Here is a 57,671-nt window from a genome sequence, read left to right on the forward strand (position 1 = left end):
TCCTGACGCTGCGGCTGTTGGAGCTGCCGATATGCCAGGCACCGAGGCCTTGGATCCAAGGGATCTTGTAGTTGTGAACCGGATTGCCGTTCGGATCCTCAAGATGGGTGTAGTGGAAGTCGAGTTGCTGCCCGTTGGCAGCGGTGAAGAGGCGCGGCACCGCCTTCTCGAACACCTTGAAGCCAGCGATGCGGTTGCAGATGTCGCTTTCGTGTCCGGCGACATCGGCCAGCGGGCCGGTCTCCAGCTTGTCCCATTCCATGTAGACCAGCTGGAGCCTGCGGCCATCCTCCAGATCCTCGAATTTCTCCATGCCGCGGTCCGGGCGGTAGAGCTTGAGAGCGTTCCCGAAGGGAGGAGGGGCCTCTTTGACGAGTGGCGCGTCCTTCCAATAGAACAGGGGTGCATGGGAAACCTGCGAATTCGCATGCCGCCAATGCTGGACGCCGGCTTCAATCGACAGGACGAGGGTGGTCATGAGGACCACGGGCAGGAGGGGCTTCATGAAGATTCAGGGTGCAGGGGTTTCGCTGAGGGTGACGCGGCGTACTACGGTCCGGCCCTTCTTCCGGGGCTGCATGGCCCAGGCGATCGCATAGAGGGCGATCGCGGAAAAAGCGAAGGCCAGGTGACCCACCTTGTCGTGAGCCGCATCGGCTGCGGCCTTTCCGGCGAAGAAGTGGGTGGAGGCCAGGTAATAGGCACGTGCGGTATTCCCGGCGAGGGCCACAAAGAGGGCTCCACCGATGAGCAGCAGGCGCTTCGGCCATGCGAGCCAGAGTAGCTCGCCGAAAAGCAGCGCGGACATCACCAGGCTCTGGGCGGAGCGGATACCGCTGCAGCCATCGGCAACTTCCACCACTTCCGGTCCCAGGCTCAGCCGCTCGCCCATTTGCTCCACGGGATGACCTCCGAGCAGGAAGATCTCGCGGGTGAGTGCAACGACATTGCCGGTGAGGGTGCGGATGAGGCCTTGCTCGATCTGCCACAGATAGGGCACCGCGGACCATGCGAAGATCGTAACCGGCAGCAAGGAAAGGGATGCCTTCCAGCCGGACTGGCGGGCCAGCAGGAAATGGGAGATCGCGGTGACCAGCAGGCCGTGAAAAATGAAGGGCGGGCGCCATCCGGGATCCCCGGTTTCGATCGCGCGCAGTGGAATCAGCACGAGGAGGATAAGCGCGATCGTCGCCCAGATCCACCCGGAGGGAGCAGCGGGGGCGCGCGTCTCGCTGGTGTCGGAAAAGGCGGAGATCCTTCTCGCGGCGAGGGCAAAGAAGAGCGGAGCCACGAAAAAGCCGTAGCTGTAGTACTCGCCAAAGCGCCACGCTGGTACCAGCGACCAGAAGAAGTGGAGCCAAAGGACCGAGACGAAGACGAGGGGAAGGGGCACAGCGTGAAAGGATGGGTGCGTGGAAAAGAACGGATGCGGAGGATCAACCTTCGAGGGCGGTGTTTCCATCCGCCGCGGTGACGCCTGAACGGGATGGCGCGGGGCTCTTCGACATCTCTTGGATTTTCAGCGTGATCAGGAGGTCGTAGAATGCCTGGAGCGAGCAATAGGCGAAGCCAGGGTAGCCATCGAGGAAACCCCGTTTCCAAAAATAGAGGTAGGCGAACTTGAACATCCAGCGGAGCGGGAGCCGGGAGTGAAGTCTCTTCAGCGCCCGCTTGCGCTCCATCGGGTCCCCTGACCAGAGGCCGGCGAGCGCGAGCGGCTCCTTTGCGAACTTGAAGGCGGCCGCCGCTTCCTCAGCCGAGTAGCGGTTGTGCTTCTCCACCCATTCGCCGAGGCCTTTGGAAAAATTGAAGTGGTCGTAGCCAATGGAGATGTGGCCGATGCCGCGTGCCGCCCGGTCTTCCCGCTGGCCGTGTCCCGATTTGACGAAGGAGACTTCCCCGATCTTGAGCAGCCGGACTTGGGGATAGGGATACTGCGTGCTGCGCGGAATCCATTTGCCGAGGAAGAAGATCCGGTTTGGGACGAAGTAGGCGCTGTGCTCGTCGCGGGCGATGACCTGCTCGCACTCCTCGCGGAGTTCCTCGTTGAAGCGTTCATCTGCATCCAGGTGAAACACCCAGGGATGCTTGAAGGGAATGTTGTCCAGCGCGTGATTCCTCTGGGCTCCGAAGTCGTCGAACTTCCGTTCGAAGAAGCGCGCACCATGTCGAATCGCGATCTCTTTCGTCGAGTCGTCGCTGAAGGAGTCCAGCACCACGATGTCATCGCACCAAGGGGCGCTGGCGATGCATGCGGGGAGGTTCGCCTCCTCGTTCTTGGTAAGGATCAGAAGGGAAAACATGCGGGGAGAATGGAAATACCGGGGGCGCGGGGGGCTTCAATCAATGCGGCTGCCCACCTTCTTCGCCGGGTTGCCCGCGACGATCTCATCGCGGCCGACATTCTTGACCGCAACGGCGCGGGCGCCGACGACTGCGCGGGCACCGATGCCGACGCCGGGCCCCACGAAGGCATCAGCGCAGATCCAGGCTTCGTCGTGGATGTTCACGGGCAACTTCAGCAGGGGCATCGCCGGATCGCGGAAATCGTGGCTGCCTCCGCAGATGTGCGCGCGTTGGGAAATGGTCACGCGACTGCCGATGTGAAGCGGGCCGAGATTGTAGAGCAGCGCATCGAAGCCGACGGAGCTCCAGTCACCGATCGAAAGGTTCCACGGGATGAAGATCTTCACCGAGGGATGGATCTGCACCTGCTGGCCCACCTTCGCGCCGAAGGCCCGGAGCAGGGCGCGGCGCCAGCCCCAGAGCAGCCGCGGGCTGTAGCGGAAGAGCGGGGAGCACAGGGACCATAGCAGCCGGCCGATCAATTCCTTGCGGCTCCATTTGCGGGCAGCGCGGTTTGCTCCGATGTCGAGCGGCAGGTCTTGGGAAAGGGGTTCCGGCACGGTTGTTGGAAAGCGAAGAAAGTGGAATTCAGATCAGACGATGCACTGCGGCTTGGTGCCGCGACCGAGCAGCCATTGGTAGCAAGCCAGCATGTCGCGGGCGATACCATCCCACGAGTAGCGGGCTGCGACCATCTCTTTGCCTCGGCCGCCCATTTCCCGGAGTTCCGATTCCGCGCGCCGGGTAGCGTCGTCAAGGGCCCGGGCGATCGCATCGCGGTCCACGGCCACCCACCAGCCGCAGCGTTCCGTTTCCAGTGACTCCCATGGTGCGCCGTGGGTAGTGATCACGGGCAGCCCGTGTGCAAGCGCTTCGGCAACGGCGATGCCGAAATTTTCCGAATGGGTCGGCAGGACAAAGAGGCTGGCTTCACGGAAAGCCGCCGCTTTCTCCGCGCCGTCCAAGGAGCCGGAAAAGCGGATGCAGTCACTGCCCAGGCCGAGCTGGCTTGCCTGCCTTTGGAGTTCGTCGCGGTGGCCCTCTTCATCCGGCCCCACGATATGAAGATCCCAATCCCGCGGCTTTACCCGGGCCCATGCATCAAGCAGCAGGGGCAGGCCTTTCTTCGGATGAATCCGGCTCAGGAAGAGTGCCGTGCGCCGCGTGGATGGAGGACCTAGCTCCGGCGAAGTGGGCACTGCCGGGAGGTCCACGCCATTCGGCAGGACCATGATCGGCATGGTCAGGCCAAGGCGGCGGAACTGCTCGGCCTCTGCCGTGGAAGTGGCATGAAGCGCGGCGGCGGACTTCAGGCAGCGCTTCTGATAGAGCAGCCAGGCAAGGCGCTTCTTCCATTTGCGATGATTGAGCGCCCATGGCTCAAGCATGCCCCGCGGGCTCACCACGCGGGTTGTCTTGGTGGCATCCGCCAGGCGCGCCACCCGATAGTTCGATGGAAGCCATAGCCCGTGGTCGTGGATCATCTCAAGCACCGCATCCCGCAGCGCCGGTGAATCGGTGCCTCCCGGGAGGAAGGTGACGCCCTCCGGCGGACGAAACTCAGGCGGGCGCTCGTTGGCTGTTAGAGAGACATCCGCGCCAGCCCTGGCCAAGGCTCCCGCCAATCCGGGAACCGAGCGGGCGGGCCCGCCGGTTTCCATCTTCAAGCTGGCTACGGTGTGGACGACTTTCATCGGCTCGCTTCCAGACCCAGGGATTTGCGTGCTGCGGCGACGGCCCAGGTGCGGTACCAAGTGCCAAGCGGCACCGGTGATGCCTTTTGGCTACGCTGCAAGAGATCGCCGAAACTCCCCTCGACCCAGCGCTGGAAGGGAAAGCGGAATCCGCGCTTCGGCTGCTGCCGGATCCAGTCTGGGATTTCCGGCACGGCATCGAGCAGCAGTCCCTTGCCGCGGCGCAGGCGTTCGCGTTGGGGGATCGTGGCCACCGCTTTCGCGAGGCGATCGTCGACCAAGGGCACGCGCAATTCCAAGCCATGGGCCATCGAGTAGATATCGCTGTCCCGCAGGAGCTGGTTCCGCATGTAGTAGGTGGTCTCGAGCCAGCCGACAGCTTCCCTGCCCGCAAGGGAGTCGGGGATGCCACCGAATGTTGCCTTGCCCGCCTCAAAGCCTGTCAGGGCACGGGTCAGCTCGATCGCTTCTTTCTGGGTGAAGATCCCCCGCTGCACGTGGTAGGCCCCTTGCCAGGAGCCCTCGCTACGGAGGAATTCGCCCAGCCGGCGCCATGGACTGCCTGGGGCGGCGCGTTCGAGGCGGCCTGCGAAGGCCGAGCGCAAAGGCCCGGACATGCGGTGGAAATTGCGGAAGCGCGGCACCCGCTCGAAGCTGCGATAGCCGCCGAAAAACTCATCCCCGCCCAAGCCGGAGAGCACGACCTTCATGCCTTCCCGGCGCGCGAGCTTGGAGACACACCAGGTATTGAAGCCATCGATCCCCGGTTGATCCATCGATTCCAGGAATCGCGGGATCTCGGCGGCGCCTTCCTCGGCCGTCATCCGCCACTCCGTGTGGGAGGTCCGGAAATGCTCGGCCGTGCGCTTGGCGAGCGAGGACTCATCGAACTCAGGATCATCGAAGCCGATCGAGAAGGTCCGGATATCAGCATCCTTGCCGAGGATCTGGCGGGCGAGTGCAAGCACTACCGTGGAGTCGATCCCGCCGCTGAGAAAGATACCCACCGGCACATCGCTGACCAGATGGCGGGCGACACTTTCCTCAAGCGCCTGGCGGGTGATGGTCGCGGCTTCATGGCGGGTCCGTGCCGTGTTTGCTGATGGCCCGGGTTGGTGCCACCGCGAGACCGTGGACTTGCCATCCTTCCAGCGCAGCAGATGACCGGCAGGCAGGCTGCGAATGGCAGCGTGGAGAGTGCGCGGCTCTTGGACCGAGCCCCACAGGAAGTAATCGCGCAGGGCCTCGTGGTCCACCTCGTCATCCGACTTCTGCAGAACCCGCACCTCAGAGGCGAAGGCCAGCGGCTCGCCCGGTTCTTCCCTCACATAGAGCGGCTTGATCCCATAGGCATCGCGAGCCAGCAGGGCCTCGCCGGAAGCTTCATCCCAGAAGGCGAAAGCGAACATGCCCGCGAGCTTCGGGATGCAGGCCGCGCCTTCCTTCACCAGCAGGCGCAGCAGCACCTCGCTGTCGCCGTTGCTGTGAAAGGTTTCGCCCTGCTTTTCCAGTTGCTGGCGGAGTTCGCGGAAATTGTAGATCTCGCCATTGAATACCATCACGTAGCTCCGGCCGCGGGCTTCAGGTGCCCAAGACATCGGCTGCCCCGCCGCGTCGCTCAGATCGAGGATCGAAAGCCGCGTATGAATCATCGTGGCCAGTTTGCCTTGCCAGACACCAGAGCCGTCCGGGCCGCGGTTCTGGAGACCCTGCTTGAGCTTTTCGGCATCCCCGAAGGAGGACTGACCGAACCAACCTGCAATTCCGCACATGGGAGAGAGAAATGGAGCTAAGTGAAAGCGGTGAGGAGAAACCCGGCGCTCAGGTCGCGGGAACGGCGGAGCCGATCAAGTCGGCAATCTTCTCGCGGAAACGCGCACGGCCATAGGTGGCCTTCAGTTCCTTGGAGAGATGCTGGGGATCAAACCACCACTCCGGACCCTTGTGCTGCAGCAGGGCGCTGAGCCCATCGGTGATCTCTTCATCGGAAAGAGGATCCACCAAGGTTCCCAGGCGACCCGCGTCGAGGGCGTCCGTCGAGCCGTCGCGGTTCCCGGCAAGCACGGGAGTTCCGCAGGCAAGCGCTTCCAGGAAGACGATACCGAAGCCCTCACCGGTGCTTGGCATGGCGAAGACATCGGCGAGGCGATAGTGATCGGGGAGCTCCTCATCCGGCACGAAGCCGGCGAAGATCACGTGCTCCGCCACGCCGAGATCCTTGGCCATGGCCTCAAGCCGCGCCCGGTCACTGCCGGATCCGGCGATGAGGAAGCGCACCTTCCCGCAGCGGCGGCGGATCTCGGGCAGGCAGCGCAGGATCTGGTCGTAGCCCTTGTAGCCCTCCGCCGCATTCAGCCGGGAAACGGTGAGATCACTTTTTCATCCGCGGCGATCGCATAGCGGCCGAAGAGCTGGGGCGCGCGTGCCGGAGCAGGGGAGAAGCGTTCCTCGTCGTAGGTATTGGGAAGGATCAAGACCTTGCCGGGATCGATACCACCCAAGGCCAGCACCCGCTCGCGGGTCCAGTGGCTCACCGCCAGGATGCGATCCGCGCCGCGCAGTGCCTCAAGGCGCGAGGCTGGCATCGCTTGATCGACATCGATGCCGTGGGCGACCAAGGTATAGGGGATTCCGGTGACGCGCTTGATGAAGCGGGCCAAGGGCCCGAAGTTGAGGTGCGTGCTGATGATCTCGGCCGGCTTCTCCCTGAGCGCCTTCGCCAGCGCCATGGCGGCGAAGACGGGCGTGCGCAGGCGCATCGGGATGCTGCCGGCACCGCAGGCGGTGAGACCTTTCCAATGCTCGGAACCCTGGTCGTGCTTGCCGAAGAGCAGGGGCTCAACCCCGCAGTCCAGAACACCGAGGGCGAGTTCACGGCTGAAGGCTGCGATCCCGCCGCCGAATTCGCGGAAGCTGGGAGCCCAGAGATGGACCTTGGATCGAGTGGGGGAGAGCATGGGGTGGGGGCTACGCGTGGACCGTGATTTCCGCGACCGCAGTTGCCAAGGCCCGGGTGGCTTCCTCATAGGAAAAGCCATCGATGTGCTTGCGGGCGGTCTCGCCCATGGCGCGCAGGGTGGCCTTGTTAGATAGCGCCTGGTCGAGGCGATCGCGCAAGGCATCGACATCGCCTGCGGGGAAGGTCCAGCCTGTCTTGCCCTCGATCACGAGATCGGGGCCGGAGCCGACATGGCTGCTGGCGATGACCGGCTTGCCGAGGTTCATCGCTTCATTGAGCGCGAGTCCCCAGGTCTCACCGCGGCCCTGGGACGGGAGCACGAGGAGATCCCCGGTGGCATAGGTGCGCGGCATCTGGCTTTGGTTCTGGAAGGGGGCGAAGAAGATGGTTTTTCCAAACTGCTCGCCGGCTGCCTCACGCAGCGCTGCTTCCAAGCTGCCGCTGCCGACGAAGAGGAGCACTGGCTTGGTGTCGGTGGCCTTCATGCCGAGAAAGGCATTGAGCAGATCGAGCGGGCGCTTCTTTTCCTCAAACTTGCCGGCGAAGAGCACGACGGGAGCTTCTGCGGGGATGCCCAGTTCCTTCTTCCATTCCGCAGCCGCGCGGTGGGCTTGGGCGGAGCTGGATTGGAAGCGCTCGTTGTCCACGCAATGAGGTGCGATGCGGATCCGGTCCGCGCTGGCACCGCTGTGCAGGAAGTAATCGCGGTTTGCCTGGCCGGTCGCGAGAAAGCAATCGAAGCGGCGGAAGATCACCTGGCGCAGGAAGCGGGACAAGGCGGGCTTCCACCCGTGTGACGCGACGAGATCATGGGAATCGCCGCGGAAGATGAAGCGCACCTGCCGCAAGCGCCGCGAGAGGATCAGCCGGAGATGAGTCGCGTAAGTGTAGCCGAAGAGCAGCAGCACATCCGGCTGCCACTCCAGGATCGCCGCTTCGGCAGCGGGATTGTCCAGGCCGCGGAAGTGATGGGTTCCCGGATCCTGGCTGCGGTTCGGGATGAAGCCGTGGTCGTAGCCATCGAGCAGCGGGATGTCCCAGGTGAAGGAGGTATCGAAGGTGATGTCCCGCGTTTCCTTCACGCCGAAATCCCAGAGGTAGAAGACCTTGATCTCCAGCCCGGAGTGCTCCGCGAGATGGCGGAACCACGGCGAGTAGTACTGGATCGGGTGGGACACCACGACCGCCAGGCGCTGGCGTGGAGCGGCCGCTGCGGCGGGCTTGCCGCTGGCAGTGCCCGGGCTCTTGGGGATTTCTTCCACTTGGGTCATGGGGCGATCTTGCGGAATCTTTGCAGGTTGTGCGGGGCGTGGGCCTTTTCACTGCCACTCACCCACAGGCGCAGGAGCACGCCGCCGATCACCGCTGCGACCACGAACTGGAATGTCGCCGTGAGGAAGACACTGGCGACTTGCTCGTAAGAGCTGGCGACCATCAGGAGCGTGCCGGCCAGCGCCATGCCCTCGACCGAGAAGACGCGCTTCCGGCGCGAAACCGTTTCGAGCCATCCCATGACGAAGCCGAGGACCAGGCCGAGGATCATCGGGCCTCCGATGGGCCCGAAGTTGCCCACGCCCTCGGGAAGGAGGCCCCAGGCGATGTAGGTCTTCTCGGTTTCCTCGACACTGGATTGGCGGCCGAAGTGGAGATTCAGGCGGACCTGTCCTTCGTGGGTTCGGGGTTTGTCCTGCCACAGGAAGCGCGGGACGAAGAGGGGCGGGATGAGCGCGTAGGTCTCGCCCATCATCGGAGTGGCGGCGCGGTCGTAGAAGCACTCCATGACATAGGTCATGTTCTGGAGGTTGTTGACCCGCTCCAGGAAGGACTGGCCTTCTTCGTCCTCCTGCTTGCCGGATTGCAGGGCGACCTGTTTGCCAGCCTGGTTCCCCATGAAAGAGGAGATGCTGGCCGCAGACCACTCGACGTACAGGGATGGCAACCCGGTCAGGGAAACAGCGGTGGTGTTGGAGTCCCCGCTCCAGTACCTTTCACGAAGCACGAACTTGCCTTGGTTCAAGAAGCCCACCACAGCGAAGGTCACCAGCAGGAACTTCAAGGGCATCTTGCGGCTTCCGAGGGTGAGGCCGATGGCGGCGGATAGCACGATGCCCGCCGCTCCGGAGAGGAGGATATCTGCGATCTCCATGCAGAAGATGGCGGCGAACAAGGTCCAGAAGATCCAGGCACGCGCCACTGTAGGGCGGCTTCCAATCGCCAGTCCGCCGAAGAGCGCTCCCATCGCGCCAGCGGCCGTGGCGAAGTTCCGCATCACGGAAAACAGGCGGTCCACGCCCGGCACGATTTGATAGAGGATGCCGGACCGCGTGCTGAGGTGGAAGCCAAGGCAGAGCGTGAGAAGCAGCAGTGAAATGCCGAGGCAGCGATCCAGCGCCCGGCTGCCGGCTGCCACCACCAGATTTGCCCGCGAGGGTCGCGATATCGCTGAACTCCTGCCGACAAGCCATCCGCCCAGGCAGAACAGGAGGAAGGAGCCCGTGGCCATCGCCGAGGTCATGACGATGTCCACCTTCACGAACTTGAGTCCGGGGTGGTTGATAATCAGCGGTAATCCGTAAACGATGGCCTGCTGCAGGATGAAGACAGGGAGCAGGGGAAGCCCATGATCTCGGGCGCTGGTCCAGCAGTACAGGCTGAGGATCGCAGGAATCGCGATGATCAAGAACGGAACCACGTATTCGGGCTTGGTCACTACCAGGCGCGCAGCGGCAGCGATCCCCAGAATGAGTAGCGCCACGATGCTCGCCCGGAAGGCTGCAGCCGAACGGGACGAGAGAATCCCGTAGTCGATCTCCAGGATGCCCGCCTTGGCACGCGGGGTGGACTTTGCCCGGGTGGCTCTCATGGTGCGAACGGCTCTCATGCGGTGGCAGTTTCCCGCGCTTCACGGGTGAGGCAGCGGTGAAGGAACTCGGCGAGCAAGCCGGCCTGATGCCGGGCGGTGTGCGCGGCGAAGGCTTCCTGGTTGAGCGGGACCTGGCGCAGGGTGCCGTCGGGATTCATGGCTTCGGCCGCCACGCGGGCGCCGATGTCTTCCGGGGTGTCATGGTTGTGGAAGGGGATAACCACTCCGCCACCGGTCTTGCGGATCAGCGATACCACGGAGCTCTCTTCGTGGAAGACGGTGAGCAGCGGTTTCCCGGCGAGGAGATAGGGATAGATCTTCGAGGCGGTGTAGCCCGGGTCGTCGGAGCCGGGCACGATCAGGGCATCGGCATCCAGCAGGCAGCGCAGCGTCTGCGAGTAGGGGATGCGGTCGGTGTGCTCCTTTACCATCTCCTGCAGCCCATACCGGGTGGCGATGGGTTCGATGGTCTTCTCGCCCTTCCCCTGGCTCGCGTAGGAGGTGCCGATGAAATGGAGCCGGAGACGCTGCAGCGCCGGGTGGCGATCTTTGAGCCGCGCGAGTGCCGAGAAGATCCCGGAGACCGCCAGAACCATGTCCTCTCCACCACGCCCGATGTAGACCCAGTGTTGCAAGCCATCGGCGGGATCGAAGACCTGCTGGCGGATAGCAGAATGGCGGACGCGCTCGAGATCGACGCTGTCTCCGGGGAAGGGCAACACGATCGAGGGCAGGGAGCTGTCGGGCTCTTTGTTCCCATGGTCAGAGAGCCAGGGGTAGCGGGCGCGGAGCTGCTCGGGGTAGGCGGGCGAGACGCTGGTAATGCCGGAGCAGGCGCCGAGCACCGAAGGCTCCTGCCTGCCGGCGAACCAACTGGAAACGGCGTACTTCAGCTTGCCGCCGGGTGGAGTGACGCCGGGATTGTTCCGGTAGTAGTCACTCACCCAGGGGTCCTGGTAGTCCATGGCGAAGGCCACGCCATGGCGCTTCTTCCACTCGGGTCCCAGCACATGGATGCCGAACTGGGTGGTGGAAAAATAGACCAGATCGAAGCGCCCGCCTTCTAACAATTCATGGCCCTTCCGGCGGATCGCTGACATGGCGCGGAAGGTCAGCGTGCCCAGCCCGGGGATGCGTCTCCATTCCAAACCGAGCGCGCGCACGCGGTGAACAGGCACATCGCCCGGCAATCCTTCTTCGAGCCACGGATCCTTCGGTGCGGCCACCTGATCGGCCTCGACGCAAAGGACCTCCGCCGCGATGCCATGGCTGGCGAGGTGCGGCAGCAGCATCCTCACGCGATGCATGTCCGCCGCATTCGAAGGCGGGAAGTGGGGGGAGATGATGAGGATTCTCATCGGCGAATAGAAAGCGGGATCCAGTGCTCAGCTGTCGATGCTGTCCCGGTAGAGTTGCAGGTAGCGGTCCGCGACTTTGGCGGCAGTGAAATGAGCGTCCACATGCTGGCGGCATTTCAGGCGGTCGATCTCACCCAGGCGCTGGACGGCTGCGACGCCTTCCTCGGAATTGGCGATGTGGAAGCCATGCACGCCGTGCTCCACGATCTCGGGCACCGCGCCGCGCGGGGTGGAGATCACCGGGGTGCCACAGGCCAGCGCCTCGGCGAAGACGATGCCAAAGGGCTCGTCCCACTCGATCGGCACCACCATCGCGGCGGCCTTGCCCAAAAGCTCGTTCTTCTGTGCGTCATCGACGGTGCCGACGTATTCGATGCCGTCCTTCCCGAGGTGCGGCGCGATCTCGCGATCCCAGTAGCCCTCGGCGCTGCCACTTTCCACGCGATTGCCCGCGATCAGCAGGCGGCGTCCACTGGCCTTCGCGATGGCGATGGCATTGTGGCAGCCCTTGATCGGTTCCAAGCGGCTGAGGAATACCAACGGTGCGTCATCGGGCACGGAGGCGACGAAATCGAGGCGCTCGGGATCAATGAAGTTCGGGATGGCCGTCCATGTGCCACCACCGCGCTGGCGGCCTTTCTCGCCGAGTTGTTCGCTGCACGCGCTGAATTGAAGCCGCTTCCCATGGAGCCGCCGGGAAAGCTCGACCGTCCGGCCCGTGGGCTCGCGCTGGTAGGACATCACCATCGGGAAGCGCCTGGCGCTTGCCGCCAGTGGCAGAAGCCACAGCAGGCGTGAGAAGCTGTGAAGGAGGTCCGGCTTGAACTTCGCCACCGCCTGCTGGAGTGCGATGGCATTGCGGAAGGAATCGCCGCGGGAGGTACTGGTCAGCCCGGGCCAAGCATGGAAGAAATCCGCGGCGACCGTGGAATCGCGATGGGCGATGAGCCCGACCTCATGGCCACGGCTTCGGAATTCGTCGACCAATGAAGCGATGACCCGCTCGATGCCGCCATACAAGAGTGGCGGCACCGGCAGTTCGGCATCGGCGGTAAGGAGGATGCGCATGGTCAATCCCAGGAAGTCGATTCGAGGAGCTTGGAATCGTTGCGCACGTAGAGGACGTCCATCTGCCAGAGCGCACCATCCCGCGGGCGGTAGTACTGCGGCACCAGGTCGTAGAGGGTGAAGCCCTTTTCCGCCATGTAGAGTTGCACCTCATGGAAGACCGGCACGGGTCCGATGCGGATGACCGAAACCTCGAGCAGTAGCACCTCGAATCTCCGGATTGCTTCCCCCGCGCCGTCCAAGGCTTTCAGTTCGTTCCCTTGCAGATCGAGTTTGACGAAGTCGGGATGGAAGCCGGGCCGTTCGGCGAGCAAGGAGTCGAGGCGCCGGAGGCTGACAAGAGTGCCTTCATCGGAATCCACGATTCTCGAGTTGGTGGCTTCATTCAGGAATCGAATGTCGCCATCCCGGTCACCCAAGGCGCACTCCAGGGGCTCGGACCCGGGGACCGTGCCTGCAAGGGTCCGAAGGATCTGCTGCTCGCTGGCCTGAGGCTCCACGATCAATGCCGGCACCGGCCAGACTTCCCATGCCGATTTCACCCATTCGCCGCGGAAGGCTCCGCCATCGATGATTCCGCGTGGTGTGAAGCCCGCGCGCTTGAGATTCGCCAGGCGTGCCGGAATGTCCTGCACCGCGAACATCCGGCGCTTCCATTGCTGGCGGGTTTCGTGGGGGATCAGTTCTTTGAGGGAGGATAGGTTCATTTGACGGAAAGGGTATTGGCAACGAGCTCAAGCAGCTTCCGCTTCTCGATATCCCAGTTGAAGCGTTCGCGCCCGAGTTGGATTGCATGCCTGCGTGCCTCAAGCTGCCGGTCCGGTGAGTCGAGCCAGGCGGCCAGGGCGGCGGAGGACTCGCTGGGCTTTGTTAGATCAATCAGCATGGCGGCTTGATCCAGCTCGCCGGCGAGTTCTTCCTGCGCGAGCGTCTTGCTCAAGATCACCGGAATGCCGGCGAGCAGGAAGGTGAAGGCTTTGTTGGTAAGGCAAATGTCGCGGTTCAGCGGCTGGCGCTTTTCAAGTGCCAGGCCGGCGGTGTAGCCGGTGGCATGAGGTGCCATGGTGGCAGGGGCATCCGGAGGCAGAAGGCGGACTTCCACTTGGCCGCCACGGGCAAGCGATTCGAGGGCCGTGCGGTAGTCTTCCGCCACATGTCCGCGGAGATCCAGGCGGACGGGCCGTGCGAGCGAGCGCAGGATGCCGATCATCTCCTCCAGGCCGCGGCCGGGCCCCACCGTCTGCGAGAACCAGTAGAAGGATGGAGGCTCGGGAGATGGCTCCGGGCTGCCTGCTTCTTCGAGCGGGAAGACGTTGAGCAGCGTGGTTGGCTTGACGCCGTAGGTCTCGTGATAGGCCTTCGCGATCAGCGGAGAGGCCGCGCTGAGGTATTGGCACTTTTCCAGGAATCTCGATTCGATCTTGTGGGCGAGCTTGTTGCTCACGGCACCCGGGCCGCTTGCCTCGCTCTCACCGGAGTGGAAGTCCTCGGCGTCGAAGGCACAGAGGCTGCCATGACGTGCTGCGGCCGCGACTACGACGGGCAGGGCCGGCAGACAGTGCCCGATATAGAGGTCCGCCTTGTGGCGGAGGGCGGCGCTGCGCAGCCCGGTAAACAAGGGGTGCGATGCCCGGCACTGCACCTCGGTGCCACCTGCACCCTTCTTGAAAAGCGAGTAGGCGAGCTTTTGCTCTGCTCTCCAGCGCAGCCCGCGCGCGCGGCTGCCAAAGAGCGAAATCTTCTGTGAGGTCCACTTGGCCTTCGCCAGGACATCGGCATCGCGGGGAATCGCGGGCGCATAGGTCTCGCCATAGATCACGTGGACGCGGTGGCCCGCCTCGGCGAGGGCGTCGGCCTCCTTGACCAGGCGCGGGTTTGAGCCCAGGTGACCGGGACTGACCAAGCAGATGGAAAGTTTCTCCATGCGGGTGCTGCTTATTTCGCGAGTAGTCCACCAACCGCCTTGGCGATCTCCCGGCGGTAGTCTGCCCACTGCCAGTCGCGCGCGGTCGCTTGGGCGATTTGCCGCATTTCAGGGAGCCGCTTCCTTTCTTCAATCACCTTCGATAGTCCGGCGGTGAGCGCCGCAGCATCCGCAGGTGGGATCAGCCAGCCGTTCTCGCCCTCGCGGACCAGGTCGGCGGCGCCGGCGCGTGGTGTGGTGAGCACCGGCATGCCTTGGGCGAAGGCCTCGTTTACGACAAGGCCGAAGCCGTCGCAGAGCGTCGGGAAAACCAGCAGGTCGCCCTCTCTCATCTTCTGGAAGAGTTCGCTGCGCGGAATGCTGCCCATCAGCCGGATCTGGGCTGGCAGGTTCTTCAGCAGGGCATCGGGAAGGGTCACCGCACCATAGACATCCAGGGTGAAGGCCTTCGCTTCCGCGGCGGGCATCGCCCGGATGGCATCGATCAAGTAGTGGGCGCCTTTCCGGACCGAGAAGGTGCCGGCCCAAAGGAAGCGGAGCACTTCGTTGCCGGTGTCCTCCGTGCAGGGGTGGGTGATTGGCGGTGCACCGTAGGGAACCACGGCCACCTTCTTCTCGCTCCACCCGGCTGCCGTCCACGAGTTCGCGGTGAAGTTCGAGTTCGCCACGATCAGGTCGGAGAGTTCCCACTCCTGGTGCCGGCGTTCGGTGCGCTCGGCATGATGCTCCACCGTCAACTGACGGTAAGGGGTCGCGAGTTCCGGGAAGCGCTCGAACTCGGGCGCGAGGAGGTCTTCCACGAACTGGTGCTCGGGTGATGGCAGGTCGTAGGCGGTGCGCATCCCCTTCCGCTTGGCGGCTCCGAACATGGCCAGCGAGCCATACTCGTAGCCATACAGCACGCCGGATCCATTCAAGCGGTCCGCCACCCAGTGATCGAAGCCCTCAAGCGCCCAGTGGAAGATGCGATCGTCCATCACCGGGTCCTTGCTGACCTTGCCTGCCAGCATCCGGAAGGCTTCACGGAAGGGATAGGTCGCGACCTTGCTGCGATCGATCTCCGTGACGGCGCGACGTTTCAGGTTGGTCTCGAGATCGAAGCGGACCAAGCGTGACCCGGCCTTCGCCAGGCGTTGCCAGCTCTTCTCCGGCTGGTCCACCAGCGTGCAGTAAAAGGTGTCCAGCAGGCTGGCTTCATCCAACGCTCGGGCGACCTGCTGGGTGAAGGGTGCCGGGATGAGATGGGCGATCGAGATCATGATCGGAATAGGGGGGGGAAGGCAGCAGCCTCAGAGCGAACACCCCAGTAGCTCGGCCAAGTCGCCGCGCCCGGTGGGCAAGGCCAGGTAGTTGCAGAGGTGGGTGTGGGGATAGTGATCCTGCAGGACGGCAGGCGTGAGATTACCATCGCCGCCGATGTGGAAGATCCGCATGTCCTTCAGCCGCGAGAAGCGTTCGATGATCTTGCGTCCCGGAACGGTTTCATCCCCGTGGACTTGGTCGAGCACTTCGAAGATCCAGGCGGTCTTGCCATTTGCCAGCAGGCTGCCGGCACCATCCAGCAGAGCCATCTCGTGGCCCTCCACATCGATCTTGATCAGATCCGGCGTCGCTGAGCCGGAGGACTTCAGCCAGCTGTCCAGGGTGACGCTGTGAACCGTGGTGGCGCGGAATCCGGAAGAAACCGCATTGTCGACAATCACATGGCCAATGGTCCCGTGCGCCTTCAATGGCACGGCGAAGGAGACGCTCCCGTCGTGATCGCCCACGGCATCGCTGTGAAGCCGGATATTGGAGATGCCGTTCATTCTCTTGTGGAGTTCGATCCGCCGCTGGCAATCGGAGCTGGGCTCGAAAGCGTGGATCTCGGTCCGGCCTCCGGACAGGAGGGACAAGGCGATGGAATACAATCCGTGGTGAGCGCCGATGTCCCAGAAGCAGGAGAGCTTGTCCTTCAGCTTCGCCAGGAGATTGATCTCACCCACGTCCCATCCGTGCAGCTTGAAGTCGAACGCGTGGCTATCAGGTGCGATGGAGGGCAGCACGCAGCTCCACCAGAACTTCAGATCCTTTCCGCCTTGGGACAGGGGGAGATAGTAGTGGGCGGGGAAGTATGGAAGCTTGTGCATCCAGAACCGGACCCTGGTGTTGAGGCTGGGCATGATGGGGGATTGTTTGGGAGGTGAATGCCAGTTCAGGTGAGCTGGCGTTTGAGGGCGGAAGTGAAGGTGGAGCGATCTGCCAGTTTCCGGCAGGTCCTTTCGACATAGGCGGCCATTGCTTCGAAATTGCAGTAGCGCTCGTGGAAATCCTTGAGGAGTTCTTCCCGGCCGCTCGCCCAGCGGCGGCTTTCGTCGGATTGCAGCCAATCCCGGAGTTCGTCCAATTCACTCTCGTGGCGGACGATGGCGAGCTCACTCCAATCCACCTCATCCTCGAAGGGCAGCGCCCGCTTGTCGGTCCAGATGTAGATCGGGATGGAGCCGAGGGAGATGGCTTCGTAGAGCCGGAAACTGGTCGGGCCGAGACCCCGGGGAGCAAGGCTGAAGGTGGACCCTCGCATCACGTTTTCCCAATCCGCGCCCTTGCCGAAGAACGCGACGTCCTTCAGCGCGTCGTGCATCTTCCGCCGGACCCCGGAGACGTCGCTGAATCCATCCAGGTTTCCCATGAAGGAGACATGGTGCGATTTCTTTCCTGCCGTGTACTGGCGCTCGCGGCCGATCAGGGGCAGCGTGACGTCTCCCGTGCCGGAGCAGGCGAAGACACAGACGTTCTCCGGGAAAAGATGCCAGTCCCAGATCGGGAAGTCGTACATCCCGAGGATGGTGTAGTAGAGCCGTCCGTCATCCCGGATCGAGTCGAGGATTGCCTGCATCTCCTGATAGCGGCGGGCGAACTCACCCGGAGTGTAGCTGCCGGACTGGCACTGGAAAAAGAAGTGATCCCAAAAGATGGGCAGGTAGACCAGCGGGCGGTCCGCCGCGGACTTCCAATTGAGGAAGTAGTATTCCTCGAACCATCCGCCTTTCTTTCCCGCATAGAAATAGGTCGGTGCGCGGAGCTTCCCGGGGATCGGATGGATGCCGTCGCCCGGGCCCTGCGACTTCCATGGCGACCTGAGCTCCTTGTAGTTCCGGTGCAGGAACTTCAGCGTGGTCTTGGCCGGATTCGACTTCAGCTTGCCCAGGAAGCCGCTGCGATAGTCCGCTGCCGCACGTTTGACTTCCGGGGTGAGGTTCATGGTTCGGGGAGAGGTCCTGGCCTCGCGGGGAGGCCGGGAAAGATTTACGCGGGGCGAGCGGATACGAGATTTTGCACACGGCGTGCGGCCTTCCAACCGATCAGGCGGCGCAGTTTCAGGAAGCGCGGCGGACCGTCCGGGGAAAGATCGCTGCCACCCAGTTCGGCCACGCGCTTCGCGATGGCGGCGCGCAGGTCCGCGTGCTCCGGATAGTAGGTGTAGATGAAGTCCTGCAACATGTTCGCGCAAGCGACGCGTGCCGCTTGGTCGCTGCGCCTGGCGATGAGGTGGCCGGTACCGCGCAGCAGGGAATGATAGGCGCTCTCCACGGCCTTGCGGCTCTTCCGGCCGCTCAAGCTGCCATCGAGCCCGGAGCGATAAAGCAGGGTGGCGCCCGGTGTGAAGAGGATCTCTTCCGCACGGCACAGCACCCTGCAGAAGAACTCGAAATCATCGATCAAAGAGAGTTCCTCATCCCAGCCTCCACTCGCCTCATAGACCGCGCGCGGGATCAAGAACATCCCGGGCTGCATCATCGGGCGCGCATCGCGGAGCGCTTCGACCAGCCAATCGCCGGCATCCATGTCGCGCCGCACGCTCTGGCGATCTTCACGGAAGGTCGCGGGATCGTCGTGATAAAAGCGGCCCCACTCCGAGATCGCAATCGCATCACGGCGACCCGCAAGGCGCTCCATTTGCAGCTCGATGTGCCGCGGTGAAAGCAGGTCATCGGCGTCGAAGAACTTGATATAATCACCCGTGGCCGCGGCGGCGGCGCGGTTGCGTGCTTTTGAGGCGCTGCCCAGCCGCTCATGAATCACCCGCACTCCCTTCGGGACGTAGCCATCGAGGATCGCTCCGGAATCATCCGTCGATCCATCGTTCACCACAATGATCTCAATGCTGCTCCAAGTCTGGGCCAGCACGGAATCCAGCGCCGCCGCGACATAGGCCGCGGCATTGTGGCAGGGCATGCAAATGGAAACCTTGCTCATCTCGTGCGCATCGCCAGTTTCCACGCTTGGCCGAAGTACCACGGCTTGCTGTCCGCGACGTAGTGCTGGAGCGCTCCTTCGCCCCGGCCGACCTGCTCTTGGGTGGGGAATGTAATATAATTGCCGCGCGGCATCACCACCGGCGCCTGGCGCGCTGCCAACATCGCTACGAGCGCCTGCTCCAGATAGTAGCTGGTCCCTTCGGCTTCGAGCAGCGAGCGGCACCAAAACTCGATCTCCTCCCAATCCAGCTCCTCGCTCTTCAAGCCGCAGATGCCGACATTCAATAGCGGCGGAATCGGCGCACCGGCCAAGCGCTCCATCAGCGGGCGCGAGTATCCATAAGACTCCTCGCAATCGGTCATCAGACACGGTGAGAAGCTCTCCGCGGATCCTCCCTCGCGATCATCCCACCATTGCAAGAGCTCCACCGGCCGGCGGAAGAAAAGCATATCGGAGTCCAGCACCAGCTTCACGCCAGTCGAGCCCACGTGGATATCGGTCAGTTTCCGGATATTGACGTAGTCGACCCACCGCTGCCGCAGGATCGGGAAGCGGGACGCCGGAAGCCCGGACTCGATGCCCGCCCGCACACTCTCCTTGCGCAGCGTGATCCCGGCAGGAAACAGCCGACGCAGCGCTTCGACATGGGCTTCTTCCAAGCTGCCGTCGTCGATCAGATTGAGCGTGATGGCGCGCCCGGATTGCACCGCGAGCGTCCACGCGCAGAAGGCCGTCTGATACCAGAAGCGCCGCCCTGTTAGAAACCACACCGCGAGCGGGGCCCCGTCACCGTCGGGCGAAGGGACCGGTAAGGTATGCGCCGCGCTTTCCATCTCCCGGGCCCAGGAATCGCAGAGGAAATAAGCCTGGGGACCCCAGCGGCGGAAGCGTGCCCACTGGGCGCGGGGGCGGCGGTAGAGGACGGTTTTCGCGTCGCTCAGCTTTTGGCGGATGGCATGCATGGGGGACTGCCGGTGAAAAAAAATGGGGCTGCTACAGGATTGATCTCTTCGCTGTCGTACTTCAGCGGGTGGCGTTGCCAAGCTCGGCTCGTCCCTCGAATTGGCCGACGGCGGACTGCCAGAGGACCTTCTCCGCGGGGCCTCGCCACGCCTTGCAACGCATCCATGCCTTGGCCGCGCGCAGTGGAATGCTCTCCTTGCGGATGCTCGGCCACGGGCGAATGCCATGAATATCCAGCACCCGGATGAAGTCGCGGAAGCTCACGCGTGCGATGCGGCAGAGGTAGTCCAGGGTCAGCCTTGCGGGCGGGATCAGATGAATCAGCTCGAGCTTCGGCAAGTAAGCCAGATCCCAGCCACCTCGCAGCGCGGTTAGATTGATATCGTTGTCTTCTCCCGAGGTCAGCGACTTGCCCTTGCGGCCCAGTGCCTGACGCTTGGGATCCACTTGCACCGCTTCCGCCCAGGGCAGGATTGCCTGCTTGCGGATCATCATGCCGGCACCGATCGGCGAGGCGGCGGGATACTCGGGGCTCTGCGGATTCCAGCGCGAAAGGATCGTCTCCTCGCCCAGATCGCGGCAGCCCAGCGGCGCGATCCCCGGTTGAAACCAATGCGGTGGCGTGTCCTGATACTCGGCGATCGACTTCCCTCCGGCGACGCCGAGTTGCGGATGTCCGTCGAATGCCGCCTTGGCCTCTTTCAGATACTCCGCTGCCAGCAGGTTGTCGTCGTCCACCCACACCAGCAGGCCGTCCTCCGCTTCCCGGATCGCCCGCAGCCGCGCATGAGTGAGACCGAGTTGCGGCTCGCGGACGATTCTGCCCGCGGGATGCCAGCTCACCAAGGCATCATCGAGCGGCGTGTTGCTCGCGTTATCGATGATCAGCAGCCGCCACTCCGCGCTCGGCAGACTCTGCAAGCGCAGTGCGCCGAGAGTCCGCTGCAGGAACTCCGGCTTCGGATTGTGGGTGGGAATGATGACCGTGATCATCGGGAGACTTGGGTGCGGGCGGGAAAGGGTGGGTTAGATCGCGGCGGCATGAGACTCTTGCCTCCGGCTGCTCCGGAGCTTGCTGTGGGCGATCGCGCGCCGGTAGCTCGCCTCTTGGCGGGACAGCACTTGTGCGGGACTCAGAAGCTCCAGGATTCGGGCCCGTCCTCCGATCGCCAGGCTTCGCGCCAGCGCTGGATCCGCTGCCAATTTCAGAATCGCACGGCTGATGGCGGCGGGATCGCGGGGCGGCACCAGCAGCCCGGACTTCCCGGCTTCGATGATGTCCGCCATGCCGCCGGAAGCGGAGCCGATCACGGTCCTTCCGGCCGCCATCGCCTCGGGACAGACCAGGCCGAAGCTCTCCCAGCGGCTTGGTAGGACCACTGCGTCGCAGCGGCCGAGTTCGGCGTGCAGATCAGTCCGCTTCACCGGACCGGTGAATTCGATCTGACCCAGATGCCGGTGGCAGACCTTCCGGATCCAGCTCTCCATGTCGGTCCCCTTGTAGGGCCAACTCGGGCCAATGAAGCGGAAGCGCAGATGCGGTGCTTCCTTGAGGATCGCCGGGATCGCCTCGGCGAGTTCCGGCACTCCCTTGCGCGCCTCCAGTCGGCCGAGAAAGCCGATCACGCCGACGCGGTCGGGAAAGGGCAGCTCCAGGAGCGCCGGCTCCGGAGCGACCGGCAGCGGGAAGAATGAAACCCGGGCCGGATCCAGCGACCATGCCTGGATCAGCCTGTCCCCGATCGAGTGGCTCGGCGCGGCGACCTCGTCTGCCGAGCGGGTGAAGCGGCATTCCATGTCGAGCTCCGGCACGTAGGCGGGAGCTTTGAGCGTCGCCCATCGTCCGCGTGCCAGGGCACCCAGGGAAAATCTCGTCCGTTGTGCCAGGGAGAGCGGCTCATAGCCGGTCTCTGCCACCAGATAGCTCGGAGTGTGCAGCTTCACCACCAGCGGCAGCTGCGGAAACGCCTCCGCGATTCCCGCGCCCTCGGCACCGATCTCCGGGCTCTCCAGTACGTCGAAGGGCTTGACCCGCTGCCTTTGGCGGAAGCTATCCACGATCAGGTTCCGGAATTCATCGCGGTTGGCAGCTTGGAAGCGGTGGACCTTGATCCCGTGCGCCGTGGCAGCTTCCTCCTGCTTCGGATCACCGGCGGCGAATACCTCCACATCCCAGCCAGCCGCGCTCATCATCAGGGACGCCTGCCAAGCGTAAGTGCCGATCCCGCCGATCGCTACCGCCGGAGGAAACTCGAAACTGACAAGCGCCACACGCATTCGTCTTCAGTCCAGATTGGGGAGAGCCGCAGACCTTATCGCGGCAAGCCGGATGGCCCGGGAAAGATTCCGATCTGCTTGACCACGGCCTTGAGGAAATGGGGTTCGAAGACCGCGGAGCTCGTGCTCTTCACCGCTTCGGAGAGGCACTGGCGGCTCAGCTTGCGGTTCCTCAGGAACATCGCCGCGTTGCCCGCCTTGGCGGCCTGGCCCGCCACGTCCCGCAGCGCGATCTTCTTCAAGCGCTTGTCATGGCCCAGCCGCAGATGGATCGCGCGCCGGTACTCCGCAAAGATCTCCGCACCGACCAGTGAGGTCTTCGACTCGCCCTGCCGGCGGTGAATGCCGATGTCACCCTCGACCAGCACCGGCTTCGCGATGTTGAAAAAGCGCATCCACAGGTCGAAGTCCATGCACAGATGGAGGTCCGCCACCAGCGGGCCTGCCTGTTCCCACATCGCGCGATTCCAGAAGACCGCGGGCTGCATCAGATAGTTCCGGCTCCAGTGCAGGATCCCGGCCAGCTCGTCATGCTTGCCATGCTCCGGTCGCCAGTGGCCGAATTCCTCTCCTTCTTCACCGATGATCTGGCAGCCGCCGACCGCCCACGCCGGTCCCTTGCAATCGCCCAGCGCTGCTTGCATCCTTGCCGCAGCTCCGGGGGCCAGGCCGTCGTCGGAGTTGATCCAGCAGAGGATGTCGCCCTTGGCGCGGGTCATCCCGGAGTTGATCGCGTTGCTCTGGCCACCATCGCGCCCGCTGGTCCAGTAGTCCGGCGGGACACTCGCAGTGGCGATGATATTCGCACTGCCGTCCGTGCTGCCACCATCAAACACGAGGTGCTCGATCACTGCCGATTCTCTCTGCGAAGCGATACTTTGCAGGGCGAAGGGGAGGAACGCTTCCTGATTGTAGCTGGGTGTGACGATGCTGATCATTCTGGTGTTGGATACCGGGCTTTGAAGCGGCCCTGAACTAGTGTCGGGCCTGTCCCTTGATCAGGCTGGAGTGGACATACCAGTCGTCGAAATCGGAGATCGATTCAAAGACCCGGACGAAGCCATTGGCTGTGAGCAGGTCGAATATCCCCTGGCGCTTTTCCGTGTAGTTGTGTTCGCAAGTGATCACCGAGAAGTGCCACTTGTTGAAATCGGTTTCCCTGAGGATCTCCAGCTCGCTGCCTTCCGTGTCGATCGATAGGTAGTCGATTTGGCTCGGGGCGTTCGCGCTGGAGAGAAGATCGTTCAGCGATACGGTCTCCACTTCGTAGGAGATCCCGGCGCTTCTCGTTTGCGAGTGATGGTCGGTATCGTTGAAGTCCGCGATCGTGGACAACTCCGCCTCGTCGGCTTCGGTGAATTGGAGGCGGTCTCCCGACCGCACCCAGACGCACCTGGAATCAATGTGGCAGTTGCGATTCTTCGCCAGGTCTTTCTGCCACCTGCGGCATGGCTCGGCAAGGAGGCCCTTCCAGCCGAAGCGCTTTTCCAAGAGGTGGGTATTGCTCAATCGGCGCCCATCCGTTGCGCCAAACTCTACGAAGAAACCGTTGGTCTTGTAGTTCAGTCGGGACAGGACGAACAGGTCCTGTGCGATCTGGGATGTGGACTCGGCCGAGATTTCGGAAATGTCGCAATGGGGTTCCTGAAGCAGTTCCGAGGAAAGCTTGGAGAGGCTCGACAGAAAGAGGCACCTCTCGTCCATGAAAGTCGTCTTCTCCTCCAGGTTCCGGATCGTTTGGTGCAAGTCCTTGGTCGTGGATACCCGTGACAATTCGAGATCGAAATTGATCAGAAACCCTTTGATGGCACTTTTGATGAGCGCTTTCATTTTAGCATTGGTGTGGCGATTTCTACCCGGGACTCTAGCAGCATTGGTCCCCGATACATGGCAGGGTACGGGGAGTATGGAGCCGCTGAGTCTTCTTCGGTGATTTGGAGGTGCGCCAGGTTGCGGATGTCTTGCTTGTGGTATGAGGTGCCCAGGTAGAGCCCGATCGAGTATCTGCCTGCAATCAGGGGCAGGCTTTCGACTTTCCCGTGGATGGTAACTTGTTCGCCCGCTTTGATGCCCAGTCCGTAGGTCTCTTTCCGCGTGTCGATGGTGGCGACGCGGATGTCGAATTGATCCACTACGAACAGGGCCAGGTCCTGGAGGTGAAGGTTCTGCTTTCCGGAGAGGATGAGTTCAAATTCAAGCGACCCGCCGGATGCTACTTTCGTCGCGGACAAGTTGAGGACCGGGGCATCGATGCCTTGGGTCTGGAGCTCGCGAAGGCCTTCCGGAGGCGCCAGCATGTTCGCCTTGTTTTGCGCATAGAGCGCCAAGGCACCATCGATGCTGCCTTGGTACTCGCACTTCCCTGCCTTCAGTAGAATCGCTGAAGAGCACAGGGATTTGATGGCGGTCATATTGTGGCTCACAAACAGGACGGTGCGGCCATTCCGGGCGACATCCTGCATCTTCCCCAAACACTTCTTCTGGAAGTCGGCGTCGCCCACGGCAAGCACCTCGTCGAGAATGAGAATCTCCGGCTCAAGGTGGGCGGCCACGGCGAAGGCAAGTCGCACGTACATCCCGGAGGAGTAGCGCTTCACCGGCGTATCGAGGAATTTCTCCACGCCGGAGAAGTCCACGATCTCATCGAACTTGCGGCGGATCTCGGCTTTGCTCATGCCGAGGATCGCACCGTTCAGGAAGATGTTCTCGCGGCCGCTCAGCTCGGGATGGAAACCGGTGCCGACTTCCAGCAGCGAGGCGACGCGGCCATCCAGCACCACGCGGCCGGCGCTGGGCTCGGTGATGCGGGAGAGGATCTTTAGCAGCGTGGACTTGCCGGCGCCGTTGCGGCCGATGATGCCGAGGACCTCGCCGCGCTTCACTTCGAAGGAGACATCCTTCAGCGCCCAGAATTCCTCGATCTCATCGCCCTGCACGATCTGGCGGCCGCGGGCCATGTCCAGGGTCTTGCGGGCGAAGTTGCGGCTATGGCGGACCAAGGTGTCGCGCAGCGATTGGTAGCGCTCCTGCGGGCCTTCGTGGCCCACCAGGTAGCCCTTGGATAGCTTGTCGACGGAGATGACGACGTCGTTTGACATTCGGAGAGGGGAAGAGGGGGATTATGTAGGCTCCGGCAGCAGAGCTGCTGTTAGACGAGATCGGCGAAGGATTTTTCCATCCGGCGGAATTGGCGGATGCCCAGCCACAGGAAGAAGGCGGTGACGGCCATGCTGATGCCGAAGGAGCGGGGATCGAAGGCGGACTCACCGCCGAGCACGCACCAGCGGAAGCCGTCGATCACGCCCACCATCGGATTGAGCGAGTAGAGCAGGCGCCACTTCTCCGGGATCACGGTGCTGGAGAAGCCCACCGGTGAAATGTAGAGGCCGAACTGCACCATGAAGGGGATCACATAGCGGAAATCGCGGTACTTCACGTTCAGCGCCGTGATCCACAGCCCGGGCCCCAGCGAGCCGAGGAAGGCGAGCGCGACGAAGGCGGGCAGTAGCAGGATCTGCCAGCCGGGCACGTAGCGGTACCAGATCATCATGCCGACCAGGATCACGAAGCTGATGAAGAAATCCACCAGCGCCACCACTACTGTCGCCGTCGGCACGATCAGTCGCGGGAAATATACCTTCGAAATCAGGTTCGAATTCGAGACCAGGGAATTCGAGGCGTCTGAGAGGGCGGTGGCGAAGAAGGTCCACGGCAGCATGCCCGCGAAGACCATCAGCGCATAGGGCGCGCTTCCTTCCGTCGGCAGCTTCGCCACCATACCGAAGATGACCGTGAAAATGATCATCGACAGGAAGGGCCGGATCAATGCCCACGCCACACCGATGATGGTCTGCTTGTAGCGTACGGAGAGGTCGCGCCATGCCAGGACCTGGAAGAGCTCCCTGTAGTGCCAGAGGTCCTGCCAGTAGTTCTTTTCGGCACGGCCGGGTTCGAGAATGGTTCGCATTGGGGGGGACGGGGTTTGCCCGTTTCAGATTTTCAAGCTGCCGCCCTTGGTCGATTTCCGGAGTTCTCCGGAAAAACCTTGGGCAGAGGCCGGGGGATGGAGGGGAGGGATCAGAGGCCGAACAAGTCGTTCTCGGACCGGGGAGAGAGGAAACGAAAAGCAGTGAGCGGAGACCGGCTTGCGCCTTCAACGGCGCGAGCGCTCGAGGGCCGCGGAGGGAATGTTAGAGCGCAGGGCCTCATGCCAGGTGCGCAGGCTCTCCAGTCGCTCGGCGAGCAGCGGCGAGAGTTCTGACTCCGGTGCCGTGGTGGGCGAATCCAGGATCCGCTGGCCCGCTTCCACGCCGCTGACGAAGTTCTCCTGGATGAAGCCGGTGACCAGGCGCTTCAGCGAAAGCTCGGCGCGATAGAAGGTCCGGCGGTCGTCGGGCAGGATCACCACCTCCACGCCGCGGATCCGCTCCAGCAGCTTGAGGCCGGTGGATGCACTCGCCTTGCTGCAGCCGGATCGCTCGACCACCTCGGAGAAGCTCAGCGGCTCCTTCGAGAGATAGAGGAGATTGTAGATGAGGGCCACGGAGCGCGGAACGCCGATGGTGTCCGCCATCCGGCAAAAGTAGTATGCCAGCGACTCGCTCGCTTCGTGGTCTGCTTGAGTATGGAACTGGGTGGGCATGGCGATCGATAAGTTCAGTTGGTTCCCGTTGTTCTGCTAAGGTTGAACAGGTTCGGGCATGGTTCTTGTGCGATTAGTGGCGTGGCTTCCGCTGGAGTAGTGATGCGGAGCTCAGGAACTCCGGACCTTGCGGTTCTTCCGCTGCGTTCTGCCGCTGTCGCGGCCGTCTCCGCCGTAGCCATAGATGCCGTAGCTGCCATAGCCTCCCGAGCGGTCGGTACTATAGTAGCCGTAGGAAAAATTGTCGCCCATCAGGCGGCGCTTCTCGCGGTAGGCATTCACCACCACTCCGCTGAGTTGACTGCCATCCTCATTGAAGACCGTCAGCGCGCGCTCGAAGGCCTTCTTGCGGGTGTAATCCGCCCGCACCACCAGACACGCGTTCTGGACCAGCGGCAGGAGGATCCGGGTGTCCGGCACGGAGAGCAGCGGCGCGGTGTCCAGCACCACCACATCGAAGTTGCGGGCGGCCAGGACTAACAGTTCACGGATCTTCTGCGCGTCCATCAGTTCGCCGGGATTCGGCGCGCGGTTACCCGAAGCGACCAGGTGCAGGTTGGGCATCCCCGGCACTGGCACTGCCACCTCATGGAGGGGGACTTGGTTTGCCAGGAAATCGGTGAGCCCGCCGCCGGGGGGATTCCGGTCGCTGCCGAAGAACAGGTGGAGCGAGGGGCGGCGCAGGTCGAAGTCAATCAGCAGCGTGCGCTTCCCCTGGCTCGCCGCGGCGAGCGCGAAGTTCGCGGAGATCGATGACTTGCCCTCTCCCGGAAGCGCGCTGGTGAAGAGTGTCACCTTGCGCTTCGTTTCATCGCCCAAGAGCGACACCGAGGCGCGCAACACGCGGAACATCTCTGCATAAGTGGTGGACGAGACTCCGGGCCGGAACAGCAGCATCTTGTCCCAGTTGGCCGAAGTTTCGAGCTCGGCACCCCCGATGAGCTTCTTCGCATCGCGGTCGGCACGCTTCAAGTCGGCCGGCTTGATTTCCGAGATCGCCGCCAGGATCGGCACCCCCGTTTCGGCGGTAACCTGGGCGACGGTGTGGTAGCGGTTGTCGAGCCTGCCGAGAAGCAGGGCCAAGCCGATTCCCAGCATCAGTCCGCCCATCATGCCGGAAGTCTGGATCTTTTGCCGGTCCGGCCCTGAGGGCGGACCGGGAACGCGGGCCAGGCTGCTGGGCTCCACGATCACGTTGCGCGCGGTCTGGTCCAGGTCGAGGTCCTTGCGCTTCGATTCCATCGAATCCACGAGCTTCTTCGACCGGTCGATTTCGTTTTCCAGCTTGCTGGCGCGCGCCAGCAGGCTCTCCCTTGCAGTCAGCAGGTAGTTTTCAGGATCGGTGGTGGCGTCCGGGAGTTTCGCGTTCGCCCAGTATTCTTCATCCAGCTTCAGCTTTCGGGCCGCCTCGAAATCCTTGATGAAGCGTTCCTTGGCTTCGGCCAGCAGCTTGGTCGCCTCGATTAGCTTCGGGTGCTTTTCGCGGTAGCGGAGGGCGGCGGTGCTGAGAGCGCGTTCCTTGGCATCGAGTTCGCTGTGAAGCTCCAGGGTGCGCTTGTAGGTTGCCAGCACGGCGGTTGCCTCCTGTTCGTTCAGCTTCTCCTCCGTCGCTTTTACGGTCAGCAGTTCGATCGAGCCTCCCCGGCCTTCCTTGCTGGCCCCGCCGATGAACTGGAGGTAGACCTGCGCGATCTTGTTCGCAAGTTCCTTGGCCACCTCCGGATCGGTGTGGGTCACTGAGATATCCAGCAGCCGGGTGTAGCGGCGGGTGGAAACCTGCGTCCAGCTCCCGATCATGCCCGCGAGCGCATTTTCGGCGGGCGCTTCCTTGTTGTTCGCGCTGGGAGGCGGATTACCGAGCTTCTGTTCCAGCCACTCCGGGAGCCACCTGACCGCTGGGGGAACCAAGCCCTGCATCTTGCGGATGTTTTCGTCGCTCGCGACCATATGCATCACCTCGAAGGTGCGGATCTGCTCCGCCACGGTGTTCATCCCTTCGGAGCCGGACATGTTGATTTCCTCCACTTGGGCCCGCAGCACGGGAGCCACGGTGTGCTTCACGAGCAGCGTGCAGGTGGCGGTGTACTGCTTCGGCTTCTTGGACAGGTAGTAGTGCGAGCTGCCCAGTCCCAGGATCACGAAGATCACGATCAAGTACCAGCGCCCCAGGACTTCGCGCATCGCTTGCTTCACTCCTTGCTGGGATCCGCCATGCGCGCCGGTGGACGCCGGATGGTCGCCGTCGTGGCCGCCGGGATCGGTATCGGAATGTGGGTTGAAGGCCATGGGATGAAGGGGGAAAAAGTAAAAAGGGGGGAGGGTGAAGGAAAACGGGGTCCCGGGGGGAACTCACCAAATGCGGTCGGGAACGATGATCATGTCGTTGGGGCGCAGCGGGTAGCTCTTGCTCCCTTTCTCGATCATTTCCTTGAGATTGATTTCGGTCACCTCTCCTTGGCGGTTGATCTTAACCTTCTTCGGATTGGCGAGTTCGGTGCAGTTGCCGGCTTGGGAGATGGCGTCGATGAGGGTCAGTCGGCCATTGGCGGGGAATGGTACCGCGCCGGGTCGGCGCACTTGACCGTTGACTTGGACCACCTGGTCCGCAAAGGCGCTCCGTTTCACGGTGATCTGATCGCCGGGTTGGATCGGGACGGTGGCGTCCTTGGAGTAGGTGGCGCTACCACCGCCGGCGCTCGTCACGGTGACGCCCTGCGGGTCGGCATCGCGTGTCACTCCGCCGGCCATTGCCAGCGCTGCGGCCAGGTTCAGCTTGCCATTTGGAGGGAAGGGGAATTGCCCGCCCCCGGTGACTGAACCAGTCACCGAGATGACATCCTGGGCGTAGGCTTCGATGGTGAGGGTCACCTTCGGGTCCACGAGGTAGTCCTTGTCGTACAAGGCGCGGATCTTCTCGGTTGCCTCGGCAATGGAGAGCCCGGCAATCTTGACCGGGCCGACGAATTGCAGGACCACATCGCCGGATCTCATGATCTTCGCGGTGGCGTTCAAATCGGCCTCGTTGAAGACCTCCAGGCGGATGACGTCGTTGGCTCTGAGCGGGACATCGGAGGGCCCGGCAATGCTCTTGGTGGTGGTGAGGAACCAGCAGGCGAGCAGATAGACAGGAAGCAGGAGCAAAGTTCTCATGATCGCGGATGGTGTGGATTGGTTCGATGCAATGACCTCAGAAGCTGCTGGAGATCTGGAAGCCGAGCTGGTGGCCGCTCCAATCGCGCAGCGCATTCCCGGATTCCTGGCTCCACGAGTAGAAGATTGAAGCGTTCGCGCGGTTGGCGAAGATCGGCATTCCCAAGGATGTGTGGATGGAGAAGTAATCGGTCGAGCCCGGCCCGAACAGGCCGTTCGGCGAGGTCGAATCGTCCATCGAGTAGGTCATGTCGATGTCCCACAGGGCGCGCATGATCCGGCGGTTGTAGCCGACAGTCACGGAGGTGGTTTCCCGGTAGGAGCCGGTGGCGCTTCCGAGCGCCGAGCCGTCGGCAGTGGTGCCGTGATAGACCGTCAGGTTCATGCCCCAGATCTCGGACCAGCGGTAGGCCATGCCGAGTGAGCAGGAGAAGTCCGTGTCCGAGCCACCGGTTCCTCCCTGGTAGTCCACGAAGTCGAGACCAACCCTGCCATCAAACGAGATGCGGTTGCTGAGTTGGTACTGTGCCCGCAGCATCGGGCCGATCGTCTCGCGGTCCGCCTGGTTGGATCCCTTTTCCAGCCGCCACGAAACCCCGGGACCGATGCGGATCAGGGGCGTCGCCTGCCACATCGCGGAGAGGTCGAAGTTGAGGTTCTCGCTCGTGCTCAGATTGCCTTGGTCCGGGTCGGACCACGAATAGCTGACGCCGCCGTCGATGGTGGTCCTGGGTCCCACCCGATAGGAGGCTCCCAGATGCGCGCCCATGTTCAGCGTCTCCACGAAGAGGCCGCCATAGTAGCGGTTGACGCCTTGTTCCTTGGAGCTGTCGATCGAAGCCGTGGCCGTGAGCGCTGCGCCCGAGTATTGGGCCTCCAGGGAGAACTGGTAGCCCAGGCCGTTGAAGTCGGAGTTCTCGAAGTACGTATTGTAGTTCAGCGCCGCCTGGCCAATGACCTTGAAGCGCGTTCCTTCGGTCCGGAAGCTGAGGGTGGGGGAGATGGTGAAGGTGACCTCATCCTCCTCGTTGGAGCTCGTTTGGAAGAAGTTCGAGTCGTAGACCAGCGAACCCGTCAAAACCCAAGTGCAGGCGCCGGGCAACTTCCTCCGCGCCGCCGATCGGGCCGGCCAGGAACGGATTCGGTGCATTCGCGAACCCGCTGGGGGGCCTCACGACCGGTGCTTGGAGCTCTTTGACAGTGGTGACGCCTGTGCCCTGCTCCTCCAGCTCACCCGTCAGGCCCGGAACGTTGTCGGGTGGCGGCGGCGGCAGATCGGCCGCTGCGACCGGGTAATTGGCAGGGGGGGGGATGACCGGCGGCGGCAGCTCGCCCGGTGCCGGGTCGATGACAGGGGCGGGCTCGCCTAGTGCCTGCGGATCGCTTGGCGCGCTCGCGTGGTCGTTGGCGGGACTTGCGGCCGGTGCCTCAAGATCTTGGGCCAGACAGGGCGCCACAAGCAGGGCAGGGCAAAGGACAAGGATTTTGGAACGATGGGGGAACATGAGGGCAGCTGGGGGAAGTGGGTGGGTGATGATCAGAGACGGCTCTGATCAGGGCGGGCTATCCCGTGCAGGGAACCTGCGGGGGGATAGGCCGGCAGCTGTACGCGCAGCATCGTTCGCTATCATGACGAAAGGGGGGGCAATTTCTGGGGGGCTGGGGGAGTCGGCGGCCAATCTGCAGAGAAGTCAGATCGGACGGTTTGGAACTACAGGAACGACATAGACCGAAGCAAACCAAAATCGGACATGCGCAAAAAAGGGGTTCCCTTACATAATATTTACACATCGTGCAAAATGCTTGAAAGGTCTCTGTAAGTGATTTGCCTTCAGTTGTTAACTGAGGCTGTAGGGGAATCCCTTATCCCAAAAGCAACCGCTGTGCCACCCTCGCGTAGATATCGCGTACTAGCCAAGGTTTAAGGGTTGACCCTGCAAATTTTGCAGGCTATTCCCTTGTAATTGAGGGAGATGGCGCAGGCGGGAGGGGATTTGGAAAAGTAACCAGTCCCCCAAGATGAGAATGTCCACTCGAAGAGATTTTTTTCCAAAAAATGCCCCCTAGTGGTCCCAGTTGTGAAGGTTATCTTAAATTGTCCTGCTGGTTCCGAACTTTGTGAATCGATCTAGGGTAGCTTGGGATTGTTCTCTAATAATCTGATTATTAGTGTATTGTGGGCTTGGGTGCAAAGCTCCCAAACCGCCCGGCTCCAGAAGCTGCCGCCCTCACTCCCTTCTGAATCGGAATGAAATCATGATGTCAGGCGAATTATTCATTATTTCATCATTATGGTGACTTTTATGGTCGTGTCGCCGTCTCCAGTTGGACTCATGTCCTTAAACGAGAGGCTCGATCCCTACTAGCTTTGGAGGGGGCGGGCCTGATGTGCCCTGCTCATTCCGTTCTTATTTATCTTCTCCCGGATTGAGGCGGGCTCTTCCCGTAATGGCGTGGCCTAAACAAGGGGTTCCTTTTGTGTCCCTTTAAATTATTGGCTCAAAATTATCCTCTGATCGTTGACCATTGGTCCTGTTTCTCTCTTCGCGCCCCCACTAACCCCGCCGTGCGCTGCGGTATTCCCCGGGCGATTGGCCGATGTGGCGGCGGAAGACCTGCGCAAAGTAGTTGGCGCTGGAGAAGCCGCATTGCTCGGAGATTCGCGAGATGGTGGCGCTGGAGCTCTCGAGCATCCGGCAAGCGGCGGCGATGCGCGACTCGCGGAGTTCCTTGCCGGGGGTGGTGCCGGTGGTTTCGCGGAATTGCTTGTAGAAGGTCGAGCGGCCTTGGCGTGAGGCGCGGACCAGCTTGGAGGTGGTGAGGCCCTTGGTCGCCTGCGCGCGGATCAGGTCCACGGTGCGTGCGGTCGAGCGCGAGACCACGGCGGCCTGGCCGGTGGAGCCGCGGGCGGTGAGGGTGCAGCCTTGGATGCGGATCTCCAGCGGCGGCGGCGTGGCCCCGGGTGTTAGATGGCGCAGCATCGCTTCCATCGCCGCCTCGCCGATCTGTTCGCCGGTTGGGATCACGGTGGTGATGTGGGGGGTACAGGCCATGCACACGTCCGGGTCGTCGCAGCCGATGAGTTGGATGTCCTTAGGCACCCGCAGGCCGATCTTCTGGCAGACGCGGGAGAGGAAGGGGGCCACCTCACCGGTGAAGGTCAGCACGCCGGCGGGCTTGCGCAGGGAGCGCAGCCAATCGCCGGCCGCGCGCAGGACTGCGCCTTTCGGCTCGGAGCGCAGTTGGGCGGTGCTGATCGGCAGGGCCAGCACCGGCCCGCCGGGAACCGTTTGGTGGAAGAGTCCGGTGAGCACCTCCGCGCTGCTGCTGCGCCCGGCGACGAGCAGTGCGATGGTGCGTGCGCCGCGTGAAAGCAGGTGATCGCGGGAGACGCGCGCGACCTCCTGTGCGTTGCCCACCACCATGGTGTCGGCGATGCCAGCGGGCATGCGGCAAGCGGCGACGAAGGGGATGCCGGAGAGCTTCTTGCGCAGTGTCACCAGGTCCTGCGCGTCGTCCATGCGCAGGATCACGCCGTGGGGCTTCCAGGCTAACAGCGGCTTGGTCACGGCCTCGCGGAAGTCGGCGGCCTGCGCATCGAAGCGCCGCAGGTTGAGCCGTGCCTCGGCGTCGGCCAGGCGGCACAGGCCGCTCAGCACCTGCTGGCTGCGCATCGCGGTGCTGTCCCAGATCAGTGCGACCCGCATGGGTTCCGCGCTGGTTCTCGGACGCTTCTTCACGCGGAGAACCCTAGCCGGAACTACGGGGTTCCACGCAACCGAAATGGACAAAATCTGTAGCCGATTTCGGACGAAACTGTACGGACGGCGGATTGCCAGATTTCCTAGCTTCAACAACGACGGCGGGGATCTCGGTCTCCGGCCCTCAGCCGGCCTCCGGTCTCTCATTTCAACATCTCCAGAACCACCGGGAGTTCTCCTGCTTCCGGATCACCTCTCAAACTCTGCCCTCCGTCGAAATGAAATCGAAACACATCGCCTTCCACGCCACGCTGGCCATTGCTTTCACTTCCGCCCATGCCGCCGAGCGCTGGTGGGATGGAGGCACGATCGATATCACCAACGGTGGTAACGGCTTCAGCAATGGCGGAGCGGGGACCTGGAATGCCAGCGTGCTCAACTGGGATCAGGGCACGGCATCGTCCCACGGCATCTGGGACAATGGCGGCAGCGGAGTGGCGATCTTCGGCGGGGCCGGTGGCACCGTTACGCAGGGGAGTCCGATCACGGTGAACCGCCTGGTCTTCGAGTACGGTGCGACCTATGTGATGGCGGATGCGGTGGGCAACTCGCTGACCTTCGCCGGTGACACGCCGTCGATCGTGGCGAAGGGTGGCGTCTCCTGGGGGACCACCAGCGTTGCTTCCAAGACGACCTTCGAAGGCACTGCCGGCCTGACAATCACGGGCGCGGCGGTGACGAGCGCGGGGGCGACGGCGGTGGTGCTCAATAGCGCGAGCGCCCACCCGTTGACCGGTGGCTTCACCTTCAAGAACGGCGTCACCTTCAATCCCAGCGTGCGCCTCTACACGGGCACCACGGACCTGCTGAATCCGAACAACGCGCTGACCTTTGACGGCGGCCACTTCACCTTGTCCGGTTTCGCGGGCAAGACGATCGACCAGACCTTGGGCAATGCCAGCTTCAATACCCTGGGGGCCGGCTCGCGCTTGTTCGTCACCACCTCCGGCAGCAATGCCAGCACCACTACCAAGCTGCACCTCGGCACGATCAGCGGCAGCAACCTCACGACCAAGGCTGCGGGTGGCTTGCTCACTGGCTTGGGCTCGCCGCCCATCGCGGGCACGACCCACGCGATTACCACCACCACCGCGCCGACCCAAGCCTCTAACAATACCTACGGCCCGCGGGTGATCTACACCATGGATGGCGGCGCGGCCAGCGGTGACTGGACCACCGCGACGGATCTGGGCGGGGGAGTCTATCAGCTCGCTCCCTATGCGGGCTACACACCGATGGCGGATGACGGCACGGTCAATAATCTGGATGTGAGCCTTGCCAGCGATCTCGTGTTCTTCGCGGACAACACCCGCGGCACGCTCAAGATCGCCAATAACGGCAAGATCAACATGGATGCCTTCATCCTCACGCTGAATCGCGGCGGCCTGATCACCTCCGGCAGTACCGCCACCACTGTCAGTGGCTTGGTGGGGGCCACCTGCCTCACTGCGGGTGCGGGCAGCAGCTACGAGCTGATCGTCCATCCCTACAATTCGGCAGGCACCACCATCTCCGCGGTGATCGGTGATAATCCAAACGGCACACTCTTCGACCCCATCGATGACATCCCGGTTTCGCTCACGATCAACAACCTGGCCAGCAATCCGCTGACCTTGAGCGGGCTCAATACCCACAGCGGAGTCACCACCATCAATGGCAGCTCCACCCTGGTGGATGGCAAGTCCTCGGTCATAGCCTTGTTCGACAAGAACAAGACGCCTGCGCCCAGCGAGGCGGATCCGGAGCCGCTGCGGGTGGCATCCGCCCTCGGCACAGCGGATAGCGTCACGCTCAATGGCGCGGTGATCCAGATCCTGGCCAGCGGTTCGGGCACGAGCAACCGCGACCTCAGTGTCAGCGGAAACTCGGGATTCTATGTGAAGGGCAACTACACCGAGACCCTGGCCGGGGTGATTTCCGGCACGGGCACCTTCAGCACGGATGGTGACTTCGGCGGCAGCAATGGTGGCACGGGCAATGTGGTGCTGGCGGGTGCCAATACCTTCTCCGGTGACTTTATCTTCCGCTCCGATGCCCGCTTCACCCTCGCGCACGCCGATGCAATGAAGAATGCCACGCTCGACCTGAGCGGGCAGCGGATCCTGGCCGACCTCAAGACCAACAACCTCTCCTACAACATCGGCGGGCTGCGCGGCAATGTGAGTGCCGAGCTCGGCACCGGTGGTGCGACCAAGACCGTGACAATCGGTGGCAATGGCCAGTCCAACACCTACGCCGGTGTTCTGTCCGGTGATTCCGGCCTGACCAAGACCGGCACGGGCACCCAGATTCTTCTCGGCGCAAATACCTACGGCAGCGTGGCCACGGGTTCCACAGTGGTGGCCGAAGGCTCCTTGAAGCTCGGCTCAGTGGGCAGCAGCATCATCAACGGTACCGGAAGCTCGGGCCAGAAGACCATTACTGCGCTTTCCGGCACCGCCGGTCTGGTCGTGGGGCAGGCGGTCAGCGGCGGGAATGTCGGTGTGGGGGCGGTGATCACTTCGATCGATACCGCCACGCAGGTGACGGTGAACGTGGCCCACAGTGCCGCCTTCTCCGCTGTGCCGATCACCTTTGGTGCCGTCAATGCGGCCATCGCCACCCCGGCGATCGAAGTGAAGACCGGTGCCACCTTGGATGTCGCCTCGCAGCCTGCGGCTTATGTCATCGCAGCCCCCCAGACCTTGGGCGGTGCGGGCAGTGTGGTCGGGCCTGTGAGTGTCAGCGGCAAGCTTTCCCCCGGCGTCGCCTCCTCCCCCGACGCCACGGTGCTGTTGCCGGACTTGGACAACAGCACCGCCACCCTCACGACCGGTGATGTGAGCTTCGCCGCGACCGGCGAATACAAGTGCACGCTGGGTGCCGCCGATAGCGACAAGCTCGCCGCCGCGAACCTCATCGTGGTCCCCGGTGCCAAGATCAGCTTCAGCGGCACGCCTGCTGCCGCGAGCTATCTGCTGGCCACCTATACCGGTGTCGCTCCGCTTCCCTTCGCGACTGATGCGAGCCTGCCGGCCGGTTACTCGCTGGACTACACCACACCGGGCCAGATCAAGCTGGTCGGCGGGGGCGGGGGCCCTGCTCCCTATGACACTTGGACCAGCGCGAAGGGTTTGTCCGGAACGGATGCCGCCGCGGCTGCCGATCCGGATCACGATGGCCTCAGCAATGCGATCGAGTTTGTGATCGGTGGCGAGCCGAACCCGGCCAATGCCGGTGCGGAATCCAGCGCGCTGGCACCCACGATTACCACCACTGACACCCATCTCGTCTTCACGTTCCGCCGCACGGATACCGCGCTGACCCAGCCGGGCATCGCGATCACGGCGGCCTACAGCTCGAGCCTCGGTGGCTGGACCACCGCGCAGAACGGCGTGAATGGCGTGACCATTGTGGTCACCGACGACGGCTTCGGCGCGGGCGTGGACAAGGTGGAGGTCTCGATCCCGAAGACACTGGCCAACGGCTCGCGGATCTTCGCCCGCCTCAACGCAAGCTTCTGACCCTGAGATCAAGCAAGTGGATTCCCATCACTCGATGAAAGCTTTACCCTTTTCGTTGTTCCTCGCCTACGCGCTCGCCTCGCCACTGGTGGCGAATGAACTGCCCGAGGATGTCACCGGCGCCCTCTATCAGAAGGCGAAAGCCCAGCCGCAGGAGCGCGCCGAGCGCATCCAGCTGAATGAGGCGATCCTGGCGGATGCCCGCAAGTGCCTGGCGGAGCATCCCGATGTCCCGCCATCGGCCGCCAGCCGGGACATTCTGGTGCGGCGCGTGATGCTGCCGGCCGCCATGCGGCTGAATCGCGATGAACCGGCTTCACCCGCGTATCGTGAGCAAATGCGCGAGCTGGCCACCGAGGTGGCCAGCTCGACGCTGACGGAAGGCCACCGCCTGGTGGAGGAGAAGGTGGCTGCTGCCAGCTTGCTGGCGGAGATGGAGATCTGGCCGGAGGCGGACCACGCCCCGCGCGAGGCGTCGGCCTCGATCCGCAAGCTCATCGAGCGCTTTCCGCTCAAGGCGGATGACAAGACCAGCGCCGCCTTCCATGGCCAGGCCTTGGTGTCGGCGACGCGGCTCGCGGTTGCGGCCAAGGAAAAGTCTCTGGCGGACGAGTTTTGCAAGGACATCGGTGGCTCCTATCTCAGCACCGCGGGTGCGTTGGATGTCCTGTCGGCTGCCGGGCATCCGGCGAGTTTCGAGGGCGAGCTGAACACCCTCGATGGCAAGACCCTGCGCTTCCCCGAGGATACCAAGGGCAAGGTGGTGGTGCTCGACTTCTGGGCGACCTGGTGCGTGCCCTGTGTGGCCTCGCTGCCGCATGTCCGCGAGATCCACGAGAAGTTCAAGGATCGCGGGGTTCTGGTGGTCGGCGTGAGCTGTGATACGCCGATGGCGAAGGAAACGCCCGACGACAATCGCGCCAAGGTGGCCGCCTTCATCAAGGCCAAGGATCTGTCTTGGACCCAGACCTACTCCGGCATCTGGCCGAAGGTCGCGGAGAAGTACGGGGTGTCTAGTATCCCGACGGTATTCGTGCTCGGCAAAGATGGCCGTATCGTGTCCGCCGCCGCCCGCGGCCGTGAGGGCGAGCTGATCGAGCGCGCCCTGTCTGCTCCTTGAATTTTCCATTCTTCCTGTTGATCACCATGACTTCCTTTTTCCGGACTTCCTTCCTCGCCATCTCCTCGATTGTCACGCTGCACGCCGCCGAGCCGGTGGCGGAGGCCGCGGGTATCGGTGCTTGGACCACCGACTACCCCGCGGCGGTGAAGGTCGCTGCCGAGCGCCGCCTGCCGATCTTCATCGAGTTCACCGGCTCCGATTGGTGCGGCTGGTGCCAGAAGATGGAGAAGGAGTGCCTGTCCAAGCCCGAGTTCCTGGAAGCCATGCGCACCCAGTGCGTGCTGGTGAGCGTGGACTTCCCGCACAAGACCCAGCTCCCGGTGGAGCTCAAGGAGCAGAACACCAAGCTCGCCGCCCAGTTCAAGAAGAGCGCCGGCTTCCCCGCCTATTACATTGTGGACAACGACGCGTCGCAGACGACCCGCTGGAGCTTCGGTGCGCATCCCAAGTATGGTGCCGACCTCAAGCTGCTGATCTCCGACATCAAGGACTTCTGCGCCGGCTGCTCCGGGGTGGTGGAGCGGACGGCGGAGAAACTGCCGGAAGCGCAGGCGGCCGCCTATCGCAAGGCGGCTGCTGACTATGCCGCCAACCAACTGAAGGTGGTGGCATGGCTGGGGGAGGATCATCCCGATGCCAAGGCTGCCAAGGAGCAATTCGAGAGCGCGCTGAAGCAACTCGCCACCCTGAGGACGGCGATGGATGCGGCAGCCGCCGCGCCTGCGTCCACCTCCCAGCGCTGAATGGTTAGGTCTTGTTTTTTAGCATCCATGGAATCGAAGTCTTTCTTCCCGGCCGCCCTCTTGTTGGGCTTGGCCTCCTTCCCCGTTCTCGCTGCCGACCGCTGGTGGGATGGCGGCACCGCCGATATCGGCACGAATGGCGACGCCGCCAGTGCGGGCGGCGCGGGCACTTGGAATGCCAGCCTCAAGAACTGGGACCTGGGCAATGCCCTCTCGCACGGGGCATGGGATAGTGCCGCTGGGGATACCGCCATTTTCGGCGGCTCCACCGCGGGCACGGTGACGCTTCCCGCCGGCCTCAGTGCCGGTGGGCTGGCGATCGTCAATAGCAGCGGAACTTACACGCTCAGCGGTTCCGCCGTCACCCTGACGGGCAGCTCCCCAGTGATCTCGGTGACGCGCTCCGGCACGATCTCATCCAAGCTCAGCGGCAGTCCGGCCAATGGCGTGACCAAGACCGGCTCGGCTACCCTCACGCTCAATGGCACGGTCGCCAATGACTTCAGCGGCGGACTCACGGTCCAGACCGGCACGGTAATCCTGAACCTCGGCAACATGGCGACAGCCACCGACCTGATCCCGGCCGGCAGCCCGCTCAGCCTCGGCAGTGGCATCCTCAGTGTGAGCGCCAAGTCCAGCGGCGTCTCCAGCCAGACGGTGAACGGACTGGTCTTGAACGGTGGCTCGGCTGCTGGCATCACCTTCACTTCCTCGGTCTCGGCGAGTAGCTCCCTCAATCTCGGCGGCATCACCCGCAATGCGAATGCGGTGCTCAATTTCACCCTGCCCGCGACCGGTAGCATCACCACCAGCGCCCCGAACAACGCCAGGGGCATCCTCGGCACCTGGGCGAGCACCGGCAGCAGCACAGGCCTGAAGTACGCTACCGTTAGTAGCAATGTGGTCGGCTCCTTAACCGGCACTCCCGCTGCCGATGCTGCCGCGCTCAGTGACACCAGCGGCAATGGGAACTACGACCTGACCGCCGCCACGGGCAGCGTGCCCGCCAGCGTCGCGGTGAATACCATCCGCTATATCGGTGCCGTCGCGGGCACCACGGCCCCCGGTGCCAGCTTGTTTTCGGTCAATGGCCTGATGAATTCCGGCAGCGGTCTGTGGACGATCGGCAGCAATGACCTCAGCATCGGCGCGGAGCGCGAGCTGGTGATCCACCCCGGGGCCAGCGGCATCACCGTGAGCGGCGTGATCAAGGACAACGCCGCCGGGGCTTCCGCCCTGACCATTGCCGGCAGCGCTGCCGTGGGCCTGAACACCGCCAATACCTACAGCGGCCCCACCACCATCCACGGGACTTCCGCCTATGCCGACAACGGTTCGACCGTAACGATCGCCAATACGCTCAAGGATGCCGGCATCGTCTCGGAGTTCGGCAAGGGCAGCGTCATCGCCCTGAGCGGCGCGGTGATCCAGATGACGCCGAACAATGCCAGCGGCACCTGCAACCGCGGCCTCATCCTCTCCGGCACCAGCGGCTTCTACCTCAAGAGCGTGCTGACCCAGACGCTTGCCGGCTCGATCTCCGGCAGCGGCAACCTTTCAGTGGACAGCGACTTCGCCGGCACGGGCACCACCGGCAAGGGCAACCTCATCCTGGCGGGCGACAACAGCTTCACCGGCGATATTGCCTTCCAGAACGACGCCAAGATCACCCTGGCCCATGCCAATGCCCTCGCGAAGGCCACGCTGAATCTCAGCGGCACCCGCATCATGGCCGACCTCGCGAGCAACAATTTCGCCTATGTGATCGGGGCTTTGAAGGGCAGCGTGAACCTCAATCTCGGCACTGCCAAAGCCGGTGGTGGCAGCGGCATGGTGACCGTCGGCGGCAATCACCAGTCCGGCATCTACAGCGGCACCCTGTCAGGTGCCGCAGGCCTGACGAAGGCCGGCAATGGCACCCTGAGCCTCAATCCCGCCACGCCTAACAGCTACGGCGGTGACACCCGGGTCGCGGGCGGCGTGCTCGCGGTCAATGGCAGCGCCCTGCCGGACAGCACCAAGCTGGTGATCGACGGCGGCAAGGTCGCGCCCAGCGGGACCGAGACCGTGGACACCTTGTTCTTCGGCGCGCTGCAGCAAGCTGCGGGCACCTGGGGAGCCCCCGGCTCCGGCGCGGACCACATCGATGACAACCGCTTCAGCGGTAGCGCCGGCGTGGTGAAGGTCCAGCCCTGGTCGGTCAATGCAGCGCAACTGAACTTCGGCCAGGTGACGAATGGCGACACGATCGCGATGAGCGTCACTATCACCAATCTCGGCACCACCACCATCTCCGGCACGGCCGCGGTGGTGGAGCCACGTTTCTCCGTGACGGGTGGTGCGAGCTGGTCCGTGGGGGCAAATAGCTCGACCACCGTCACGGTGAGCTTCTCGCCGCTGGTCGATGGCGTCCAGACCGGGACGCTCACCCTCACAGGTTCCGGCCTGACCCGTACGGTCGCGCTGGCCGGGGAGGGGATCCCGGCGAGCCAGCCGCTGGCCAACCAGATCCAGGACTACGCCTTCAGCACCTTGCCCGGCATGGCTGCCCCGGCCTCATCCGCGGCGATCACGCTGAACGAGGGCGGCACGCTGACCCAATCCTTCAAGCCGCGCCGTGATGCCTTCCTCGGCCAGTTCGCCGCGCGCGACAGTGCCAATGTCCCGCTTTACTGCGAGCTGCGGTCGCTGAGCTTCAAGACCACGGCCTATCAGACTTCGCCCTCCACGCTGCGCTTCGAGATCTTCCGCGTCCAGGATAATGGCAGCCGCCTCCTGCAGACTACCGAGGATCTCGACCAGACTTTGTTCGGTGATACCCCTTACCAGGTGACCTTCCAGACCCCTGCGGTGCTGGACTTCGATGCCAACTACGAGATGCGCCTCACGCTGGTGACCTGTGGTGAGCGTTCCTATGGCGGCGGACCCTCGATCAAGTTGTTCGCGCCTTCGAGCGGCTATGCCGATGGTGCGCTGGCCTCCGGCGGCGACCTCTGGTTCGATGGCCAAGGCAGCACCGTGATTCCGGTCTATCCGGAACTGGTCGTCACGGCAGCAGCCGGCAACTGCTTCTTCTACGACGGCGACGTGGCCAACGCGAACTCGTCCAGCTACGACAATTTGAAGGGCAAGTTGCTCGGCATCGGCGGTGCCGCCGAGAAGCTGGTCTTCAGCCATCCGGCCGAGTGGGGTCCGCTGTCCTTCAGCGTGGACAATACCAGCTTCGCCACCGCCACGCCGGATGCACGCAGCGGTAACTCGGACAGCTGCCAGCTCTCCGGCGTGGCGGAAGGCAACGCCATGCTGTGGGTGAAGGCCGGCGGCACGGTGGTGGGTTACATGAAGCTGATGACCTTCCCGCAGCGCTGGATGCCGCTCTCCTACACCTACGTCCAGTATCCCGGTGAAAGCGACCACGCGCTCAAGCACGCCTCCGCCGAGATCATGGCCTACATCTCCTCCCTGTATGCCAAGGCTAACATCGCCATCCAGTGGACGGACAACGGCATCATCACCCACGAGTGGGATGAGAATGGCGACGGCAGCAGCTTCAACGACACCTACTCGGAGATCTGGTCGCCGATGACATCCGGTGCCCTGCCGAACCAGAGTTCGTATTTCTCGAACGTCTTCATGCTGCGCTTCAACAAGGACGACAACTTCCTGGGCGGCACCAATGGCGGCGGGACCTCGATGGGCCTGGGCCCCGATGATTCGCCGCGCGGCGCCAATGTCCGCTGTCACCTGCTGCGTCCCGCCAGCCAGTTCGCCTCCACGCTGAGCCATGAAATCGGCCACAACCTCGGTCTCTATCACCAGACGGTCTCGAACAACCTGATGACCGTCGGGCGCGCCAAGGACGAGCTCTGGACCTGGCAGTGGACGACGATCCACAGCACGCTCAAGACCCTGCAGTATCCCGCCGGCAATCCGGACGGCAATGCCAACGGGATCCTCGACGGCTGGGAGACCCAGATGTTCGGCGGCGCGAGCGCCGGTGCCAATCTGCCCGACGCCGACGCGGATGGCGATGGCATCAGCAACATCCTGGAATACGCCTTCGGAACCCATCCGCTGCAGCCGAATGCCAACCCGGTGTCCGTCAGCTTGGTGACCATCGGGGCCAGCCGTCACCTGCAGGTCTCGGTGCCCAAGAATCCCGCCGCGATCAACCTGGGCTTCGCCGCGGAGCTTTCCCCGGAGCTCGGCACTTGGACGGGCGCGGGGATCACCGTGGAGGAGAACAGCACCACGCGCTTCACCGCCCATGAGACCGCCCCGACCGGTTCGGTGAGGGCCCGCTTCATCCACGTGAAGGTCACTGTGAATCCATGATCATCGTGCGCCGCATTCTTGCTACTGGCTTTGCCGTAATTTCTGCGGGGCTTGCCGCGGCGGCCCCGGGCGATGCCTTCCGCGAGCTCGACAAGGACCAGGACGGCCGGATCTCGCTGGAGGAGTTCTACGTCACCGGGCCACCGCCCCTGCATCCACGCATGCGCCAGGTCTTCGAGTCCTTCGACCCGGAGCACCGCGGCAACCTGGGGGCCGAGGAGGTGGCCAAGGTGGTGGATGCCGTTCGCAGCCTCCAGCCGAAGCTCGATCCTGCGGTGGATGGGACCTTTGCTGATATCCCGCTGCAGGTGCATGCGAAGTCGAAGCGCGCTTTCGTGAAGGCCCGCGTCAATGGAGTGGAGGGCACTTTCCTGGTCGATACCGGGACCAGTGATACGATCGTCGATGCTGGCTTTGCCCGCCGGGCGGGCATCGATTTCGTCGAGATCTGCATGACCATCACCGGCGGGAACTACGGCAAGAAAGGCGATGTCGTCTCCTTGGTGAAGCTGCCGCAGATGGAGATCGGCGGCATCCGCTTCCGCGACTTCCACGCGGTGATGCGCGACGAGAGCAAGAAGCGCTCGGACTTCGAGGGCCAGCTCGATGGTATCCTAGGCGCCAACCTGCTCTTCGCCAAGCCGCTGACCCTCGACTACAAGAACGCCCGTCTGAGCTTTACCGAAGAGCGGAGCAAGCCAGCCGACTTCGAGTTCGATCTCCTGCCGGAATATCCCAAGGTCCCGGTCGTCGCCGCCCAGCTCGACGGCACCGACATTCGCCTGATGCTCGACTCCGGTGCCGTGATCGGGGACACCCTACTCATCAACGAACCTTATCACGAGGCGTTGCGGGCTCTCGCGGGAGACGCGAGCGCGAAGGACTACCAGTCCAAGGAGCTGCGCGTGTCCGGCAAGCTGCTGACTTCGGACAAGCGCTGCCTGCTGCGGCCCTTCGAGCACTCCGTCATCGGCGCAGTGTTCTTTGCCAGCCATCGGATCACTGTCGATCGTCCTGCCGGAAAGATCCGCATTTGGGCGGAGCCGGAGTAGTTTGGTGAGCGTCAACTTTCTATGAAGCTACAACGCAGTGGTGAAATCATACACGCTACGTGCGTAGAAGGATACAAGCTGCCTTGTGCTACCTTGGCGGCGACTTGAGCGGGCATCGCTTGATTCCGTTCGCGGTACCATGGCGCGAACGTCCCAAGCGGTTCAGCCGGGAAACTCTGTCTCTGCCGACCACCGCCTATCCCTCCCATAAAATGGATATCAATACCCGCCTGCAGGATGACCTGCCTCCGGACTCAGGATCCGACTCCGGCCGCTACGAGGCGGAAGCACCGCCGAGCACCCGTGTCCCCGTCCCGCGGCCAACCTCGAAGCTCACCAAGCCGTCTCCGGCATCGAAAAAGTCCTCACTCCGGACGCTCCGCATTCTCCGCGATCTGCTGGGAGACTGAGGTCAAGTCAGCGCCACCAGCGCGATGCTCACTGTGGCCGCGGTGATCGCGAAGCCGATCAGGGTCATAAGCCCATCCCGCGCGACGAGCGAGATACCGTAGGCCAGCAGTGCTGCGCCCACGCCGATGCCACTCAGTGGGATGAACTCCGTGAGCGGACCGCAGATCGCAAGCAGCAGGCACAGCGCCGCCACCACCCGGTTGGTCTTAGGGCCCGCGAAGGCTTCCAGGCGCTGGGTCACGAACTTGTCGATCCACTTCGCCGGTTTTCGGGTCCATTTGCTCCCGGCCATCTTGAGGATGCGCTTGCTTGAGACTTTCCTCCGTAGGAACCAGCCCGGCAGCCAGAATTGATCCCGGCCGCAGAGGATCTGCACGGATACCAGGCCGACGAAGAGTCCGCTCAGGGTCCCCACGCTCGGGATATCGCTGATCCCCGGCGCGGACATCACTGTGCCTGCCAGCAGGATCAGCGGGCCGAAGGAGCGGCGGCCGATCGCGTTCATCAGGTCGTCCACCGAGACCTCCTCGCCTTGCTCCGCCGCCTCCTTGAAACGATCGAGCAGCTCGCCCATGCTCTTGGGCGGCTGGGTCTTGGTTTTGGGTTCCTCCGGCATCCGTCACGCTCGGACCGGTCTAACCGATTGCAAGCAGGGATCGGCGCAGCAAGGGCAGGGGAGGGGTCTCTCAATTTTCGCCTTGTGGCCGCCCTCCGCACCTGAGGTGCTAGTCCCATGCACCGCCCGTCTGCATTTTCCTTCGCCTTCCTCCTGCCGGCCCTCCACCTCGCCGCCATTTGTCCTGTCTCCGCCGAGGCCGCTCCGGAGGCTCCGAGCCTCGCGGCCCAGCGCTTTGGCACTTGGGGCTTCGACCTCAGCGGTCGCAATCTGGACGTGAAGCCGGGCGATGACTTCTACGAGTTTGCCAATGGCAAGTTCGTCGAGCGCACCGAGATCCCGCCGGACCGCGTGCGGATCGGCAACTTCGATCAGCTGGGGATCCTTTCGGAAGAGCGCGTGCGCGGGATCCTGGAAGACGCGGTGAAGAATCCCAATCCGGCCACCGCGAAGATCGCTGCCTTCTACGCCGCGTACATGAATGAAGAGCGCGCCGCGAAGCTGGGCAGCCAGCCGCTCGAGCCCGAGCTCGCCGCGATCAAGGCCGCCGCCAACCACGCGGAGCTCGCCGGCTTCCTCGGCAAGCCGGATAGCCTGAGCCGCGGCTTGTTCGGCGTGGGCATCGGCGCGGACCCCAAGGATCCGGCCCGCTATGTCGTTTCCTCTTCCACCGGTGGCCTCGGCCTGCCGGACCGCAATTCCTATCTCAAGCAGGAAGCCAGCTACGTGAAGACCCGTGAGGCTTATGAGGTCTATGCCGCCCGTCTGTTAGAGCTGGTTGGCTGGCCGGAGCCCGCGGCGCGCGCCAAGGAGATCATGGCTTTCGAGACCAAGCTCGCCGAGGCGAGCTGGGAGCGCGCCGAGATGCGCGACCGCGACAAGACCTACAACCCGATGAGCCCGGGCGAGCTCGCCGCGCTCGTGGAGGGCTACGATGTGCCGCGCATGTTGGAGGGAAGCGGTGTGGCCGGCGTGGGCAAGATCGTGGTCTCCGACAAGTCGGCCTTCCCGAAGAAGGCCAAGATATTCGCCGAGACTCCGCTGGAAACGCTCAAGGCCTGGGCTGCCTTCGGAGCTGCGGATTCCGCCGCGCCTTTTCTTTCTCCGCCCTTCGTCGATGCCAGTTTCGAGTTCCGTGGCAAGGTGCTGACCGGCCAGGTCGAGCCGCTTGCCCGCTGGAAGCGCGCCGTCGCCGCCACCAACGACGCGCTTGGTGAGGAAGTCGGCAAGGCCTACGTGGCCAAGTATTTCCCGGCCGAGTCGAAGCGCCAGATGCTCGATCTTGTCGCCAATGTCCGCAAGGCCCTCGCCATCCGCATCGACAAGCTCGACTGGATGAATGCGGAGACCAAGAAGGCCGCGCAGGAGAAGCTCGCGAAGATCAGCGTGAAGATCGGCTATCCCGATGTCTTCCGCGACTACTCCGCCTACCAGGTGTCCGCGGAGGATCTGCTGGGCAACATCCGCGGCAGCGCCAGCTTCGGCTGGAAGCGCCGCCTGGATCGCCTGAATGACCCGGTGGACCGCAATGAGTGGGGCATGCCGCCGCAGAAGGTGAATGCCTATTACAACTCGGTGATGAACGAGATCGTCTTCCCCGCCGCGATCCTCCAGCCGCCTTTCTTCGATCCCCAGGCGGATCCCGCGGTGAACTACGGCGGCATCGGCGGCGTGATCGGCCACGAGATCAGCCACGGCTTCGACGACCAGGGCCGCAAGTCGGATGGCGACGGTGTGCTCCAGGACTGGTGGACACCGCAGGATGCGGAGACCTTCAAGCAGCGCGCGGACAAACTCGGCGCGCAGTATGAGTCGATCGAGATCCTCCCCGGGCAGCACATCAACGGCAAGCTGACCATGGGCGAGAACATCGGCGACATGGGCGGCATCACCCTCGGCCTGGAGGCTTACCGCGCCTCGCTCGGTGGCAAGCCCGCGCCGGAGATCGATGGCACCACCGGCGACCAGCGCGTCTTCCTCGGCTGGGCGCAGGTCTGGCGCCAGAAGATCCGCAAGGAAGCACTGCAGAAGCAGCTCGACAGCGACCCGCATTCTCCCGCCATCGCCCGCGTGAACCTGGTCCTGCGGAACATCGACGCTTGGTACGATGCCTTCAAGATCCAGCCCGGCGACAAGCTCTACGTGAAGCCTGAGGACCGCGTCCGGATCTGGTAAGGACAAAAGGCCGACCGAGGGATTCACCCCAGCGTAGCGGAATGGCTGCGCCATTCCGGCTGGGCGAATCCCCGCCATTGAAGGCAGGTTTTCATCTCCTTCAACGTCCCCCTTTTTTGCGGCCCTAGCCGCTTTCGGAGTGCGCGCCAGAATCGCCGCTTTGAGTGCGCGCGCTCCCCGCCCAACGCCACACGAGTTCTAGGTCGGTCCACCCACTCCGAGAAGTTCTGCGGCGTGCAGCTTCCTAGAACTCGTAAGCTCGCCTCCGAGGACATCCCCCTCAAAGCGGCGAGGCCGAAACTTCAGCCCCCAAAGTGGAGCAAAGGCTTCCCTAGTGCCTCACCAGTTGCCCCTCCATATCCTCTAGCGCGGTGCCCTTGGTCTCCGGCACCATCGTCTTCACCCACAGAAGTTGCAGGCACATCATGAAGGCGAAAAACGCGAACACCGCGCCGGGATGGAAAGAGCCGACCATCTTCGGAAAGAAGGTTGTGAGCAGTGCCGCGAAGACCCAGTGCGTCGCGCTGCCCAGCGATTGGCCCATCGCACGGTGCTCGTTCGGGAAGATCTCCGAGATGAAGACCCAGATCACCGCCCCCTGGCCGATCGCGTGCGCCGCGATGAAGGCGAAGATAAACGCCGGCACGATGCTATAGTTCTGAGTGTAGAAGGCCCATGACACGACTCCCAACGAGAGGATGTAGCCGAAGGATCCGATGTAAAGCAGCGTGCGCCGACCCAGCCGGTCAATCAGCCACAGCCCGGCGAAAGTGAAGATCAGGTTCGTCACCCCGATGCCGATCGAAGTCAGCATGGCCGTCTTTTCCCCCAAGCCGGTCATCTCGAAAATCCGCGGAGCGAAGTAGAGGATCGCATTGATCCCGGAGAGCTGGTTGAAGAAGGCAATGAGGAAGGCGAGAATGATCGGAGTCCTCAGCCGCTTGGACCAGAAGGGACCACTGGGTGCACCATGCGCCGAGTGGCTGCTAATGCGATTGACCGTCGCTTCGATCTCCTCATCGGGCACATCCGGCGAGATCTGCCGCAGCACTTCCTTTGCTTTGCTCCGGTCGTTCTTCTTGCTGATTAGCCAGCGCGGACTCTCCGGCAGGCTGAAGCAGAGCGCGGTGTAGATCACCGAGGGAAAGGCCATGACCCCCAGCATCCAGCGCCAGGCATTCTCGCCAGTGCCCGCCAATGCCCAATTCGAGAAGAAGGCGACCACAATGCCGAAGACGATGTTGAACTGGAACATGCCCGCCAGGCGGCCGCGTTTGTCCGGCGGCGCGATTTCCGAAATGAACAAGGGCGAGGCCACGGTGGAAATGCCAACGCCCACTCCGCCCAAGAAGCGTGCAATGCTGAAAACGTAGACATCCTGCGCCAGCGCTGAGCCCACCGCAGACAGCAGATAGAGTATGCCGATCCAGAGCAGCGTTTTCTTGCGACCGAACTTATCCGTCGGCCAGCCACCGATCAGCGAGCCGAGCACCATCCCGTAAAGCGCGGAACCGATCGCGATGCCGTGAGCCATGTCCTCCAGTCCCCACAAATGCTGGATCTTCTTCTCCGCCCCCGAGATGACGACCGTATCGAAGCCGAACAAGAAGCCGGCGAGGGCGGACGTGATCGTCCAGAAGAATAGTTTGTTCATGGGTTTCGGGAACTAGAGGGTCTTGGAGGCGGTTGGGATGGGTTTTACGGAGAAGAGAAGGCTGGCTTTACGCGGATCGCAGAGCTTGGTCGTTGCCCCACTGGAATCTCTCCCTCAACGCCTCCGGTATCGGCGGGATCGCGCCCACGCAGGAGCACACGTGCGCGGCCACTTCATTGGCAGTCGCGGCGATCCACTCGGTCGGCCAGCCTTGCAGCATTCCCAGCGTGGTCGCCGCGGTGAAGGAATCGCCCGCACCGATGGTGTCTTTCACCGTCGCTGGCAGCCCCGCATGTTCGCACCAGTGTTGGCCGTCCCAGAGCAGACTGCCATCCGCCCCGCGGGTGTAGGCGATCATCCGCAATTGGTAGCGCTCTAACAGCGCCGCCAATTGCTCGCGCACACTGCCGCGCAAATTCAGCAGCTCCGCGATCGCTGGCAGCTCGCTGTCGCTCAGCTTCATCACATTCGCCAGCTCCAGCGAATCGTGGATCAGCTCGGCTGAATAAAAGCTCTGGCGCAAATTCACATCGAAGACCCGCAGCGCTGCCGCGGGTGTCGCTTGCAGGAGCTGCCGGATCGCCGTGCGCGAGGATGCCGTGCGCTGCCCCAGCGTGCCGAAGCACACCGCGCTCGCCGCCGCCATCAGCTCCAGCGCCGCCGCTTGCACCGGGATGCCATCCCAGGCCACGCCCTCGCGGATCGTGAAACAGGGCTGGCCATCCATTCCCAGCTCCACATCCACCGTCCCCGTCGGCCGCGCCACATCCACCGCGATCCCGTCCGTCGCCACACCCAGCTCGCCCAGGCACTCCAGCAGCCGCCGCCCCAAATCATCCGCGCCGATGCTGCTGACGATTGCTCCCCGTGCGCCCAGCGCCTGCGCATGGCAGGCGAAATTGGCCGGCGCCCCGCCCATCCTCGGCCCTGCCGGCAGGATGTCCCATAGCAGTTCGCCAAGTCCGATGACGAGTGGTCTCATGTGGGTTTCAAAAAAGCGCAACCCACACTCCGGCGGAGAACCGGTGGGGCTTGGGTTGGGAATGAGCTTGGTTGCCCGTCCCCGGACCTGAGAACCCCTTTCCGGGGAATATGTAAGTTTTCGGTGATTACACATCTGGCAACCTGTAAACGCCCCCTCCTGCGAAGCGCCGTTTTTTGAGGGAGGTCTTCGCGCACACGCTTTGGGCTAGCAGCGGTGCCTCTCACTCTCTATCCCTGCCAGTTATGGGCAAGGCCGCCATCCTCCTTATCAGCCACCTCGCTTGCATCGCCGCAGGTGGTGCTTGGATCCGCAGCAGTTCCGCCTCTGCAAGCGACGCCGCAGGCAACCCCGCTGCCGCTGCCAAATCCGGCGAGCGCATCCCGCGCCCTGCCAGCAGCACGGCCGCCGACGGCAGCGCGATGGTCGAGCGTGCGCTCAGCGCCGCCAAGCCCGGTCCGCTCGCGGCCGAGTCGCTTGCGAAACTCGCCGCCGCCTACGCCCCGGGTGACGGCGAGAAGGCCGTCCGCCGCCTCACTGAAGACGGCTTGAGCCGCCCGCCCTCCGGCGACGAATTCTCCGCCGCCTTTCTCGCCTGGTTCCGCGATGATCCGAAGGCCGCCCTCCTGTATGTCATCAAGCTTGAGGGCATGTCCGATGAGCTGCTGAAGCTGGCTCTCGCGGGAATTCCCTTGGAAGAGCATCTCAAGCTGGTCCTCGGACTGGGCCGAGACCAGCGGTGGGGACACCTCGGAGAACTCTTGGGCACCCGTCTTGCCACCCTTGCCCCTGACGATGCGGCGACCTTTTACAGAAGCAATATTGCCGGGAGTGAAAATACCTTCGCCCTGCGCACCTTGGTGCGTGGCTGGCCGAACGATGCGGAAGGCTTCCTCAAATTTGCCCTTGCCGCAGGGGATGTGGAACTGATCCGCAGCTACCTTATAGGCTCCGGGTCCTCATTGCAGGGAAGCGCCCTCTTGACCTTGCTCGATTCCCGCAACGATCTTCCCGAGTCGATCCAGAAGCTCCTCGCCGAAGGCGGCGAACTCCGCGGCCACCTCTACCGCTACGCCGATCCCTCAGTGCCGCTCGACAAGCGCATCGCCGAGATGGCAAACCTTGAATGGCTCAAGGACGCCACGCCGGAAAAGCTCCGCGAGGGCGCGCTCAAGCAGATCTCCACCGTCGACATCAATGAGCTGATGCGCAACGGCCCGGACTACCGCTACGCCTTCCGCCACGGCGCGATGACGGCGGACGAGATCCTGGCCGAGGTGAAGGCGAAGTTTCCCGAACTCGCCGCCGCTTCCGACTACGAGACCCGCGTCCGCGTCTTCAATGAACTCGCCTCCGAGGATGCCGAGGCCGCCTTTGCCCTGATTTCCAACCTGCCGCAGGAGGAACGTAACCTCGCGGTCATCCACCAGTCGCGCTGGACCTTCCGCGATACCAGCCCGGACGCCTTCTTCGCGATGATCAACCTCGCGCCCGGCCCGGATAGCAGCGATGCCGCCACCCAGCGCGCCGATGCTTGGCAGAACTACGGCAGCTCTGCCTATGGGAGGTATGGCGACTACTATGTTGATTGGGTCCGCGAGCTTCCGCCCGGCGTGAATCGCGATGCCGCCCGCGCCAGCCTCGCCGCCGCCGCCCGCCAGCGGAAGAACGACGCCCTCGCCAAGGAATTCGAAAAGCCTGCCAGCCGCTAAGTTCTGCTGAAATGAGCCGCTCTCCCGCCCTCCGCTATGCGATCCTCGCCGGCAGCCACCTGCTGGCGCTTGTCATCGGCATCCTCATCTTCCGCCGCGAGGTCCCCGCCGCGCCCGCCGCCACCGCGAAGGCGGAAACTCCCGCGGCTGCAGCTTCACCTTCCCATCCATCTAACAGCGCAGCGCCCACATCCGGCACTCCGCACGTCCGCGCCCCTCTCCGCAGCCAGGCCAGCGTTCACCAGGTTGCCTGGCGCGCCTTGGCCGACCAGGATCTCACCCGCCCGGAGCGCATGAAGGCCAGCGCCGTCATCCTCCGCGAATGGATCGCCAGCGACTGGGAAGCTGCGCTCGATACCGTGATGCAGGAGACCCCGGATGACTTTGAGCTGCTAGGCGAATTCCACGACCTCTTCGCCCGCGAGCCGGAGGAGATCTGGCCGCTGATCGAGTCGAAGCGCTACGGCGTGCTCTCCAAGTCGCTCCTCGGTCATTGGCAGAAGTCGCTGGCGCGACGTGATGAGGCCTCGCTCCGACAGCTCGCGGAGAGTCTTCCGGAGCCGGGGAAGGTGGCGGCGCTGGAGATCCTGGCTGGTAGGCAGCCGCGGGCGCAGTGAGGTATGAAGTGCGGCGGCACGACGCCGCTTTGGATTGGTGTGAACTCGCTTCCTTCCAATCCGTGACCGTCGACCGCAGCATCACCTTCCCGCAGCCAAAGCGGCGTCGTGCCGCCGCACTCCACAAGGCGCCCCCTCAAAAATCTCCCATCCCCTAGACAAAACTTCCCGCCCTGCGCGTCCTCCTCATGATGGGCGGCGCGAAGCGCGGACTGACAGCGAAGGACCTGGAACGCATCCACGATGAGCACGTGGCGGCGATGTTCCGCTATGGCCTCACCCTGCTGCGCGATGAAGCGAGCGTCCGCGATCTCCTCCAGGACATCTTCCTGAAGCTCGCCCAAGGCCGTGCGGAGGCGATGACCGCGGAATCCGAGAAGACCTATCTCCTCCGCATGGTTCATCACGGCGCGATCGACCGCATTCGCCGCGACAAAGTCCGCCGCGACCACGCCGAGGCGCAGCCTGCCGAGACGATCTTCGAAGCCTCCCCCGATCCCGACCGCGAGGCCTACCGTCAGCGCCTGGATGCCGCACTCGTCCAGCTCCCCCAGGAGCAGCGCGAGGTCGTCGTCCTCAAGCTCTGGGAAGACCGGACCTTCGATGAGATTTCCCACATCTGCTGCATCCCTCTCAACACCGCCTGCAGCCGCTACCGCTACGGCATAGACAAACTCCGGGCCCTCCTGCGTCCCGTGTATGAAGAGCTTTGATCCCATGAACTCCGGCGAGGACTACAGCGAATTCGAAAACCAGCTCCGCGGCATGGCCCTGCGCCAGCCGCCGCCGGAGTGGAAGTCGCTGCTGTTCCCGCCGGTCCCGCCACCGCTGTTCCCGAAGCCGTTGCTCTTGGGTATCGCGGCCTGCTGGGTCGCCAGCCTCGGCGTCTTCCTCGCCACCCCGGAGCGGGAAGACCTGGGGCCGCCGATGCTGCCGCCACCGGCGGCAGAGCCGGAGATCATGGACAATGCTCTCGCCATCCGAATGGAGAACGAGCGATGAAACAACTCATACAGAAAAGATGGTTCCGCATCACGGTGCGGATTGCGGTTTGTGTCTTTACCCTGCTGATGCTGGCCTACGTCATCATCAACTGGCGCGGATCGGTCGCGATGAAGCGGGCGGTCGCGGAAGCCCGCAGCGTCGGCCTGCCGCTCACCTTGGAGGAATTCACCATGGACATGCCGCCGGCGGAGCAGAACTTTGCCCGCCACGGCATTCTGAAGGAGTGGGAGGAGGCCTACTACAACCCGAACGACAAGTCCTATTCGCCTTCGGGTCCGCGCGGCATCTATGAATCTATGGGCGATCCTGTCATGGCCAAGGCTTGGCAGAAAAATCGCGGTAAACCGAGTAACCTCGATTTCTCGCTGATGCCAGCCGGTAATCCCTATGGCCAGTCCGCCGCCAGCTTCCTCGAGGAGTATGATCGCCGCCACGGGGAAGCGCTGAAGAGCATCCAATCTGGCCTCCATCTGCCGACAGTGCGCCGGCCTCTCGTGCCACCTCACTTTGCTGGCGCTGCCCAATGGTTCAGTCTCAATGAAGCCATGGGCCTGAATTCCCGGAAGATCCAGGATGGCCTGCATCTTCGCGCCGAAGCCGCCCTCGCCACCGGCGAATCCGGGAAAGCCGCCGAATCCATCGAGATTGGGGTCCGTCTCGCGGAATTCGTGGCATCGCGTGGCACCGCGGTTTCCGTGCTGATCGAGTTCGTCGGCTTGCGTGATATGTATCGGCCGCTCAAGACCGGAATCGATCGCCATCTCTGGAAGAAAGAGGACCTCGACCGGATTTCCGCAGCGCTAGGCCGTGTCGACCTGAAAAGCGACGTGCGTCGCGGCATCGAATCGGAGGTTCTCATGATCCATGTCTGGGAAGGCTGGAAGGAAGACCGCCCGCGCTTCGGAGAAGAAGTCCGCAACCTCCTGCCTACCTCCGATTCCCAACGTCAGATCATCACTTGGTTCGCAATCAAAACTCCCCGCTTGATGCCTGCTGGTTGGTTCGATTGGAATGCCGCGGACGTGATCCGGGAGGCCACGGCTGCGCGACAACTGGCGACCCGCGACGGCGTTGTTTCCGCTTGGTGGGAGGCGGGCCGCCGCCAGCAGGAGATCAACCGGCAAGCGAGATCCCGGTCCGGATTGATCCCTGGCCTCACCGCCGCCCCCAGCCTGCTCACTCTTGGCGCGAGGGCCTTGGTCGATCGCCAGCTTGCCCTAGTCGCCTGCGAGCTTGAGCGCTATTACCTCGCCCACGGTGCCTATCCCGCCAGCTTGGCGGAACTGCCCGCTGATCTCGTCACCGATCCGCTCCACGGTAGTCCCTTCCTCTACGCGGTGAAGGAGGGGAAGTTCTCCCTCTACTCCACCGGTCCCGATGGCAAGGACGACGGCGGCAATGTAGAAACCCTAACCTCGGTGATCGAGTGGAAGGATTGGCTGTGGTGATCCGGGTGAAGAACAAACTACGGCGTTTCCCGTAGCATCGCCACCACCCGTGTCGCCTGCTCCCCGGTGAGGCCATCCCGCAGGTCCGTAAACACACAGCGCTCTTCCTCGATCGCGCCGCCCATCCCTTCGCGGTCGTCATCGATCGCCACCCAGCGCTTCACTTCCGGATGCGCCTCCAGCCAAGCCCGTATCTCCACCCCGCGACGGGTCCGCATCGCCACTGAATCATCGCGCCGCGTGTCCGGTGTGCTGTCCAGGGTCAGCTCCGGCGGCAGGCCGTGCGCGGTCCATTGTTCGTGGAGCCGCGCCACGTGCTCCGGCAGCCGCCAGGTGGAGCTGAAGACGATCCGCAGCTCCGGCACCGCCCTGAGCACCTGCTTCAGCGCCTCCACACAGCGCGGCGTGAAGTGCGGCGACATCGACTCATCTTCCGGATAGGCGATAAGCACGCCATCGATGTCCAGAAACAGGATCGGACCGCGAATCGCCCGTGTGGCCATCCATGGCAGCGCCACCTTGCGGAATGTTCGTTCTCCTTCCGACATTTCCCGTCAGCTTAGGTCAAGAATCTTTCCCCGGTCGAGCCCGAAGCCAGCAAGCAGGCCCCCCGTCCGGGTAGGCGACAAAGCTTCCGCCATGGCAGACAAAAGGGCTGTCCTGCCGCCGATCGCGGTTATTGTTATAGGCCCGAACCGATCATGAATCCTTCCCATCTTGGCCGCCTCCTGGCTCTCGCCACGGTGGCGTCCCCTGTCTGTGCACAGGAGCCCACGAGCATCCCCGTCGACTTGCCGGACTTCCACTGGCATCTCACGGCGCGTCCTTGGCAGCCGGTGAATGCGCCGGAGTCCGTGCTGCTCGACCAGATGGAGAAGGCAATCCACGCGATGGCGCCGCTCCAGTATTGGAATGCGAATGATCCGAAGGACGTCAAGAACGGCTCGATCATCGATCCTTACGATAAGAAGGAGCTGCAGTATGCGACCCCGCTCTTCGCCTTCAATGTGGCGACGCTGATGACCAAGGGCCGCGCGCAGGATCTGCTCGAGCCGGGCTGCCGGGCGCTGGACCGCTGCACGCTCAACATCTCCACCGGCCCGGCGAATGATTGGCACGGCGAGTTCTTCTGCGCGCCGATGGTGAAGGCGATCCGGATGTTCGAGGCGCTACGCAAGGATCATCCGGAGATCAGCGAGGAGCGGATCAAGACCTGGAAGTCGCGGATGACGGCCAAGCGCGAGGGCTTCATGAACATGAAGGTGAAGCAGAACTGGCGGACCTTCGCGATGAGGGGCGAGTGGCTGCGGCAGCAGGACGGCTACATCAGCGATGGGGTCACCTGGAACGAGGCAAACTGGACCCTGGCCAGCGAGGGCGGCCAGCGCGAGCGCTTCCGCCGCGATCTCGACAAGTACGGGCTCAAGCCGCACTTCTTCCTCTACCACGACGATACCGCGGACCCGGAGACCTTCGCCTACAATGGCGCGACCACCGCGAACCTCTTGGACATGCTGGAGAATGGCTACGACGGCGCCTCGGCGAAAGAGATGCGCGAGATCATCGGCCGGAATCTGCACGCGGCCCTGCTGATGCTCAGTGGCTCGGGCGAGGCCCCCGCCGGCGGCAGGACCGGCGAGCACATCTGGGACGACAGCATTTATGCGAATGCCTTCCAACTGATGGCGGAGCTGGCGCGGCGCGAGGGTAACATGGAGCTCGCCGGGCAGTACCGCCATGCGGTGCAATTGCTGCTGAAGAGCCACGCGCGCTTCAAGCAGGAGAGCGGCTTGTTCTCGATCACCAAGAACGCCTTCCATCCCAGCCTGAAGAATCGCTACGCGAGCTGGAGCGGAGTTGCGAATTATGAGGGCTTCACGTTGGCCTGCTGCTCGGAGACCCTGCTTGCGCAGAAGAACACGATCGAGGAGCTGCCGACACCGAACGAGATCGGCGGCTACGTCGCGACCCTGGATCCTTCATTCGCGAATGTCTTCCTCAATGCCGGTGGCATGCAGGCACAGATCTGCACCCGCGGGGAGACGGACAAGTATGGCGACGTGCAATGGCACACGCTGGGGATCACCCGCTTCAGTCGCAGCGGCTGGGATGGCCGCCTGGGCCCCGGTGCAGGCCACGTGAAGCCGGACTTCAGCGATGGGCTGAGCTTCTCGCCGGTCTTCTTGGAAGACGGCAAGTGGAAGCGGGTCTGCCTGGAACCGAAGCGCTTTCAAGGCAGCTTCAAGGCGGAGTTCGTGCACCCGCTGCTGGTGCGCGGCACTTTCACCATCGCGCCGGTGGCCGGCCAGAGCGGGCCGAGCTTCGCGATGAAGATGACGCTGACGCCGGATGGTGCTCTCGTGGATACGGAGTGCCTCTCCGGCGCGAAGGACTTCGGGGTGATCTGGCCTCTGTTAGAGTTCGACGGGCGCAACGTGCTCGACAAGCAGGTGGGCAAGTCGATCGCCTCAACGGCTTATCCAGATTCATCGAAGGACGCGGTGGTAGTTCAGGCAGAGACTTATTCGTCCTCGAAGTTCACCTTGAAGGAGAGGCTCGGCTATCATGGCGAGGGCTACCTCAAGATCGGCGAGGCAGGGGATAAGGTGACTTGGGGCTGCGGTGAGGGTCTGCTCTCGCAGGTCGGCTTCCGCTATGCCTTGGCCGGCGATGCCAAGACCACCCGGCGGGTGAAGCTGAAGGTGAATGGCTGGGCCCAGCCGGATCTGGTCTTCCTCAGCACCGGTGAGGCCGGCTGGCATGAACTCTATGTGCCGGTCCACCTCGATAGCGGGAAATTCAGCACGGTGGAGCTCGAGGCCACGGAGCCCGGGGACCTGTTGATCGATGAGGTGCGCTTCCAGCCGGAGAACATTTCCCCGGAGGAGATGGACCAGCAAAACTTCATCGCGCTGAAGCCGACCCACCAGATCGATGACAAGGCTCCCGCAGTGCGTGGTGGGTACGGGGACTTCCGCCCGCTGCGGGTGACGGATGCAGATGGCGGGCCCGTGGAGACCTTCGTGTATCCGCGCAAGACCGGCGATC

Annotated in this window: 47 protein-coding genes (2 of these 47 only partly in view); 13 read left to right on the top strand and 34 right to left on the bottom strand. The window is 63.4% G+C overall.

The window, feature by feature from the left end; genetic code table 11:
- The 30 genes from BV071_RS26900 to BV071_RS27045 all read right to left on the bottom strand — a co-directional run.
- Positions 1 to 505, bottom strand: partial view of a hypothetical protein gene (locus BV071_RS26900; protein ID WP_035613997.1) — the 5' portion only. It extends 131 nt beyond the left edge of the window; only the first 505 of its 636 coding nucleotides appear in the window; the start codon lies at positions 503 to 505; its stop codon lies off the left edge, out of view.
- A 6-nt stretch (positions 506 to 511) separates the two neighbouring features.
- Positions 512 to 1,393 carry an archaeosortase/exosortase family protein gene (locus BV071_RS26905; protein ID WP_035614000.1) on the bottom strand — a complete coding sequence of 294 codons (882 nt, stop codon included), beginning with the start codon at positions 1,391 to 1,393 and terminating at the stop codon, positions 512 to 514.
- Between the two features lie 43 nt (positions 1,394 to 1,436).
- Positions 1,437 to 2,303 (bottom strand): glycosyltransferase family 2 protein, encoded by an 867-nt coding sequence (locus BV071_RS26910; RefSeq protein ID WP_035614003.1) that lies wholly within the window; start codon positions 2,301 to 2,303, stop codon positions 1,437 to 1,439.
- A 36-nt stretch (positions 2,304 to 2,339) separates the two neighbouring features.
- The gene (locus tag BV071_RS26915; RefSeq protein WP_081886253.1) at positions 2,340 to 2,906 is read right to left on the bottom strand and encodes a hypothetical protein; all 567 of its coding nucleotides are present in this window, start codon (positions 2,904 to 2,906) and stop codon (positions 2,340 to 2,342) included.
- Between the two features lie 33 nt (positions 2,907 to 2,939).
- A complete protein-coding gene (locus tag BV071_RS26920; protein ID WP_035614006.1) occupies positions 2,940 to 4,040 on the bottom strand; it encodes a glycosyltransferase in 1,101 nt (366 codons plus the stop codon).
- Positions 4,037 to 5,812 carry an asparagine synthase (glutamine-hydrolyzing) gene (gene asnB, locus BV071_RS26925; protein ID WP_035614009.1) on the bottom strand — a complete coding sequence of 592 codons (1,776 nt, stop codon included), beginning with the start codon at positions 5,810 to 5,812 and terminating at the stop codon, positions 4,037 to 4,039. The genes BV071_RS26920 and asnB overlap by 4 nt, the downstream gene beginning before the upstream one ends.
- A 49-nt stretch (positions 5,813 to 5,861) precedes the next feature.
- Complete coding sequence (locus tag BV071_RS34940; protein ID WP_081886254.1) at positions 5,862 to 6,395, bottom strand: glycosyltransferase; 534 nt, start codon at positions 6,393 to 6,395, stop codon at positions 5,862 to 5,864.
- Complete coding sequence (locus BV071_RS34945) at positions 6,392 to 6,997, bottom strand: glycosyltransferase (protein WP_052573928.1); 606 nt, start codon at positions 6,995 to 6,997, stop codon at positions 6,392 to 6,394. Before BV071_RS34945 ends, BV071_RS34940 begins: the two co-directional genes overlap by 4 nt.
- Positions 6,998 to 7,007: 10 nt before the next feature.
- A complete protein-coding gene (locus BV071_RS26935; protein ID WP_081886256.1) occupies positions 7,008 to 8,270 on the bottom strand; it encodes a glycosyltransferase family 4 protein in 1,263 nt (420 codons plus the stop codon).
- Positions 8,267 to 9,880: a hypothetical protein gene (locus BV071_RS26940; RefSeq protein WP_265594952.1), complete on the bottom strand. Its 1,614-nt coding sequence runs from the start codon at positions 9,878 to 9,880 to the stop codon at positions 8,267 to 8,269. Before BV071_RS26940 ends, BV071_RS26935 begins: the two co-directional genes overlap by 4 nt.
- A complete protein-coding gene (locus BV071_RS26945; RefSeq protein WP_052573929.1) occupies positions 9,877 to 11,220 on the bottom strand; it encodes a glycosyltransferase in 1,344 nt (447 codons plus the stop codon). The genes BV071_RS26940 and BV071_RS26945 overlap by 4 nt, the downstream gene beginning before the upstream one ends.
- Before the next feature lie 27 nt (positions 11,221 to 11,247).
- Positions 11,248 to 12,288 carry a glycosyltransferase gene (locus tag BV071_RS26950; protein WP_035614015.1) on the bottom strand — a complete coding sequence of 347 codons (1,041 nt, stop codon included), beginning with the start codon at positions 12,286 to 12,288 and terminating at the stop codon, positions 11,248 to 11,250.
- Between the two features lie 2 nt (positions 12,289 to 12,290).
- The gene (locus BV071_RS26955) at positions 12,291 to 12,995 is read right to left on the bottom strand and encodes an FkbM family methyltransferase (protein WP_035614018.1); all 705 of its coding nucleotides are present in this window, start codon (positions 12,993 to 12,995) and stop codon (positions 12,291 to 12,293) included.
- Complete coding sequence (locus BV071_RS26960; protein WP_035614021.1) at positions 12,992 to 14,212, bottom strand: glycosyltransferase; 1,221 nt, start codon at positions 14,210 to 14,212, stop codon at positions 12,992 to 12,994. Before BV071_RS26960 ends, BV071_RS26955 begins: the two co-directional genes overlap by 4 nt.
- An 11-nt stretch (positions 14,213 to 14,223) precedes the next feature.
- Positions 14,224 to 15,471: a glycosyltransferase family 4 protein gene (locus BV071_RS26965; protein ID WP_035614023.1), complete on the bottom strand. Its 1,248-nt coding sequence runs from the start codon at positions 15,469 to 15,471 to the stop codon at positions 14,224 to 14,226.
- Between the two features lie 30 nt (positions 15,472 to 15,501).
- A complete protein-coding gene (locus BV071_RS26970) occupies positions 15,502 to 16,341 on the bottom strand; it encodes an FkbM family methyltransferase (protein ID WP_265594953.1) in 840 nt (279 codons plus the stop codon).
- A gap of 65 nt (positions 16,342 to 16,406) precedes the next feature.
- On the bottom strand, positions 16,407 to 17,456 hold the full coding sequence (locus tag BV071_RS26975) for an exostosin family protein (RefSeq protein ID WP_035614029.1): 1,050 nt from the start codon (positions 17,454 to 17,456) through the stop codon (positions 16,407 to 16,409).
- A 44-nt stretch (positions 17,457 to 17,500) separates the two neighbouring features.
- Complete coding sequence (locus tag BV071_RS26980; protein ID WP_035614032.1) at positions 17,501 to 18,451, bottom strand: glycosyltransferase family A protein; 951 nt, start codon at positions 18,449 to 18,451, stop codon at positions 17,501 to 17,503.
- Entirely contained in the window at positions 18,448 to 19,416 is a 969-nt protein-coding gene (locus BV071_RS26985) for a hypothetical protein (protein ID WP_052573930.1), read from the bottom strand. The genes BV071_RS26980 and BV071_RS26985 overlap by 4 nt, the downstream gene beginning before the upstream one ends.
- Positions 19,417 to 19,477: 61 nt before the next feature.
- Entirely contained in the window at positions 19,478 to 20,410 is a 933-nt protein-coding gene (locus BV071_RS26990) for a glycosyltransferase (protein ID WP_035614035.1), read from the bottom strand.
- Between the two features lie 33 nt (positions 20,411 to 20,443).
- Positions 20,444 to 21,694: a glycosyltransferase family 4 protein gene (locus tag BV071_RS26995; protein ID WP_075091012.1), complete on the bottom strand. Its 1,251-nt coding sequence runs from the start codon at positions 21,692 to 21,694 to the stop codon at positions 20,444 to 20,446.
- Between the two features lie 35 nt (positions 21,695 to 21,729).
- Entirely contained in the window at positions 21,730 to 22,632 is a 903-nt protein-coding gene (locus BV071_RS33765) for a glycosyltransferase family 2 protein (RefSeq protein ID WP_052573932.1), read from the bottom strand.
- Between the two features lie 37 nt (positions 22,633 to 22,669).
- Positions 22,670 to 23,524 (bottom strand): FkbM family methyltransferase, encoded by an 855-nt coding sequence (locus BV071_RS27005; RefSeq protein WP_035614038.1) that lies wholly within the window; start codon positions 23,522 to 23,524, stop codon positions 22,670 to 22,672.
- The gene (locus BV071_RS34495; RefSeq protein ID WP_075091013.1) at positions 23,521 to 24,792 is read right to left on the bottom strand and encodes an ABC transporter ATP-binding protein; all 1,272 of its coding nucleotides are present in this window, start codon (positions 24,790 to 24,792) and stop codon (positions 23,521 to 23,523) included. Before BV071_RS34495 ends, BV071_RS27005 begins: the two co-directional genes overlap by 4 nt.
- Positions 24,793 to 24,842: 50 nt before the next feature.
- Positions 24,843 to 25,661: an ABC transporter permease gene (locus BV071_RS27015; protein ID WP_035614041.1), complete on the bottom strand. Its 819-nt coding sequence runs from the start codon at positions 25,659 to 25,661 to the stop codon at positions 24,843 to 24,845.
- Positions 25,662 to 25,847: 186 nt separating this feature from the next.
- A complete protein-coding gene (locus BV071_RS33770; protein ID WP_052573933.1) occupies positions 25,848 to 26,336 on the bottom strand; it encodes a hypothetical protein in 489 nt (162 codons plus the stop codon).
- Between the two features lie 111 nt (positions 26,337 to 26,447).
- Complete coding sequence (locus BV071_RS27025; RefSeq protein WP_035614044.1) at positions 26,448 to 28,622, bottom strand: polysaccharide biosynthesis tyrosine autokinase; 2,175 nt, start codon at positions 28,620 to 28,622, stop codon at positions 26,448 to 26,450.
- A 63-nt stretch (positions 28,623 to 28,685) separates the two neighbouring features.
- The gene (locus BV071_RS27030) at positions 28,686 to 29,486 is read right to left on the bottom strand and encodes a polysaccharide biosynthesis/export family protein (RefSeq protein WP_035614047.1); all 801 of its coding nucleotides are present in this window, start codon (positions 29,484 to 29,486) and stop codon (positions 28,686 to 28,688) included.
- Positions 29,487 to 29,523: 37 nt separating this feature from the next.
- Positions 29,524 to 30,564 carry an outer membrane beta-barrel protein gene (locus tag BV071_RS27035; protein WP_035614050.1) on the bottom strand — a complete coding sequence of 347 codons (1,041 nt, stop codon included), beginning with the start codon at positions 30,562 to 30,564 and terminating at the stop codon, positions 29,524 to 29,526.
- 1,477 nt (positions 30,565 to 32,041) lie between these two features.
- Positions 32,042 to 33,193 carry a substrate-binding domain-containing protein gene (locus BV071_RS27045; protein ID WP_035614056.1) on the bottom strand — a complete coding sequence of 384 codons (1,152 nt, stop codon included), beginning with the start codon at positions 33,191 to 33,193 and terminating at the stop codon, positions 32,042 to 32,044.
- Between the two features lie 272 nt (positions 33,194 to 33,465).
- On the opposite strand from BV071_RS27045, the gene BV071_RS27050 reads away from it, so the two are divergent.
- From BV071_RS27050 to BV071_RS27075, 6 genes are all read left to right on the top strand, one after another.
- Positions 33,466 to 36,750, top strand: coding sequence for a hypothetical protein (locus tag BV071_RS27050; RefSeq protein ID WP_035614059.1), 3,285 nt, complete (start codon positions 33,466 to 33,468; stop codon positions 36,748 to 36,750).
- Positions 36,751 to 36,784: 34 nt separating this feature from the next.
- On the top strand, positions 36,785 to 37,870 hold the full coding sequence (locus tag BV071_RS33775) for a TlpA disulfide reductase family protein (RefSeq protein ID WP_081886259.1): 1,086 nt from the start codon (positions 36,785 to 36,787) through the stop codon (positions 37,868 to 37,870).
- 26 nt (positions 37,871 to 37,896) lie between these two features.
- Positions 37,897 to 38,616 (top strand): thioredoxin family protein, encoded by a 720-nt coding sequence (locus BV071_RS33780; protein ID WP_265594954.1) that lies wholly within the window; start codon positions 37,897 to 37,899, stop codon positions 38,614 to 38,616.
- A gap of 27 nt (positions 38,617 to 38,643) precedes the next feature.
- Positions 38,644 to 42,951, top strand: coding sequence for an autotransporter-associated beta strand repeat-containing protein (locus BV071_RS27065; protein ID WP_035614063.1), 4,308 nt, complete (start codon positions 38,644 to 38,646; stop codon positions 42,949 to 42,951).
- Positions 42,948 to 44,003, top strand: a complete 1,056-nt coding sequence (locus BV071_RS27070; RefSeq protein ID WP_035614065.1) for an aspartyl protease family protein — start codon at positions 42,948 to 42,950, stop codon at positions 44,001 to 44,003. The genes BV071_RS27065 and BV071_RS27070 overlap by 4 nt, the downstream gene beginning before the upstream one ends.
- A 212-nt stretch (positions 44,004 to 44,215) precedes the next feature.
- Positions 44,216 to 44,413, top strand: a complete 198-nt coding sequence (locus tag BV071_RS27075) for a hypothetical protein (protein WP_035614067.1) — start codon at positions 44,216 to 44,218, stop codon at positions 44,411 to 44,413.
- Between the two features lie 2 nt (positions 44,414 to 44,415).
- Here BV071_RS27075 and BV071_RS27080 read toward each other — a convergent pair whose 3' ends face one another.
- Entirely contained in the window at positions 44,416 to 45,030 is a 615-nt protein-coding gene (locus BV071_RS27080) for an exopolysaccharide biosynthesis protein (RefSeq protein WP_052573936.1), read from the bottom strand.
- Positions 45,031 to 45,147: 117 nt separating this feature from the next.
- Here BV071_RS27080 and BV071_RS27085 point away from each other — a divergent pair, with 117 nt between their 5' ends.
- Positions 45,148 to 47,205, top strand: a complete 2,058-nt coding sequence (locus tag BV071_RS27085; protein WP_052573937.1) for a M13-type metalloendopeptidase — start codon at positions 45,148 to 45,150, stop codon at positions 47,203 to 47,205.
- Positions 47,206 to 47,536: 331 nt separating this feature from the next.
- Here the strand turns inward: BV071_RS27085 and BV071_RS27090 are convergent, their stop codons facing one another.
- Both BV071_RS27090 and BV071_RS27095 read right to left on the bottom strand, forming a co-directional pair.
- Positions 47,537 to 48,859, bottom strand: a complete 1,323-nt coding sequence (locus BV071_RS27090) for a sugar porter family MFS transporter (RefSeq protein WP_035614070.1) — start codon at positions 48,857 to 48,859, stop codon at positions 47,537 to 47,539.
- 67 nt (positions 48,860 to 48,926) lie between these two features.
- A complete protein-coding gene (locus tag BV071_RS27095) occupies positions 48,927 to 49,841 on the bottom strand; it encodes a carbohydrate kinase (RefSeq protein ID WP_035614072.1) in 915 nt (304 codons plus the stop codon).
- Between the two features lie 245 nt (positions 49,842 to 50,086).
- Between BV071_RS27095 and BV071_RS27100 the strand changes: the two genes are divergently transcribed.
- From BV071_RS27100 to BV071_RS27120, 5 genes are all read left to right on the top strand, one after another.
- Entirely contained in the window at positions 50,087 to 51,553 is a 1,467-nt protein-coding gene (locus BV071_RS27100) for a hypothetical protein (RefSeq protein ID WP_035614074.1), read from the top strand.
- An 11-nt stretch (positions 51,554 to 51,564) separates the two neighbouring features.
- Positions 51,565 to 52,170, top strand: a complete 606-nt coding sequence (locus tag BV071_RS27105; RefSeq protein WP_035614077.1) for a hypothetical protein — start codon at positions 51,565 to 51,567, stop codon at positions 52,168 to 52,170.
- A 188-nt stretch (positions 52,171 to 52,358) separates the two neighbouring features.
- The gene (locus tag BV071_RS27110; RefSeq protein WP_265594955.1) at positions 52,359 to 52,883 is read left to right on the top strand and encodes a sigma-70 family RNA polymerase sigma factor; all 525 of its coding nucleotides are present in this window, start codon (positions 52,359 to 52,361) and stop codon (positions 52,881 to 52,883) included.
- Between the two features lie 4 nt (positions 52,884 to 52,887).
- Positions 52,888 to 53,172, top strand: a complete 285-nt coding sequence (locus BV071_RS27115) for a hypothetical protein (protein ID WP_265594956.1) — start codon at positions 52,888 to 52,890, stop codon at positions 53,170 to 53,172.
- Complete coding sequence (locus BV071_RS27120; protein ID WP_265594957.1) at positions 53,169 to 54,623, top strand: hypothetical protein; 1,455 nt, start codon at positions 53,169 to 53,171, stop codon at positions 54,621 to 54,623. Before BV071_RS27115 ends, BV071_RS27120 begins: the two co-directional genes overlap by 4 nt.
- 17 nt (positions 54,624 to 54,640) lie before the next feature.
- Here BV071_RS27120 and BV071_RS27125 read toward each other — a convergent pair whose 3' ends face one another.
- The gene (locus tag BV071_RS27125; protein ID WP_035614083.1) at positions 54,641 to 55,171 is read right to left on the bottom strand and encodes an HAD domain-containing protein; all 531 of its coding nucleotides are present in this window, start codon (positions 55,169 to 55,171) and stop codon (positions 54,641 to 54,643) included.
- A gap of 153 nt (positions 55,172 to 55,324) precedes the next feature.
- On the opposite strand from BV071_RS27125, the gene BV071_RS27130 reads away from it, so the two are divergent.
- Positions 55,325 to 57,671, top strand: the 5' portion of a protein-coding gene (locus BV071_RS27130; protein WP_265594958.1) for a hypothetical protein. 296 nt of this gene lie beyond the right edge of the window; the window shows 2,347 of its 2,643 coding nt (coding positions 1–2,347); its start codon is at positions 55,325 to 55,327; its stop codon lies off the right edge, out of view.

Origin of the sequence: Haloferula sp. BvORR071 (assembly GCF_000739615.1) — a bacterium.
In the GTDB taxonomy this organism is placed as follows: Bacteria; Verrucomicrobiota; Verrucomicrobiia; order Verrucomicrobiales; family Akkermansiaceae; genus Haloferula.

Coding starts and splice junctions, on each gene's coding strand:
- BV071_RS27095 (WP_035614072.1), bottom strand. CDS start 49,841: ATGAGACCACTCGTCATCGGACTTGGCGAACTGCTATGGGACATCCTG.
- BV071_RS27090 (WP_035614070.1), bottom strand. CDS start 48,859: ATGAACAAACTATTCTTCTGGACGATCACGTCCGCCCTCGCCGGCTTC.
- BV071_RS34495 (WP_075091013.1), bottom strand. CDS start 24,792: ATGTCAAACGACGTCGTCATCTCCGTCGACAAGCTATCCAAGGGCTAC.
- BV071_RS27100 (WP_035614074.1), top strand. CDS start 50,087: ATGGGCAAGGCCGCCATCCTCCTTATCAGCCACCTCGCTTGCATCGCC.
- BV071_RS26970 (WP_265594953.1), bottom strand. CDS start 16,341: ATGCACAAGCTTCCATACTTCCCCGCCCACTACTATCTCCCCCTGTCC.
- BV071_RS26920 (WP_035614006.1), bottom strand. CDS start 4,040: ATGAAAGTCGTCCACACCGTAGCCAGCTTGAAGATGGAAACCGGCGGG.
- BV071_RS27070 (WP_035614065.1), top strand. CDS start 42,948: ATGATCATCGTGCGCCGCATTCTTGCTACTGGCTTTGCCGTAATTTCT.
- BV071_RS33765 (WP_052573932.1), bottom strand. CDS start 22,632: ATGATCAGCATCGTCACACCCAGCTACAATCAGGAAGCGTTCCTCCCC.
- BV071_RS27065 (WP_035614063.1), top strand. CDS start 38,644: ATGGAATCGAAGTCTTTCTTCCCGGCCGCCCTCTTGTTGGGCTTGGCC.
- BV071_RS26950 (WP_035614015.1), bottom strand. CDS start 12,288: ATGCGCATCCTCCTTACCGCCGATGCCGAACTGCCGGTGCCGCCACTC.
- BV071_RS27025 (WP_035614044.1), bottom strand. CDS start 28,622: ATGGCCTTCAACCCACATTCCGATACCGATCCCGGCGGCCACGACGGC.
- BV071_RS26990 (WP_035614035.1), bottom strand. CDS start 20,410: ATGATCACGGTCATCATTCCCACCCACAATCCGAAGCCGGAGTTCCTG.
- BV071_RS26985 (WP_052573930.1), bottom strand. CDS start 19,416: ATGCATGCCATCCGCCAAAAGCTGAGCGACGCGAAAACCGTCCTCTAC.
- BV071_RS27125 (WP_035614083.1), bottom strand. CDS start 55,171: ATGTCGGAAGGAGAACGAACATTCCGCAAGGTGGCGCTGCCATGGATG.
- BV071_RS27120 (WP_265594957.1), top strand. CDS start 53,169: ATGAAACAACTCATACAGAAAAGATGGTTCCGCATCACGGTGCGGATT.
- BV071_RS27105 (WP_035614077.1), top strand. CDS start 51,565: ATGAGCCGCTCTCCCGCCCTCCGCTATGCGATCCTCGCCGGCAGCCAC.
- BV071_RS26995 (WP_075091012.1), bottom strand. CDS start 21,694: ATGCGTGTGGCGCTTGTCAGTTTCGAGTTTCCTCCGGCGGTAGCGATC.
- BV071_RS26910 (WP_035614003.1), bottom strand. CDS start 2,303: ATGTTTTCCCTTCTGATCCTTACCAAGAACGAGGAGGCGAACCTCCCC.
- BV071_RS26975 (WP_035614029.1), bottom strand. CDS start 17,456: ATGAACCTCACCCCGGAAGTCAAACGTGCGGCAGCGGACTATCGCAGC.
- BV071_RS27005 (WP_035614038.1), bottom strand. CDS start 23,524: ATGAAAGCGCTCATCAAAAGTGCCATCAAAGGGTTTCTGATCAATTTC.
- BV071_RS26940 (WP_265594952.1), bottom strand. CDS start 9,880: ATGAGAGCCGTTCGCACCATGAGAGCCACCCGGGCAAAGTCCACCCCG.
- asnB (WP_035614009.1), bottom strand. CDS start 5,812: ATGTGCGGAATTGCAGGTTGGTTCGGTCAGTCCTCCTTCGGGGATGCC.
- BV071_RS27045 (WP_035614056.1), bottom strand. CDS start 33,193: ATGCGGGTCGCACTGATCTGGGACAGCACCGCGATGCGCAGCCAGCAG.
- BV071_RS33770 (WP_052573933.1), bottom strand. CDS start 26,336: ATGCCCACCCAGTTCCATACTCAAGCAGACCACGAAGCGAGCGAGTCG.
- BV071_RS27115 (WP_265594956.1), top strand. CDS start 52,888: ATGAACTCCGGCGAGGACTACAGCGAATTCGAAAACCAGCTCCGCGGC.
- BV071_RS26945 (WP_052573929.1), bottom strand. CDS start 11,220: ATGAGAATCCTCATCATCTCCCCCCACTTCCCGCCTTCGAATGCGGCG.
- BV071_RS27075 (WP_035614067.1), top strand. CDS start 44,216: ATGGATATCAATACCCGCCTGCAGGATGACCTGCCTCCGGACTCAGGA.
- BV071_RS27030 (WP_035614047.1), bottom strand. CDS start 29,486: ATGAGAACTTTGCTCCTGCTTCCTGTCTATCTGCTCGCCTGCTGGTTC.
- BV071_RS33780 (WP_265594954.1), top strand. CDS start 37,897: ATGACTTCCTTTTTCCGGACTTCCTTCCTCGCCATCTCCTCGATTGTC.
- BV071_RS27015 (WP_035614041.1), bottom strand. CDS start 25,661: ATGCGAACCATTCTCGAACCCGGCCGTGCCGAAAAGAACTACTGGCAG.
- BV071_RS27110 (WP_265594955.1), top strand. CDS start 52,359: ATGATGGGCGGCGCGAAGCGCGGACTGACAGCGAAGGACCTGGAACGC.
- BV071_RS26980 (WP_035614032.1), bottom strand. CDS start 18,451: ATGAGCAAGGTTTCCATTTGCATGCCCTGCCACAATGCCGCGGCCTAT.
- BV071_RS27085 (WP_052573937.1), top strand. CDS start 45,148: ATGCACCGCCCGTCTGCATTTTCCTTCGCCTTCCTCCTGCCGGCCCTC.
- BV071_RS26955 (WP_035614018.1), bottom strand. CDS start 12,995: ATGAACCTATCCTCCCTCAAAGAACTGATCCCCCACGAAACCCGCCAG.
- BV071_RS26960 (WP_035614021.1), bottom strand. CDS start 14,212: ATGGAGAAACTTTCCATCTGCTTGGTCAGTCCCGGTCACCTGGGCTCA.
- BV071_RS27080 (WP_052573936.1), bottom strand. CDS start 45,030: ATGCCGGAGGAACCCAAAACCAAGACCCAGCCGCCCAAGAGCATGGGC.
- BV071_RS33775 (WP_081886259.1), top strand. CDS start 36,785: ATGAAAGCTTTACCCTTTTCGTTGTTCCTCGCCTACGCGCTCGCCTCG.
- BV071_RS34945 (WP_052573928.1), bottom strand. CDS start 6,997: ATGCTCTCCCCCACTCGATCCAAGGTCCATCTCTGGGCTCCCAGCTTC.
- BV071_RS26935 (WP_081886256.1), bottom strand. CDS start 8,270: ATGACCCAAGTGGAAGAAATCCCCAAGAGCCCGGGCACTGCCAGCGGC.
- BV071_RS27050 (WP_035614059.1), top strand. CDS start 33,466: ATGAAATCGAAACACATCGCCTTCCACGCCACGCTGGCCATTGCTTTC.
- BV071_RS26965 (WP_035614023.1), bottom strand. CDS start 15,471: ATGATCTCGATCGCCCATCTCATCCCGGCACCCTTCACCCAGCAGGTC.